The 54,987-nt window shown below is 60.7% G+C and carries 56 protein-coding genes, 1 tRNA gene and 1 pseudogene (2 of these 58 running past the window's edge); 29 read left to right on the top strand and 29 right to left on the bottom strand.

Features of this window, described 5'->3' with window-relative positions; genetic code table 11:
• The 3 genes in view from C5L12_RS01570 to C5L12_RS01560 are tightly spaced (at most 11 nt apart) and all read left to right on the top strand, a layout consistent with a single transcriptional unit that may run on beyond the window.
• A protein-coding gene (locus tag C5L12_RS01570) for a glycosyltransferase family 2 protein (protein ID WP_105370363.1) crosses the window boundary here: on the top strand, positions 1-89 show its 3' end. 721 nt of this gene lie to the left of the window's left edge; 89 of the gene's 810 nt are visible here — the last part of the coding sequence; its start codon lies off the left edge, out of view; its stop codon occupies positions 87-89.
• Between the two features lie 11 nt (positions 90-100).
• A complete protein-coding gene (locus tag C5L12_RS01565; RefSeq protein WP_105370244.1) occupies positions 101-1,132 on the top strand; it encodes a glycosyltransferase in 1,032 nt (343 codons plus the stop codon).
• Positions 1,129-2,151: a glycosyltransferase gene (locus C5L12_RS01560; RefSeq protein WP_105370243.1), complete on the top strand. Its 1,023-nt coding sequence runs from the start codon at positions 1,129-1,131 to the stop codon at positions 2,149-2,151. The genes C5L12_RS01565 and C5L12_RS01560 overlap by 4 nt, the downstream gene beginning before the upstream one ends.
• On the opposite strand, the gene C5L12_RS01555 is transcribed toward C5L12_RS01560, so the two are convergent.
• Together C5L12_RS01555 and greA are read right to left on the bottom strand one after the other, a co-directional pair.
• Complete coding sequence (locus tag C5L12_RS01555) at positions 2,135-3,193, bottom strand: glycosyltransferase family 4 protein (protein ID WP_105370362.1); 1,059 nt, start codon at positions 3,191-3,193, stop codon at positions 2,135-2,137. The genes C5L12_RS01560 and C5L12_RS01555 overlap by 17 nt on opposite strands.
• A 30-nt stretch (positions 3,194-3,223) precedes the next feature.
• On the bottom strand, positions 3,224-3,700 hold the full coding sequence (gene greA, locus C5L12_RS01550; protein WP_105370242.1) for a transcription elongation factor GreA: 477 nt from the start codon (positions 3,698-3,700) through the stop codon (positions 3,224-3,226).
• A 240-nt stretch (positions 3,701-3,940) separates the two neighbouring features.
• Here greA and C5L12_RS01545 point away from each other — a divergent pair, with 240 nt between their 5' ends.
• Together C5L12_RS01545 and C5L12_RS01540 are read left to right on the top strand one after the other, a co-directional pair.
• Positions 3,941-5,173 carry a putative DNA modification/repair radical SAM protein gene (locus C5L12_RS01545; protein WP_105370241.1) on the top strand — a complete coding sequence of 411 codons (1,233 nt, stop codon included), beginning with the start codon at positions 3,941-3,943 and terminating at the stop codon, positions 5,171-5,173.
• Positions 5,173-6,663 carry a UdgX family uracil-DNA binding protein gene (locus tag C5L12_RS01540; RefSeq protein ID WP_170109036.1) on the top strand — a complete coding sequence of 497 codons (1,491 nt, stop codon included), beginning with the start codon at positions 5,173-5,175 and terminating at the stop codon, positions 6,661-6,663. Before C5L12_RS01545 ends, C5L12_RS01540 begins: the two co-directional genes overlap by 1 nt.
• A gap of 447 nt (positions 6,664-7,110) precedes the next feature.
• On the opposite strand, the gene carB is transcribed toward C5L12_RS01540, so the two are convergent.
• The 6 genes from carB to C5L12_RS01510 form a co-directional block, all read right to left on the bottom strand.
• Positions 7,111-10,599, bottom strand: coding sequence for a carbamoyl-phosphate synthase large subunit (carB, locus tag C5L12_RS01535; protein ID WP_105370239.1), 3,489 nt, complete (start codon positions 10,597-10,599; stop codon positions 7,111-7,113).
• A 218-nt stretch (positions 10,600-10,817) separates the two neighbouring features.
• Complete coding sequence (locus C5L12_RS01530) at positions 10,818-11,234, bottom strand: DoxX family protein (RefSeq protein ID WP_245422729.1); 417 nt, start codon at positions 11,232-11,234, stop codon at positions 10,818-10,820.
• An 89-nt stretch (positions 11,235-11,323) separates the two neighbouring features.
• Entirely contained in the window at positions 11,324-12,124 is an 801-nt protein-coding gene (locus tag C5L12_RS01525) for an HvfC/BufC N-terminal domain-containing protein (protein WP_105370237.1), read from the bottom strand.
• Positions 12,111-13,028 (bottom strand): MNIO family bufferin maturase, encoded by a 918-nt coding sequence (gene bufB, locus C5L12_RS01520; RefSeq protein ID WP_105370236.1) that lies wholly within the window; start codon positions 13,026-13,028, stop codon positions 12,111-12,113. Before bufB ends, C5L12_RS01525 begins: the two co-directional genes overlap by 14 nt.
• Before the next feature lie 46 nt (positions 13,029-13,074).
• Complete coding sequence (locus tag C5L12_RS01515) at positions 13,075-13,398, bottom strand: BufA1 family periplasmic bufferin-type metallophore (RefSeq protein WP_105370235.1); 324 nt, start codon at positions 13,396-13,398, stop codon at positions 13,075-13,077.
• A 146-nt stretch (positions 13,399-13,544) separates the two neighbouring features.
• Entirely contained in the window at positions 13,545-14,375 is an 831-nt protein-coding gene (locus tag C5L12_RS01510; RefSeq protein ID WP_105370234.1) for a LytTR family DNA-binding domain-containing protein, read from the bottom strand.
• 100 nt (positions 14,376-14,475) lie between these two features.
• Here C5L12_RS01510 and C5L12_RS01505 point away from each other — a divergent pair, with 100 nt between their 5' ends.
• From C5L12_RS01505 to ypfJ, 3 genes are all read left to right on the top strand, one after another.
• Entirely contained in the window at positions 14,476-14,958 is a 483-nt protein-coding gene (locus C5L12_RS01505; protein WP_105370233.1) for a DUF2306 domain-containing protein, read from the top strand.
• 138 nt (positions 14,959-15,096) lie between these two features.
• Complete coding sequence (locus C5L12_RS01500) at positions 15,097-16,308, top strand: MFS transporter (RefSeq protein ID WP_105370232.1); 1,212 nt, start codon at positions 15,097-15,099, stop codon at positions 16,306-16,308.
• 102 nt (positions 16,309-16,410) lie between these two features.
• Positions 16,411-17,310 carry a KPN_02809 family neutral zinc metallopeptidase gene (gene ypfJ / locus C5L12_RS01495; protein WP_105370231.1) on the top strand — a complete coding sequence of 300 codons (900 nt, stop codon included), beginning with the start codon at positions 16,411-16,413 and terminating at the stop codon, positions 17,308-17,310.
• Between the two features lie 638 nt (positions 17,311-17,948).
• Here ypfJ and C5L12_RS01490 read toward each other — a convergent pair.
• Together C5L12_RS01490 and C5L12_RS01485 are read right to left on the bottom strand one after the other, a co-directional pair.
• A complete protein-coding gene (locus C5L12_RS01490) occupies positions 17,949-18,431 on the bottom strand; it encodes an SRPBCC family protein (protein WP_105370230.1) in 483 nt (160 codons plus the stop codon).
• Between the two features lie 150 nt (positions 18,432-18,581).
• Entirely contained in the window at positions 18,582-19,061 is a 480-nt protein-coding gene (locus C5L12_RS01485; RefSeq protein WP_105370229.1) for a DUF2938 domain-containing protein, read from the bottom strand.
• 325 nt (positions 19,062-19,386) lie between these two features.
• Here C5L12_RS01485 and C5L12_RS01480 point away from each other — a divergent pair, with 325 nt between their 5' ends.
• Positions 19,387-20,646 (top strand): TCR/Tet family MFS transporter, encoded by a 1,260-nt coding sequence (locus C5L12_RS01480; RefSeq protein WP_105370228.1) that lies wholly within the window; start codon positions 19,387-19,389, stop codon positions 20,644-20,646.
• Here C5L12_RS01480 and C5L12_RS28015 read toward each other — a convergent pair.
• Complete coding sequence (locus C5L12_RS28015) at positions 20,634-20,774, bottom strand: hypothetical protein (protein ID WP_157948974.1); 141 nt, start codon at positions 20,772-20,774, stop codon at positions 20,634-20,636. The genes C5L12_RS01480 and C5L12_RS28015 overlap by 13 nt on opposite strands.
• On the opposite strand from C5L12_RS28015, the gene C5L12_RS01475 reads away from it, so the two are divergent.
• Positions 20,773-22,170 carry an MATE family efflux transporter gene (locus C5L12_RS01475; protein ID WP_105370227.1) on the top strand — a complete coding sequence of 466 codons (1,398 nt, stop codon included), beginning with the start codon at positions 20,773-20,775 and terminating at the stop codon, positions 22,168-22,170. The genes C5L12_RS28015 and C5L12_RS01475 overlap by 2 nt on opposite strands.
• A gap of 19 nt (positions 22,171-22,189) precedes the next feature.
• Here the strand turns inward: C5L12_RS01475 and C5L12_RS01470 are convergent, their stop codons facing one another.
• Together C5L12_RS01470 and carA are read right to left on the bottom strand one after the other, a co-directional pair.
• Positions 22,190-22,540, bottom strand: coding sequence for an antibiotic biosynthesis monooxygenase family protein (locus C5L12_RS01470; protein WP_105370226.1), 351 nt, complete (start codon positions 22,538-22,540; stop codon positions 22,190-22,192).
• A 94-nt stretch (positions 22,541-22,634) separates the two neighbouring features.
• Positions 22,635-23,852, bottom strand: coding sequence for a glutamine-hydrolyzing carbamoyl-phosphate synthase small subunit (gene carA / locus C5L12_RS01465; RefSeq protein ID WP_425350722.1), 1,218 nt, complete (start codon positions 23,850-23,852; stop codon positions 22,635-22,637).
• A 323-nt stretch (positions 23,853-24,175) separates the two neighbouring features.
• Here carA and C5L12_RS01460 point away from each other — a divergent pair, with 323 nt between their 5' ends.
• From C5L12_RS01460 to rpoD, 4 genes and pseudogenes are all read left to right on the top strand, one after another.
• The gene (locus tag C5L12_RS01460; protein ID WP_105370224.1) at positions 24,176-24,628 is read left to right on the top strand and encodes a GatB/YqeY domain-containing protein; all 453 of its coding nucleotides are present in this window, start codon (positions 24,176-24,178) and stop codon (positions 24,626-24,628) included.
• A 216-nt stretch (positions 24,629-24,844) separates the two neighbouring features.
• Positions 24,845-26,845, top strand: coding sequence for a DNA primase (gene dnaG, locus C5L12_RS01455; RefSeq protein ID WP_105370361.1), 2,001 nt, complete (start codon positions 24,845-24,847; stop codon positions 26,843-26,845).
• Between the two features lie 88 nt (positions 26,846-26,933).
• Positions 26,934-27,280 (top strand): annotated as a pseudogene (locus tag C5L12_RS01450) (GFA family protein).
• A 410-nt stretch (positions 27,281-27,690) separates the two neighbouring features.
• Positions 27,691-29,754, top strand: a complete 2,064-nt coding sequence (gene rpoD / locus C5L12_RS01445) for an RNA polymerase sigma factor RpoD (protein ID WP_105370223.1) — start codon at positions 27,691-27,693, stop codon at positions 29,752-29,754.
• A gap of 51 nt (positions 29,755-29,805) precedes the next feature.
• Here rpoD and C5L12_RS01440 read toward each other — a convergent pair whose 3' ends face one another.
• Both C5L12_RS01440 and C5L12_RS01435 read right to left on the bottom strand, forming a co-directional pair.
• Positions 29,806-30,150: a DMT family transporter gene (locus C5L12_RS01440; protein WP_105370222.1), complete on the bottom strand. Its 345-nt coding sequence runs from the start codon at positions 30,148-30,150 to the stop codon at positions 29,806-29,808.
• Positions 30,151-30,161: 11 nt separating this feature from the next.
• Positions 30,162-30,680, bottom strand: a complete 519-nt coding sequence (locus C5L12_RS01435; protein ID WP_245422721.1) for a TetR/AcrR family transcriptional regulator — start codon at positions 30,678-30,680, stop codon at positions 30,162-30,164.
• Positions 30,681-30,876: 196 nt separating this feature from the next.
• Here C5L12_RS01435 and C5L12_RS01430 point away from each other — a divergent pair, with 196 nt between their 5' ends.
• From C5L12_RS01430 to C5L12_RS01400, 7 genes are all read left to right on the top strand, one after another.
• Entirely contained in the window at positions 30,877-32,016 is a 1,140-nt protein-coding gene (locus C5L12_RS01430) for a DUF930 domain-containing protein (protein WP_105370360.1), read from the top strand.
• A gap of 119 nt (positions 32,017-32,135) precedes the next feature.
• Positions 32,136-33,995: a DNA helicase RecQ gene (gene recQ / locus C5L12_RS01425; RefSeq protein WP_105370220.1), complete on the top strand. Its 1,860-nt coding sequence runs from the start codon at positions 32,136-32,138 to the stop codon at positions 33,993-33,995.
• Between the two features lie 73 nt (positions 33,996-34,068).
• The gene (locus C5L12_RS01420; RefSeq protein WP_105370219.1) at positions 34,069-35,109 is read left to right on the top strand and encodes a zinc-dependent alcohol dehydrogenase family protein; all 1,041 of its coding nucleotides are present in this window, start codon (positions 34,069-34,071) and stop codon (positions 35,107-35,109) included.
• 110 nt (positions 35,110-35,219) lie between these two features.
• Positions 35,220-35,618: a DUF427 domain-containing protein gene (locus C5L12_RS01415; RefSeq protein ID WP_105370218.1), complete on the top strand. Its 399-nt coding sequence runs from the start codon at positions 35,220-35,222 to the stop codon at positions 35,616-35,618.
• Between the two features lie 85 nt (positions 35,619-35,703).
• Complete coding sequence (locus C5L12_RS01410) at positions 35,704-36,057, top strand: DUF1428 domain-containing protein (protein WP_105370217.1); 354 nt, start codon at positions 35,704-35,706, stop codon at positions 36,055-36,057.
• Between the two features lie 28 nt (positions 36,058-36,085).
• Entirely contained in the window at positions 36,086-36,508 is a 423-nt protein-coding gene (locus C5L12_RS01405) for a secondary thiamine-phosphate synthase enzyme YjbQ (protein WP_105370216.1), read from the top strand.
• A gap of 132 nt (positions 36,509-36,640) precedes the next feature.
• Positions 36,641-36,997 (top strand): hypothetical protein, encoded by a 357-nt coding sequence (locus C5L12_RS01400; RefSeq protein WP_105370215.1) that lies wholly within the window; start codon positions 36,641-36,643, stop codon positions 36,995-36,997.
• Between the two features lie 88 nt (positions 36,998-37,085).
• Here the strand turns inward: C5L12_RS01400 and C5L12_RS01395 are convergent, their stop codons facing one another.
• Entirely contained in the window at positions 37,086-37,832 is a 747-nt protein-coding gene (locus C5L12_RS01395; protein ID WP_105370214.1) for an SIMPL domain-containing protein, read from the bottom strand.
• Positions 37,833-38,051: 219 nt separating this feature from the next.
• Between C5L12_RS01395 and C5L12_RS01390 the strand changes: the two genes are divergently transcribed.
• Positions 38,052-38,127 (top strand) — tRNA-Ile (locus C5L12_RS01390).
• Between the two features lie 110 nt (positions 38,128-38,237).
• Here the strand turns inward: C5L12_RS01390 and C5L12_RS01385 are convergent.
• Both C5L12_RS01385 and C5L12_RS01380 read right to left on the bottom strand, forming a co-directional pair.
• A complete protein-coding gene (locus tag C5L12_RS01385; protein ID WP_157948973.1) occupies positions 38,238-38,813 on the bottom strand; it encodes a hypothetical protein in 576 nt (191 codons plus the stop codon).
• Positions 38,814-39,339: 526 nt separating this feature from the next.
• Positions 39,340-40,557, bottom strand: coding sequence for an NnrS family protein (locus C5L12_RS01380; RefSeq protein ID WP_105370212.1), 1,218 nt, complete (start codon positions 40,555-40,557; stop codon positions 39,340-39,342).
• 180 nt (positions 40,558-40,737) lie between these two features.
• Here C5L12_RS01380 and nirK point away from each other — a divergent pair, with 180 nt between their 5' ends.
• From nirK to C5L12_RS01360, 4 genes are all read left to right on the top strand, one after another.
• The gene (gene nirK, locus C5L12_RS01375; RefSeq protein ID WP_105370211.1) at positions 40,738-41,871 is read left to right on the top strand and encodes a copper-containing nitrite reductase; all 1,134 of its coding nucleotides are present in this window, start codon (positions 40,738-40,740) and stop codon (positions 41,869-41,871) included.
• A gap of 91 nt (positions 41,872-41,962) precedes the next feature.
• Positions 41,963-42,865, top strand: coding sequence for an SUMF1/EgtB/PvdO family nonheme iron enzyme (locus C5L12_RS01370; protein ID WP_105370210.1), 903 nt, complete (start codon positions 41,963-41,965; stop codon positions 42,863-42,865).
• An 83-nt stretch (positions 42,866-42,948) separates the two neighbouring features.
• Positions 42,949-43,644 carry a Crp/Fnr family transcriptional regulator gene (locus C5L12_RS01365; RefSeq protein ID WP_105370359.1) on the top strand — a complete coding sequence of 232 codons (696 nt, stop codon included), beginning with the start codon at positions 42,949-42,951 and terminating at the stop codon, positions 43,642-43,644.
• A gap of 106 nt (positions 43,645-43,750) precedes the next feature.
• Positions 43,751-44,197, top strand: coding sequence for a pseudoazurin (locus C5L12_RS01360; RefSeq protein WP_105370209.1), 447 nt, complete (start codon positions 43,751-43,753; stop codon positions 44,195-44,197).
• A 214-nt stretch (positions 44,198-44,411) separates the two neighbouring features.
• Here C5L12_RS01360 and C5L12_RS01355 read toward each other — a convergent pair whose 3' ends face one another.
• From C5L12_RS01355 to C5L12_RS01335, 5 genes are read right to left on the bottom strand one after another with little or no spacing between them, the layout of a single operon-like run.
• Entirely contained in the window at positions 44,412-44,612 is a 201-nt protein-coding gene (locus tag C5L12_RS01355) for a hypothetical protein (RefSeq protein WP_105370208.1), read from the bottom strand.
• Positions 44,609-44,905 carry a metal-sulfur cluster assembly factor gene (locus tag C5L12_RS01350; protein ID WP_105370207.1) on the bottom strand — a complete coding sequence of 99 codons (297 nt, stop codon included), beginning with the start codon at positions 44,903-44,905 and terminating at the stop codon, positions 44,609-44,611. Before C5L12_RS01350 ends, C5L12_RS01355 begins: the two co-directional genes overlap by 4 nt.
• On the bottom strand, positions 44,898-45,419 hold the full coding sequence (locus tag C5L12_RS01345) for a DUF2249 domain-containing protein (RefSeq protein ID WP_105370206.1): 522 nt from the start codon (positions 45,417-45,419) through the stop codon (positions 44,898-44,900). The genes C5L12_RS01350 and C5L12_RS01345 overlap by 8 nt, the downstream gene beginning before the upstream one ends.
• On the bottom strand, positions 45,416-46,774 hold the full coding sequence (locus tag C5L12_RS01340; RefSeq protein WP_105370205.1) for a hypothetical protein: 1,359 nt from the start codon (positions 46,772-46,774) through the stop codon (positions 45,416-45,418). The genes C5L12_RS01345 and C5L12_RS01340 overlap by 4 nt, the downstream gene beginning before the upstream one ends.
• An 11-nt stretch (positions 46,775-46,785) precedes the next feature.
• A complete protein-coding gene (locus C5L12_RS01335) occupies positions 46,786-47,055 on the bottom strand; it encodes a DUF2249 domain-containing protein (protein WP_105370204.1) in 270 nt (89 codons plus the stop codon).
• A 203-nt stretch (positions 47,056-47,258) separates the two neighbouring features.
• On the opposite strand from C5L12_RS01335, the gene hemN reads away from it, so the two are divergent.
• The gene (gene hemN, locus C5L12_RS01330; RefSeq protein ID WP_105370203.1) at positions 47,259-48,611 is read left to right on the top strand and encodes an oxygen-independent coproporphyrinogen III oxidase; all 1,353 of its coding nucleotides are present in this window, start codon (positions 47,259-47,261) and stop codon (positions 48,609-48,611) included.
• A gap of 94 nt (positions 48,612-48,705) precedes the next feature.
• Here the strand turns inward: hemN and C5L12_RS01325 are convergent, their stop codons facing one another.
• The 6 genes from C5L12_RS01325 to C5L12_RS01300 form a co-directional block, all read right to left on the bottom strand.
• Positions 48,706-50,604: a nitric oxide reductase activation protein NorD gene (locus C5L12_RS01325; protein WP_105370202.1), complete on the bottom strand. Its 1,899-nt coding sequence runs from the start codon at positions 50,602-50,604 to the stop codon at positions 48,706-48,708.
• A gap of 11 nt (positions 50,605-50,615) precedes the next feature.
• A complete protein-coding gene (locus C5L12_RS01320; RefSeq protein WP_105370201.1) occupies positions 50,616-51,428 on the bottom strand; it encodes a CbbQ/NirQ/NorQ/GpvN family protein in 813 nt (270 codons plus the stop codon).
• Positions 51,429-51,491: 63 nt separating this feature from the next.
• On the bottom strand, positions 51,492-52,838 hold the full coding sequence (locus tag C5L12_RS01315; RefSeq protein WP_105370200.1) for a nitric-oxide reductase large subunit: 1,347 nt from the start codon (positions 52,836-52,838) through the stop codon (positions 51,492-51,494).
• 21 nt (positions 52,839-52,859) lie between these two features.
• Positions 52,860-53,312 (bottom strand): c-type cytochrome, encoded by a 453-nt coding sequence (locus tag C5L12_RS01310; protein ID WP_105370199.1) that lies wholly within the window; start codon positions 53,310-53,312, stop codon positions 52,860-52,862.
• Positions 53,313-53,685: 373 nt separating this feature from the next.
• Positions 53,686-53,961 carry a cytochrome C oxidase subunit IV family protein gene (locus C5L12_RS01305; protein ID WP_105370198.1) on the bottom strand — a complete coding sequence of 92 codons (276 nt, stop codon included), beginning with the start codon at positions 53,959-53,961 and terminating at the stop codon, positions 53,686-53,688.
• A gap of 10 nt (positions 53,962-53,971) precedes the next feature.
• Positions 53,972-54,517: a cytochrome c oxidase subunit 3 gene (locus tag C5L12_RS01300; protein WP_105370197.1), complete on the bottom strand. Its 546-nt coding sequence runs from the start codon at positions 54,515-54,517 to the stop codon at positions 53,972-53,974.
• Positions 54,518-54,638: 121 nt separating this feature from the next.
• Here C5L12_RS01300 and C5L12_RS28325 point away from each other — a divergent pair, with 121 nt between their 5' ends.
• Positions 54,639-54,794, top strand: a complete 156-nt coding sequence (locus C5L12_RS28325) for a hypothetical protein (protein WP_165924109.1) — start codon at positions 54,639-54,641, stop codon at positions 54,792-54,794.
• Between the two features lie 160 nt (positions 54,795-54,954).
• Positions 54,955-54,987, top strand: the start of a protein-coding gene (locus C5L12_RS01290; protein ID WP_105370195.1) for a hypothetical protein. The gene runs 192 nt beyond the window's last position; 33 of the gene's 225 nt are visible here — the first part of the coding sequence; its start codon is at positions 54,955-54,957; its stop codon lies off the right edge, out of view.

Here is a 54,987-nt window from a genome sequence, read left to right as displayed (position 1 = left end):
CCGTCTACGCGTTTCTCACCGAAGCCAAACTATACCAGCGTCAGGCGCTCAAAGAGCGGCCGAACAGGGACGACGCGCCGACGCGTTGATGGAGAAATCTATGAAGGTCCTGCACATCCATTTCGGGAAAGAAGGCGGTGCGGAACGGTTCCTGGTCAATCTCGCCCATTCGCTTCACGGCCGTGGCGTCGAACAGCGGATGCTGATCCGACCCGACCGGACCTGGAAAGAAGAAATCGGCCGGTACGGACAGGTCTACGAGGGCATCTTCCGGCGGTATTCGCCGTCCCGTTTCCTCTTTGCTGCCCGGCTTAGGCTGATCCTCAGGGATTTCCAGCCGGATGTCATCCTGGCATGGCAGATGCGTGCGAGCCGTGCCTTGCCGAACTACAAGAAAGCCAGGCGGATATCCCGCCTCGGCGACTACCCGCACCATCTGAACTACTACCGCAACGCCGAGATCCTTGTCTGCAACACGCCGGACATTGCCCGTAAGGTCGGCGAACTCGGCTGGCAACGCGGGTTGGAGGTAATCACCAACTTCACCTATTCGCTTCCTGGCCCGGTGGTCTCCCGTGAGGCGCTCCAGACGCCAGACGACGCCTTTGTGGTGGTCGGCATGGGACGGTTTGTTCGCCGAAAAGGGTTTCACACGCTCGTTCAGGCCATGGCGAAGGTGGAAAACGCCTATCTCTGGCTCCTTGGCGAAGGCGTAGAGCGGGAGAACCTGGAACGTCAGGTGGATGAGCTCGGCATCAGGGATCGCGTCCGCTTCGCGGGCTGGCAGACGAATGTCTATTCCTTCCTGGCCGCCGCCGATGTGCTTGCCGTGCCGTCGACGCACGAGCCGCTGGGCAATGTGTGCCTGGAGGGCTGGTGTGCTGAGAAACCGATCGTCTCCACGCGGTCGGAAGGTCCTTCCTGGATGATGAGCGACGAAAAGGACGGCCTTTTGGTGGATTGCGAGAATTTCGAAGCGCTGGCAGCGGCGATCCGGCGCATCAGGGACGATCCTGCGCTCAGGCAGCGTCTGGTGGAAGGCGGGCGGCAGACCATGCGGGAGCGGTTTTCCGAAGAGGCGGTCACCGACGCTTATCTGCGCTTGTTTGAAACGGGCACCAGCAAGCCATGAGGATCCACCACTACCATTTCGGCAAGGAAGGCGGCCTCGAGCGTTTCTTCACGCACCTCGCCAACGCGCTGGCCCGCCGGGGCGTGGAGCAGCGGGCGATCATCCGGCCCGGGCGCAGCTGGCGCAAGGATATCGAAAACGTCGTCACGATCACGGAGAGCAATTTCCGCAACATCTCCCTCGACCGCTATCTGCTGCCCTTGAAGGCAAAGCGGCTTGCCGAGCGTGAGAAACCCGATGCGCTGATGGCTTGGGGCACCCGCGGCAGCGAACTCCTGCCGGCCTATCCCGGCTGCATCAAGATTTCGCGTCTTGGGGATTATCCGAAGAGGCTCAGCTATTTCCGCAATACGGATGTGATCGTCTGCCTGACGCCGGCAATGGCCGACCACGTGCGGGCCCTTGGCTGGACGCGCCGGATCGAGGTGATCGCCAATTTCACCAATACACAAGCCGTTGCCCCCATCGCGCGGTCCGTGGTGAATACGCCGGAAGGCGTTCCGCTTGTCATGGCCATGGGGCGTTTTGTGAAGCGGAAGGGTTTTCATACGCTGATCGAGGCGCTGGCGACCTTGCCGGATGTCTGGTTATGGCTAGCGGGCGAGGGCGAGGAAGGTGAGGCGCTCCAGGTGCTCGTGCGTGAGCGGGGAATGACCGAGCGGGTGCGTTTCCTCGGCTGGCAGACCGATACGCGGCCCTATGTCGCTGCGGCGGATGTCTTTGCCATGCCGTCCAGCCATGAACCGCTCGGCAATGTCATATTCGAGGTTTGGGCCCAGAAGCGGCCGATCGTCGCCACACGGGCGGAAGGACCGAGCTGGTGCATCCGCGACGGCGAAAGCGGTCTGCTGGTCGACATCGGCGACGCAGATGGCCTGGCTGGTGCCATTTCCCAGGTTCTCAGCGACGAGAAGCTTGCGGCCAGCCTGGTTGAGGGCGCCTCCAGGACGCTGGTTGAACGGTTTTCCGAAGAAGCGATTACCGATACCTATATCGAGCTTTTCAAGCAGAAGCCGTGATCCGGTAGATGTTGCCGAGGCGTTTTGCCTCGCCCTCGATGCTGAAATTTTCCAATGCATGAGCCCGCGAGCAGGCGGAGGCTGCATGTCTGCGGCTTTCGTCATCCATGAAGGAGACTGCGGCTTCGGTCATCGCATCGACACTGCCGCTTTCAACGATCACGCCGGTCTCCCGGTCTCCCGTCACCAGAAGCTCCGGAAAGGCGCCGACATCGGTGGCGATGACGGGCAGGGCGGTCGCCATGGCTTCGAGGGGCGTGAGCCCGAACCCTTCCCAGCGCTGCGGCGCGATGAAGAGGTCGAGCGCCCGATACCATTCGTTGATGTTGGTATGTTCGCCAACGAAGAGGATGCGGTCGGCAAGACCCGCGGCTGTCACTTTCGCCTTGAGGCCGCTTTCGAACTCCACATGAGGGCCGGTGGCGCGTCCCGCCACCACTGCCGCCCAATCGGGCCGCTCCGGCAATAGGCGGATCATCGAATCGACGAAAACATCCGTGCCCTTCTGGTGCCGCACACGTCCGAAGCAGCCGACGAATTTTCTGGTTGGGTCCAGTCCTCGGGCGCGTTTCGCCTCCGCCTTGTCGGCGGGCGGCGAGAAACGATCGGTATCGATGCCATGCAGGATCACCGTATTCGGTACGGCAAGATAGTCGGCCGTCTTGCTGCTGGTCGCGATCACGGCGTCCATCTTCGAGATCAGCCATTTGGTCCAGCCGGTATGGCGTCGCTGCGAGGCGGATGTGAAGACGATCTTCAGCGGCATGCGCAGCACATCCCGCATCAGGATGGCCGGCAGCATTTCGATATTGCGGCGCGCATGCCAGACGCGGCATCGCTTGCCGCGCGGGGGAATCCAGAACGCCCAGAGATCGCGGTAGCGGATATGCGGCAGATCGGCAGGCAATCCCGGACCGAGCGTTGCAACCTTCTGACCGAGCGATCTCTGTACGGGCACGAGCTGGATGATCGTCGAGGTGACGCCGGAGAGCCGCCGCTTGAAATTCGGCGCAACGACTTCGACGTCACGAATATCCACGATGGCGGGATCGCCATTTTTCCCCACGGACAATCAGCCCCAGGAGACGGACAGAATCTCGTAGGCCTTGGAACCGCCGGGCGCGACAACTTCGATCGACTCGCCGGCTTCCTTGCCGATCATCGCGCGGGCAATGGGGGAAGAGATGGAGATGCGCCCAGCCTTCACATCGGCTTCCTGGTCGCCGACGATCTGGTAGGTCTTTTCCTCGTCGGTATCTTCGTCGACGAGCTTGACGGTGGCGCCGAACTTGATCTTCGAGCCGGACATCTTGGTGAGGTCTATGATCTCGGCGCGCGCCGTCAGGTCCTCAAGCTCGGTGATCCGGCCTTCGTTGTGGCTTTGGGCCTCCTTGGCGGCGTGATATTCGGCATTTTCCGAGAGGTCGCCGTGGGCGCGGGCTTCCGCAATCGCCTCGATGATACGGGGACGCTCCTCCTGCTGGCGCCAGCGCAGTTCTTCCTGCAGCTTGGCAAAACCATTCGGCGTCATCGGTACCTTATCAACCATTTCACTGTCCTTCAGACTCATGTCCGCGGATGCCGCGGACACAAAAAGAAACAGGTTCCGGAGTAAAACTTCGGAACCATCGTAAGATCAAAATTTTGCTCACTATAACAGAACTTCGACAACCAAAGCTAGGATTTTCGAACCCTGTCGAGGCGAACGCAAGTCCGCTCATGAGATTCCAAGCTCATCGGTTTGTCAATGTCTTGACTTTCTAAAATAGAACAAATAGTGAACATAACGATGAAGAAGTCGCTCAAAGAACGGTTGGCAATACTTTCCGACGCCGCAAAATACGACGCTTCCTGCGCTTCGAGCGGAACGGTGAGGCGGGACTCCTCCTCTTCGGGAGGGCTTGGTTCTACGGAAGGTTCGGGGATCTGTCATGCCTATGCACCCGATGGCCGCTGCATTTCCCTTCTCAAGATCCTGCTTACGAATTTCTGCATCTATGACTGCGCCTATTGCGTCAATCGCTCCTCCAGCAATGTAGAAAGGGCTCGATTTACCCCGCAGGAGGTGATCTGGCTGACGCTGGAGTTCTACCGGCGAAATTATATCGAAGGCCTGTTCCTGTCTTCGGGAATCATCCGCTCCTCCGATCACACGATGGAAGAGATGGTGCTGATCGCCCGAGAATTGCGAACCACGCACAATTTCACGGGTTATATCCACCTGAAAACCATCCCGGAGGCGTCGGCACCTCTTATCGAGGAAGCCGGACTTTACGCCGACCGTTTGTCGATCAATATCGAGCTGCCCACCGACAAGGGAATTGCCAAGTTCGCGCCGGAAAAGCGGCCGGATGGCATCCGGCAGTCGATGGGCAAGCTCCGTCTCAAGATCGAGGAAATGGCGGAGCCGACGCTGCAATCCAAACGACGGAAGAAATTTGCGCCCGCCGGACAGAGCACGCAGATGATCGTGGGCGCCGATGGCACCAGCGATGCGACGATCCTTGGCACCAGCGCCCGGCTCTACGGAAGCTTTGGTCTGAAGCGGGTCTACTATTCTGCATTCAGCCCCATTCCTGATTCGTCCAGGAACCTGCCGCTGATCAAGCCGCCGCTGATGCGCGAGCATCGACTCTATCAGGCGGACTGGCTTTACCGCTTCTACGGGTTCGAGATCGGCGAGATCACTGCAAGCCAACCGGACGGCATGCTGGATCTTGATCTCGATCCCAAGCTTGCCTGGGCATTGGGACACCGGGAGCAGTTTCCCGTCGACGTGAACAGGGCAGACAAAGAGCGGCTGCTGCGGGTGCCGGGTTTCGGCACCAAGACCGTCAAGGGCGTTCTTTCGGCCCGTCGCTTCCGGCGGCTGAGGCTTGATGATCTCAAGCGGCTCGGCGTGTCGCTGAAGAAGGTCCAGCCGTTTATTACCTGCGAGGGCTGGACGCCGCATCGGCTTGTCGACCGGCCTGATCTTGCTGCCATGTTCCAGCCTAAACCGGAACAGCTCTCGCTTCTATGATGTACCGCTATTCGCTGAGAGGCAGGGGAGACCTTACCGAGTGGCGCGACGCGGCCCGAGCATATCTGATGGCGGGTATCGTCCCTGATGTCATCGAATGGCGGACCATGGACGATGCCGATGGTCTGTTCGGGTTTGACGACAACAACCTGCCGCCGCCTCATGAGGCGCATCCGCCGCTCTCCGTGCCGCCGTCCTTCATCCGGCTGGCGGGGGCAGTGATCTGTCATTCCGATCCGACACGTTTTGCTCTGCTCTACCGCTTGCTCTTTCGGTTGATGCATGGGCGGCATCTCCTGCAGATGGCATCCGATACCGACGTCGTCGCGGCGCAGCGCATGGCCAAGGCTGTCGGGCGGGACTACCACAAGATGACCGCTTTCGTTCGCTTCAAGGAGTTGCCGTTGCCGGCGGGGACTGCAGGACGCCGGCGATTCTTCTCCTGGTTCGAACCAGACCATTTCATCCTTGCGCGCGTAGCGCCTTTCTTCCAGCGCCGCTTCACGGACATGGATTGGCTGATTGCGACGCCGAAAGGCTCGGCCTCTTGGGACGGGGAGACTTTGAGGACCTGCGACGAGCCTGCGGAAAAACCTGATCTGAAGGATGAGACCGAGGATCTCTGGCGCACCTATTATGCATCCATCTTCAATCCGGCCCGGCTCAAGGTGAAGATGATGACAAAGGAGATGCCGAAGAAATACTGGAAGAACCTGCCGGAAGCTACGCTCATTCCGGATCTGATCGCGAATGCCGAAGCGAGCGTGATCGAGATGGGGAAAAGAGCGGCGAGTGAGCCGTTGCCCTTCCACCACCGCATCCAGGAGGCGGCAGCCAGGGCGCCGGTGCCGTCGGCCCCTGCTGCCGGCACTCTTTCGGCCCTCAAAGGGGAAGCACGGCACTGCACGCGCTGCGATATCCATTGTCTGGCAACCCAGACGGTTTTCGGGGATGGCCCAGCCGACGCCAGGGTGATGGTCGTTGGCGAACAACCCGGCGATCAGGAGGATCTTGCAGGCAAGCCGTTCGTGGGGCCGGCCGGAAAGCTCTTCAACGACACGCTTGCCGAAGCCGGCATCGACCGGTGTTCTCTTTATATTACCAACGCCGTCAAACACTTCAAATACGTGCCGCGGGGCAAACGGCGGATCCATCAGAAACCGAACATGGGCGAGATCAGGCAATGCCGCTGGTGGTTGATGCAGGAGCTCGAACTGGTGAAGCCGGAGGTCGTGGTGGCGATGGGCGCAACAGCCCTTTTTGCGTTGACCGATATGCGCCAGAAGCTCGAGGATGTGCGCGGAGAGCCCATGGCATTGGCTGATGGGCGCATACTCTTCGTGACCGTGCATCCAGCCTATCTTCTCCGGATTCCGGATGAGGCCCAGAGGATGAGAGAGCTGGACCGTTTCAGAAAAGATATGAATGCCGTCCAACGCCTTGTCAGAGCCCGTGCCCCTTATCGTTCCGGGCCGCCGAATGCCTCCTGAAAGGTTCGGCAAGTCGATCTTCCGGGCGATTATCCACCAGCCGAAATGGGCGTATTGTCGTTTCCCGGATCACAAATGTATGCGACTGGCGCAGGCGCGGCGACACGGGCTCAGGTCTGGCTAAAAGCCATCAACCGCGATGATCGGCTGCCAGAGACATGGTGCCCACTTGTTCTTAAATGCCTTCAGCGTCGATCCTGGAGGGCTCGCCGATGACGAGGCGGCTGAGATATCTGATTGTCTCGATACTGATATCGCTTGTGATGTGGGCGACCATCGTCGCCATCGCGCTATTGGTGTGGCGACTGATCCGAGACTATTTTTGAAGCGAGATGCGGCGCCGACCGCGGGCGAACGCCGCGGCTTTTTAAGCAGCCCTTTGCCGGGCCCCCGAGCGGACGCCCCTTATGGAAGGGCGTCCATCGGAGATGGTGGAAACAGAGGCGTTCAGGCGAAATAGCTCTGCAGCGGGCGGACTTCGAGATTGCCTGCCTTCAGGGCCCTGATGGCCATGGCTGCGGCTTCGGCGCCGGCCATGGTGGTGTAATAGGGCACCTTCTGCATCAGCGTGGCGCGGCGCAGCGACTTGGAATCCGATATCGCCTTGTTGCCGTCCGTCGTGTTGATGACCAGCTGGACCTGACGGTTGCGGATCGCGTCTTCGATATGCGGCCGGCCTTCGAGAACCTTGTTGATCTTTGTGGCTTCGATGCCGTTTTCACCCAGGAAGCGCGCGGTGCCGCCGGTTGCCAGGACCTTGAAGCCGATTTCGGTCAGGATGCGGATCGCCGGCAGGACGCGGGCCTTGTCCTCATCGCGCACCGAGACGAAGACCGTGCCGGTGCGCGGCAGTTCGACGCCGGCGCCGAGCTGCGACTTGGCAAACGCGAGGGCAAAATCCGTGTCGAGGCCGATCACTTCGCCGGTCGAGCGCATTTCCGGCCCAAGCAGGGTATCCACGCCCGGGAATTTGGCGAACGGGAAGACAGCTTCCTTGACCGCGATGTGCTTCAGGTTGCGCGGGTCTGGCTTCTTGCCGTAGGCGGCAAATGTCGGATCGAGCTTCTCGCCCGCCATGACGCGGGCGGCGAGCTTGGCGATCGGTGCGCCGATGGTCTTGGCAACGAAGGGCACGGTGCGCGAGGCGCGCGGGTTGACTTCCAGTACGTAGACGGTGCCGTCCTTGATGGCGAACTGGACGTTCATCAGGCCAACAACGTTCAGAGCCTTGGCCATAGCTTTCGACTGGCGTTCCAGTTCGTCGATGAGCTCCGGCGAGAGAGTGCGCGGCGGCAGCGAGCAGGCGCTATCGCCCGAATGGATGCCTGCTTCCTCGATATGCTCCATGATGCCGGCGACATAGACGTCAGTGCCGTCGCAGAGGCAGTCGACGTCCACCTCGATCGCATGGGTGAGATAGCTGTCGAACAACAGCGGATTCTTGCCGAGCAGGGTGTTGATCTGGCCGGTCTTGTCATTCGGGTAACGCTGCTTGATGTCTTCCGGCACGAGGCCCGGAACGGTGTCGAGCAGGTAGGTCTGCAGCATCGATTCCGAATGGATGATCTGCATGGCGCGGCCGCCGAGGACGTAGGACGGGCGGACAACCAGAGGGAAGCCGATTTCGGCCGCGACCAGCCGGGCCTGCTCGACGGAGTAGGCGATACCGTTGTTCGGCTGGTTGAGATCGAGCTTCATCAGCAGCTTCTGGAAGCGGTCGCGGTCTTCGGCGAGGTCGATCATGTCGGGTGCCGTGCCGAGGATCGGGATGCCGTTCTTTTCGAGCGCCTCCGCAAGCTTCAGCGGCGTCTGGCCGCCGAACTGGACGATGACGCCGACCACTTCGCCTTTTTCCTGTTCAGCGCGCAGGATCTCGATGACGTCTTCCGCCGTCAGCGGCTCGAAATAGAGGCGGTCGGAGGTGTCGTAGTCGGTCGAGACGGTTTCCGGGTTGCAGTTGATCATGATCGCTTCATAACCCGCGTCCTTCAATGCGAAGGCGGCATGGCAGCAGCAATAGTCGAACTCGATGCCCTGGCCGATGCGGTTCGGACCGCCGCCGAGGATAACGACCTTCTTTGCAGCGGAGACTTCCGCTTCGGAGCGGAGCGCACCGACGAAGGGCACTTCGTAGGTCGAGTACATATAGGCGGTCGGGGAGGCGAATTCGGCAGCGCAGGTGTCGATCCGCTTGAAAACCGGGCGGACATTCAGCGAGTTGCGCAGTTCGGCCACTTCCTTGGGGCGCTTGCCGGTAAGGCTCGCAAGGCGGGCGTCGGAGAAGCCCATGGCCTTCAGCATGCGAAGGTTTTCGGCGTCCGTGGGCAGGCCATGTTCCCGGATGCGCTCTTCCATGTCGATGATCGCCTTGAGCTGGGCGATGAACCAGGGATCGATCTTGCAGGCTTCGTGCACTTCCGCTTCGGTCAGGCCGAGGCGGAGCGCCTGGGCCACCATGCGCAGGCGATCGGGGGTCGGCGTGCCGATCGCGGCGCGAATGGCGTTCTTGGAGTTTTCGCCGTCTTCGAGACCGGGAATCTCGATCTCGTCGAGACCGGTGAGCCCGGTTTCAAGGCCGCGCAAAGCCTTCTGCAGCGACTCCGCGAATGTGCGGCCGATCGCCATCACTTCGCCGACCGACTTCATCGCGGTGGTGAGCGTCGGCTCAGCGCCCGGGAACTTCTCGAAGGCGAAACGCGGGATCTTGGTGACCACATAGTCGATCGACGGTTCGAACGAGGCGGGCGTCGCACCGCCGGTGATGTCGTTTTCCAGTTCGTCCAGCGTGTAACCGACGGCGAGCTTTGCCGCGACCTTGGCAATCGGGAAGCCGGTCGCCTTGGAGGCGAGCGCGGAGGAGCGCGAGACGCGCGGGTTCATTTCGATGACGACGAGGCGGCCGTCGGCCGGGTTGACCGCGAACTGCACGTTGGAGCCGCCGGTCTCGACGCCGATCTCGCGCAGAACCGCAATCGAGGCGTTGCGCATCATCTGGTATTCCTTGTCGGTCAGCGTCAGCGCCGGCGCGACGGTAATGGAATCGCCCGTGTGGACGCCCATCGGATCGATGTTCTCGATCGAGCAGATGATGATGCAGTTGTCCGCCTTGTCGCGGATCACTTCCATCTCATACTCTTTCCAGCCGAGCACCGACTCTTCGATCAGCACCTCGGTGGTTGGCGAAGCATCGAGGCCGCCCGAAACGATCTCGAAGAATTCCGAGCGGTTGTAGGCAATACCGCCGCCGGTGCCGCCGAGCGTGAAGGAGGGGCGGATGATCGCCGGCAGGCCGACATGATCGAGCGCCTGCGCGGCAATCGCCATGGCGTGGCTCATATAGCGCTGCTTGCGGTCGCTCTCGCCGAGATTCCACTGGTTCTCAAGGTCGTCGAGCGCCTTGTCCAGATCACCGCCCGAAAGGCGCTCGCGCAGCTTGGCGCGCTCGACCTCATGGCTCTTGCGATCGGTGTCCTTGATATCGGTGGCATTCGCCAGCATGGACTTCGGCGTCTCCAAACCGATCTTGGCCATGGCTTCGCGGAAGAGGGCGCGGTCCTCCGCCTTGTCGATGGCGGCTGGCTTGGCGCCGATCATTTCGACATTGTAGCGGTCCAGCACGCCCATGCGCTTGAGCGAGAGCGCGGTGTTCAGCGCCGTCTGGCCGCCCATGGTCGGCAGGAGCGCGTCAGGACGCTCCTTGGCGATGATCTTGGCGACGACTTCCGGGGTGATCGGCTCGACATAGGTCGCATCCGCGAGACCGGGATCGGTCATGATGGTCGCCGGGTTGGAGTTCACCAGGATGACCCGGTAACCTTCCTCCTTCAGCGCCTTGCAGGCCTGGGTACCGGAATAGTCGAACTCGCATGCCTGGCCGATGACGATCGGACCCGCGCCGATGATGAGGATCGATTTCAAATCTTGGCGCTTGGGCATGGGTATCTTTCCGCTTTTTCCTGCGCGAAAAACCGGCACGGTGTGGAATACCACCGGTCGGGTCGCGCGAGCATGTCTTTTCAGGCTAGACGCGGCTTATAGGCAAATGTTTTGGCGAACGGAACCCCATAAATCGCCAAATCGACAGAAAGCTCACCCGTGCCGGATGTCGGTTCCGTCCGTGCGGACCGCCGGAGCCTGGGACCTTCAATCGGCAATCATGCGCGGGAGGGGTTGCGGTCGATGCCGATAAACGAATCGAGCGACCACCGGCCGGGGCCTAAAGCCATGATGCCCAATGCCATCGCTGCCCATGTCAGATGGATGGGCCAGCCGTCGGGCACAGTCAGCTGAATGACGAGCGTCATCAGGAGAACGGCGAGCGCGGCTCCGCGCGTGACCAAACCAAGCACAAGAAGGAGCGGCAGCAGGATTTCAGCCGAGGCGGACATGAAGGCGACGGTACCGGGGAATGGATAGGGATATGGGCCCCCGGGCAGATGCAACTGGAACTCGGAGGAGAAGAGTAGGACGGCGACATCGTTCAGCTGCAGGAAACCGTCCCATTTGTTTATTCCCGAACGCCAGAACGGTACCGCAAGGGCGACCCTCAGGGCGAACTGCGTCAAGGGCATGGGCACAAGTCTTGAGATGACCGCGTAGGCAGCGCCAACCGAGGGCCGCAAGCCGGAGCCGTTTGTGAGAGCGGGGCTCTGTTTCGTCTTCATTTTCCCACTCCTCTCGTGGAAACATCGGAAAAAGCGCCGACCTCGATGATGCCGGATATGGCGGACGCAAGGTCGAAATCGGGGCAGGCGGCAAACGCATCGCCCGCCGCCTCGGCGAGAGTGCCTCCCGCAATCAGCCGCGCGAGCATGAGTGCCGCGCCACGCGAGAGCTTGCGGACTTCCACGTCCAATGCGGGCCGGGTTATCAGCGTCCATTCGGGCTCCGTCGCCGTGATGGGCCCGACCGGATCATCACTTCGATTTGCCGAAAAGATGGTGAATGCGGGATATTGCGAGCGGAGAAGGCGGGTCGCCGGATGGGCGACGAAACGGAGATCACCGATATCCACTGGCGCCGGCAACGTCAGCGCTTCCGCGGCAAGCACGGCTTCATCGGCAGCGTGATAGGCGTCGAGCCAGGCGCGCTCGATGCGCGCGACATCCGCCAGCCAAGGCATCGATCGCGCGTATTCGTATTGCGCAATGAAATCGGGGAATTCTCGCCCGTACTCAAAGAGCAGCGGCGAGGTCGGCGGCGTTTTGCGGATGTGGAAGCGGGCCATCGCCCGAAAAAAGTCGGGCCCGGTTATCCGCTGGGTCGCCGGGAAGACCGCGGCAAGCGCCTCGATCAAGCTGACCACGACATTGTTGCGGTAGATATTGAACCGCCGCTCCACGTCTTTCCCTCCAGGCGCCTGAACGTCAGGCGGTGGCGATCGACGGGGGTCGAGCAGGCATGATGAAAATGCCTGCGAATAGGCGTCGGATCTGGCGGTGCCGGCATCAGAGGGCTGCATGGCGGGCTTCCCTTCCATGGCTGGACGAATGCCGATCGAGGATCGCCTGCGCGGCGGCCGCTTCCTTTTCAAGCGTGATCCAGGCCGGAATTGCACTGTCCCATTCGACAAGGGTGGGGATCGGGCCGGTTCGGCATATGACGGTTTCGAACAATTGCCAGACGGCATCGCATACGGGCCCGTCATGGCTGTCGATCAGCAGCGTTCCGCCGTCCTCGTCGCTTTGCGCCTTGTGGCCTGCAAGATGGATTTCCTCGACGAGATCGAGCGGATAGTCCGCCAGATAGTCGAGCGGCGACGAGCTCAAGTTCGCCGCCGAAACGAAGACATTGTTGACGTCCAGAAGCAGGCCGCAGCCGGTCCGTTTCGTCAGAGCCCGGATGAATTCCGTTTCCGCCATCGTCGACTCCTTGAAGGAGAGATAGCTGGACGGGTTTTCCAGGAGGATCGGGCGGCCGATCGTCTGCTGGACTTCATCGATGTGGTCAGCCACATGCCGCAATGTCTGGTCGTTGTATGGCAACGGCAGGAGATCGTTGAAATAGGTGGTCTCGTGTGTCGACCAGGCCAGGTGTTCGGAAACCAGCGCAGGCTCGTAGCGATCAACCAGGGCCTTGAAGCGCGCCAGGTGCTCCCGGTCGAGCGGGCGAGGGCCGCCGATCGACATGCATACGCCGTGGACGGAAAGCGGATAGTCCTGGCGGATGCGGGACAGCGCCTGATGCGGCGGACCTCCCGGTCCCATATAGTTTTCGGCATGGATTTCGAAGAAGCCGCGTTTCGGAAACTGCGTCAGAATCGCGGGAAGGTGCTCGGGTTTGAAGCTCGTTCCTGCCTGCCCGTCGGCTCGGAAAGGCGGAAAGCGAAGGGCATTGTGCCCGATGTCATGCGTGTTCGGATCCATTTTATCCCTCCGCTTTCCGGAATTCAGCAATCAGGAAGGCCGGCAATCACGAAGGAATGTCGCGAGTGAGAGCCTGCTTGGATCCCATGCGGTTCCCTGGCAGCTTCATGGTCTCGCAGGTTCCCCCATTGACGAATTTCCAGGCATTGCCCTGGTAGTCGACCGTCGAGGTGCCCTGGCAGGTGGTTCCCGGGCCTGCGGCGCAATCGTTCTGCCCCTTCATGGCGACGCCGAAGCATTTCTCCTTGCCGGCATCCATGGCCGACTTGACTTCCGCCTGGGACAGGGGGGCGGCATAGGCGATCGATGACAGTGCCGATGCGACGGCCGCCGCGAGGATGGCCGTTGTTACTGATGTACCTGTTGACATATCGTCTCCTCCAGAGAGCGAGTGTGGGTGTGCGTCTCAGCGCACATCGGCTTATTCGTCAGGAGGAGAGTGAGGTTACATCCATAAGGAACACGACTTCGTGATGACCTTAGGGGGCGGGACGGATGCCCGTGCCGACAGCCGCCTTACCCCGGAAACCGCTTGAAGCGCTGGCGCACCGCTTCCAGATTGGGCCGGCTGACCGGGATCTTGGAACCGTCCGACATGACGATAAACAGCTTGCCGTTGTCGCGCATCAATTTTTCGACCTGCGCTTCCGCCACCCAATGCGAGCGGTGTACCTGCAGGCCCGGCGTGTCCCCGAGCTCTTTCAGCGCGTCGGCAAAGCGCAGGAGGATAAGTTCCCGGCCGCGGAGGGTGATCACCTCGGTATAATGATCCTCGACGGACAGGCGCACGAGCGGCCCGCGGTTCTGCGGTTTCAGCCGTCCAAGGATTTCCGGGCCGGACGGCTGTCTGGCAGCAGGAGGAGCGAGGGCGGCCGGCGGCTCTGACGAGGTGGGGTATGTGGCCGCTGCGGCGATCTGACGATGCATCGCCGTGTAGGTGAGCAGACAGAAGAGGGCGCAGAGCGGAAGGGCGACAAGGGCGCGGCGCAAACCGTTGCCAGTTTCCGCCCAATCTCCCGTGAACGCGAAGTCGATGAGGCCGAGCGCAAAGCCGATCGGCAAGGCTGCAACCAGCGAGCCGATCATCATGCGCAGCAGCGTATTGCCGAGCCGTTCGCGCAGGAGGACCTCGGCGGCGAGGGAAAGGGTAATCGCGATCGCCCAGGTAGCGGCATGTAGGATCAACCAGTAGCCGAGCCGGACACCGAACGTCATGCGTTCGAACGTGCCGTACGGACCGCTGACGGCGAAGATGAGGACCACCAGCGCAAAGGTCGCCCAAAAGCGCCGGGACCGGATGAAAAGCTGCAATTCGCGAAGCGTGGAGCTGAAAAACAGGTGACTCACGAAGTTGATCCGCCGTCTGCGCCATTCCGTTTGAGGACGGGTCAGTCATGGCGGAAACAGACGCCGAGTTCAATCGCCGGATAACTTGGAAAAGCTCGCCATGAATTTTCAACCGCTTCTCGACGCTCCGATTGCCGTGCAGATCCATGTCGCGGCGGTCCTGCCGGCAGCCGTGCTTGGCGCTTACATCCTCCTCAACCGCAAGGGCACGCCGCGGCATCGGCTGCTCGGAAAGATCTGGATGATGCTGATGGTGATGACCTCGCTCTCCAGCTTTTTCATCCACGAGATCAATCTTTTCCACGGTTTCAGCCCGATCCATCTCCTGTCGATTTCCGTGCTCGTTGGGGCGTGGCGGGCCATCACTGCCGCGCGCGCCAAAAATATCCGGGCGCACAAGGCGGCGGTCATCGGCATGTATTTCGGCGGCATCGTGATCGCCGGCCTCTTCACGCTGCTGCCCGGCCGCATCATGAATGCCGTCGTTTTCTCGGGCGGACCGAACTGGGTCATGATGCTTACCTTTGCCGCTATCGCCGCGATGTTCATCTTGCATCGGCGGCTTGCATCCGGTGGCACCTGATCGGACAAAATTTCGCGAACCGTACCGATATCAGCCCTGCTGTCATGGACACGCGCGGTCCGCAGGCATAAACACCGGCCAATAAGGAAATTTGCCGCAACGGCCATCGATAAGGACCGCTTGCGCGGAGGAAACCAGATGGCCGATGCAACTTCGAAACCTGTCGCCGCTGCCGCAGCGGAAGTGACGGTACTGCCGATCATCCTGGCGGTCAGCTTCTGCCACATGCTGAACGACATCATGCAGTCGATGATTTCGGCAATCTATCCGATGCTAAAGGCCGACTTCGCGCTCGATTTCTGGCAGATCGGCATTCTGACGCTTGCATTTCAATGCACCGCATCGCTGCTGCAGCCGGTGATCGGCATCGTCACCGACAAGAAGCCTTTTCCCTATTCGCTGCCGTTCGGCATGGGGTCGACTTTTATCGGCCTTTTCATCCTGGCCTGGTCGCAATCCTACCTGATGCTGGTGGTCGCCGCGTCACTGATCGGCGTCGGCTCGGCCGTATTCCATCCGGAATCTTCCCGCGTCGCGCGGCTTGCCTCCGGGGGGCGCTACGGTTTTGCGCAGGCTACATTCCAGGTCGGCGGCAATTTCGGCCAGTCGATCGGTCCGCTGCTTGCCGCGTTCATCATCGTCCCGAACGGGCAGGGGAGTGTTGCCTGGTTCTCGGTCATTGCCATGCTGGGGATATTCATCCTGGCCTGGGTCGCGCGCTGGTACAAGGCGCATATGGCGGCGAACAAGGGCCGGAAAAGGATTTTGAACGCGCACAGCCTGTCGAAGCGGACGGTGGCGACGGCACTCGTGGTGCTGGCGTTGCTGACCTTTTCCAAGAACATCTATATGGCGAGCATCAGCAGCTATTACACGTTCTTCGTGATCGAGCGTTTCGGCGTTACGGTGCAGCAGTCGCAGATCATGCTCTTCATCTTCCTCGGTGCCGTGGCGCTCGGAACGGTCGTCGGTGGCCCGATTGGTGACCGGTTCGGCACGAAGGTGGTGATCTGGTTCTCGATCCTTGGCGCGTTGCCCTTCACGCTCGCCATGCCGTTTGCAAACCTGCCCGTCACCATCGCACTTTCGGCGATTGTCGGCTTCATCATGGCCTCGTCCTTTCCGGCCATCGTCGTCATGGCGCAGGAACTGGTGCCCGGGCGCGTCGGCATGATCGCCGGCATCTTTTTCGGGCTCGCCTTCGGCATCGCTGGTATCGCGGCAGCTGTGCTCGGCGTTTTTGCCGACCTCTACGGGATCAGTTTCGTCTACACCCTCTGTGCGTTCCTTCCGGCGCTCGGCCTGCTGACGGTTTTCCTGCCCGGCAAGAGGGCCTTGAGGGTCGCTTGAGAGAGGAAAAATCTCCGTTATAGGTAATGGGATGGATCGCCTTTGCGGTCATCCGCATTATATCGCTTAATGGCGCAGTGTCGCCGAACAGGAGAGCGCCAGATGGAATGGAGAGGCCGCCGTCAATCGGACAATGTCGAGGACCGACGCGGTGCCTCCGCGGGTGGTTCCCTGGGGCGAGGCGGATTCCGAATTCCGATCGGCGGCGGCGGGCGCCGCGGCGGCGGGATCGGCATCGGCGGCATCGTTCTCATCCTGATCATCAGCTGGATTCTCGGTATCAATCCCCTGACGCTGCTTTCCGGCGGCGACATTGGTCTCGATGGCTCCGGCACGCAGCAGCAGACAACCAGAGCGCCCGCAAACGACGATACAACCGCCTTTGTTCGGACGGTTCTTGCCGAAACCGAGGATACCTGGAACGGCATTTTCCAGGCAAACGGCCAGAACTACCAGGAACCCAGCTTGGTGCTGTTTTCCGGACAGGTGAGTTCCGCCTGCGGCTTTGCCTCGTCCGCGACAGGCCCCTTCTACTGCCCCACCGATCGCAAGGTCTATCTCGACACGGAATTCTTCGGGGAGCTCGAGCAGCGGTTCGACGCGGCTGGTGACTTCGCGGAAGCCTATGTGGTGGCGCATGAGGTCGGTCATCACGTGCAGAACCTTCTTGGCATCCTACCGCGCTTCAATCAGGCCCGTCAGCGGATGAGCGAGACGGAGGCAAACCAGATGTCGGTGCGGGTCGAATTGCAGGCGGACTGCTTTGCCGGCGTCTGGGGCAAGTTCACGGAGCAAAGGGGCATTCTGGAACGCGGCGATCTGGAAGAGGCACTGAATGCCGCGCAGCAGATCGGCGACGACACGCTGCAGAAGCGCAGCCAGGGCTATGTGGTGCCGGAAAGCTTTAACCACGGAACCTCAGAACAGCGCATGCGCTGGTTCAAGCGCGGTTTCGATACCGGCGACATGAAGGCCTGCGACACGTTCTCCGGGGATGTGTGAAGACTAAGTTTCCGGTTTTGGTTTCAGCCCAGGATACACCTTGTGAGCCGGCGGTGCGGCATCTCCAACCCTCTCCTTGCGGGGAGGGATGGCCGGCAGGTCAGAGGAGTCGGCAGCCCGCATCGGCGGCGATCGGTGTAGAAAAATTCGAATCCGCTTAGCCAGATGAGTAACTTAACCCCTTTCTCATCCCCACCCTCCGCATCCATGCCTACAATTGCACCGCTTCCGTCGCCGGAGTGTTTCGCGAGACGTTCGCGGGCAGGCGGGAGCCGGCGCTTCCATCGGACCCGTAACGTGCGGGAAAGGTGGAAGAGGTGAAAGCCACGGAAGGAGACCGGGCAGCCGGACTTCCTCCTATCAAGCCTCCCCCTGGCCACCGGGCCAGGTTCGGTATAGCCGTGCAAGTGGCAAGGTTTCCCGAAAGGAGACCGCGAATGAAGCCACGCAGCGAGGCGAGGTGATCACCTGTAGGGGCAGGACACCCCGAGAGAACGCCGAAGGCCACGCGAATGCGGAGCCACACTATACAATTCCAATGAGGTTCCGCATTCGTGTGGGCTCTCCGATCTTTGAAACCACGGGCGGGTTCGCCGCGTGCCCTTCTGGCATGTCCATCGACTCCCCCTCTACGAAGCCTACTTGTACATGCCCTCGCGCAGGTTGATGCCGTATTCCACATAGGCCTTCATCGCGCAGAGCATCTGAGACCAGCCCTGGCAATTGCCGTAGGATGCCGCCAGCCCGCCGGGTGTTTCCCTCCAGCCTTCTTCGGCGATGGTGACCAGCGTACGGTTGTCCTCGAGCGGTTCGAAAGTCATGGTCACCGTCGTGAAATAGTCCGAGGGCTTTACGTTTTCCGGACCCTCTTCCGCAGCGTTGCCTTCGTGAGCCGCCCATCGCAGCACGATTTCCCTGTTCTTTTCGACTTTGACGACTTGAACGGGGAAGGCGCCAGGAAAGTCGTGGAAATCCCATGTGACGGTTGCACCTGTTTCCAGCCGGCCCTGAGCGCCGCCGGTTGTGAAATACCCTGACAGTCTCTTCGGGTCGGCGACGGCCTCGAACACGTCCTCGACCGGCTTCGCAATCCGGCCCGATACCTTGAATTTCAGTTCCATCGCTCTTCTCCCTGGTTTTTGATGTAATAATGTTATAAAAAAATAACATGTCAAGCCACGAAAGAAGTAACGGACTTTCTGCTGGTTTGTGGGACGATTCAGGATGGATGGTGATTACAGCCTCGGCCGGGCGAGGCTGGATCCGCCGGATCAACGGATCAGGAACGCAGACCCATAGAGCCCGAGCGCGAAAACCGTGTGAGCGGCAAGATTGAGAAAACGGACCTTGTTCGGCTTCGGCGTCTTCGATGCGGCCCAGCCGATCCCCATGCCGGGTTGCATGAGGAACCAGCCGGCGGCAACCGTGACGATGCCGAAAATCCATGCGGGCACGAAGGTCGGAGCAGAGAACCAGCCGGGCCCGACGATGAAGGCGAAAACCGCTCCATAGAGGATGCCGACCGCATAATGGCCGGCCCAGCCGAGCGCCAGCTCGTGGGCATAGGGTTCTGCTGCGGCGATGTTTTCATGAAACACGGTTCCACGGGAGAGATGCCAGAACCAGCGTCCGCCCGGCGCCCAGTTGGCCTTCGGCTGGCCGAAAAACCGGTGTAGCAGGATGGCCCAGAGGTCCATGAGGATGGTAGCGCCGATGCCGATCAGAATGCCGCGCCAGAGGAGTTCGAACATAGGAAAGCCGCCATAGAAGAGGAATTCCTCTCTATGGTCTCCGGCCGTAAATGTCGAGCCGGGTTCTGCGGACAGGGGATATCCGTGGTTGCCGTGGCGGGCGTCGCTCCGCCGTCGTCAAGCGACTTGACCGGAAACGGTGTGCCGCTCCCTTGCTTCAAGGCGGGACAGCGGCGGACGCCGTGATCCCTATTCAGTCTGCTCATCCTCCCATCAAAAACTTTGAAATGTTCACTGATTGTTTCCTTTTCAGTTTGCCGGTATGTAGGCTGCCCGGCGACCCGGTCGTCTTTCCAGAAACCACAAAATCCTAGAGAGACATCCGATGCTCGATCCGAAATTCGTTCGCCGCGGTCTTTTCCTCGTCTTCATGATCCTGTTCCTGGACGTCATCGGGATCGCGATCATCATGCCCGTGTTGCCGACGTTCCTGCGGGAGTTGACGGGGGATGACGTGAGCGCTGCCGCCGTCGACGGCGGCTGGCTTCTCCTGATCTATTCCGCCATGCAGTTCCTGTTCGCACCGCTTCTCGGAAACCTGAGCGACCGTTTCGGGCGGCGGCCGATCCTCTTGGCGTCCGTCCTTACCTTCGCGCTCGACAATCTGATCTGCGCGGCTGCGACGAGCTTCTGGATGCTGTTCGTGGGGCGCGTACTGGCGGGCATTTCCGGCGGCAGTTTCGCGACCTGCTCGGCCTATATCGCCGACATCAGCAATGACGAGAACCGCGCCAAGAATTTCGGCCTGATCGGCATCGCATTCGGGGTCGGCTTTACGGTCGGACCTGTCATCGGCGGCTTGCTGGGGGAACTGGGGCCACGCGTGCCATTTCTAGGCGCCGGTCTCCTGTCGCTTGCCAATTTCATCGCTGCCTGGTTTCTGCTGCCGGAGACGCTCGACAGGGCCAACCGCAGGACGTTTGAATGGCGGCGGGCAAATCCGCTCGGAGCATTGCGCCAGATGCGCCATTATCCGGGCATCGGCTGGGTCATGCTGGTGATGTTTCTCTACTGGCAGGCGCATGCTGTCTATCCTTCCGTCTGGTCGTTTGTCTCCGCCTATCGCTACGGCTGGAGCGAAGGCCAGATCGGTCTGTCGCTCGGCCTTTTCGGGATCTGCGCGGCGCTCGTCATGGCATTTGTCCTGCCGAAGCTCGTGCCGGTTCTCGGCGAGTGGAAGACGGCGGTTCTTGGCCTTGTCTTCTCGTGCCTTGGATTGACGGGATATGCCTTCGCCTGGGAAGGCTGGATGGTCTATGCGATCATCCTTGCGACCACGATCGAAAATATCGCCGACCCGCCGCTGAGAAGCATTGCAGCCGGCAAGGTTCCCCCGTCGGCGCAAGGCGAATTGCAGGGTGCGATGGCCAGCCTCACGAGCCTGACGACGATCCTCGGCCCCGCGATTTTTACGCAACTCTTCAGTGCCTTTACCGGTCCGAGGGCGGCGGTCGAGTTCGCGGGCGCACCCTATCTGATGGCAGCAATCTTCATGCTGGTGGCCGTTTTGGTGTTTTTGAGCAAGATTTCCAGGAAAACTCCGGTCGCTGTAGTCGATAACGAGCTCAGCCATCAGATTTCTTGAAGAGACGGCCAAAAATTTTGCTGAATCGCGGCAAAGTGTTGCCGCCTGACGAATGCTTCTTTATACGCGAAGCTTCCGCCGCTCGCCAGTTCCTGGAAGCGGCGTTTTTCGTCTGCGGAGGTGCCCATGTCGAGCTCGAGCCAAGCCATGACGTTCCAGGGGTCCACGGACAACTCCTGGTCTTCGCATATGCGCGCGACCGTCGCCCTCGGCGTGCCGCTGGTGGGGGCGCAGCTTGCGCAGATGGCGATCCACACGACCGACGTCATCCTGGTCGGATGGCTCGGCACGACCGAACTTGCGTCCGTCGTGCTTGCAACGCAGATGTTCTTCATCGTCTTCATCTTCGGCACCGGTTTTACCAGCGCCGTCGTGCCGCTTGTCGCACAAGCTCTCGGGCATAGGGATCCGGTCCGCGTTCGCCGCTCCGTGCGAATGGGTTTCTGGATCGTTTTCGCCTACGGCGTTCTCACCGCGCCGCTCCTCTGGTTCTCAGAACCGATCCTGCTCAGGCTCGGCCAAGCGCCCGATGTCGCAGCTCTTGCGCAGAGCTATCTCAGGATCGCTCAATGGGGCATCTTTCCCGCGCTCGGATTGATGGCGCTTCGCAGCTTCGTCACGGGCCTCGAGAAGGGTAGCATCGTGCTTTATGTCACGATCGGTATGTTCCTGATGAACGCAGCGGTGGCCTATACGCTGATTTTCGGGCATTTCGGCGCGCCGGCGCTAGGGCTGCATGGGGCAGCGATCGCGGCGGTGAGCGCCAATCTCTGCGGCTTCCTGATTGCCGTCGTTTACGTGGAAAGCCAACCCCGGATGCGGGCCTACGAGGTCTTCGTGCGGTTCTGGCGCCCCGACTGGGCCATGGTCCGCGAGATCGTTGCGCTTGGTTTGCCGATCAGCTTCACCATTCTGGCGGAAACCAGCCTGTTTTCTGCAGCCTCACTGTTGATGGGCATGATCGGCAAACTGGAGCTTGCCGCGCACGGCATCGCGCTGCAGCTTGCCTCGATCGCCTTCATGATCCCGCTCGGTCTTGCCCAGGTGGCGACAGTGCGGGTGGGGCTTGCCAATGGCCGGAACGATTCGGTGGGCATCAGGCGCGCGGCGGTCGCCGTGCTGGCCGTCGGTATCTTCTTCACCGCGATCGGCAGCGTGCTTTACGCGGCAGTGCCACGCGCTCTCGGCGCCCTGTTCCTCGATACCCGGCAGGCAGATGCGGAAACCGTGCTGGCCCTTGCCGTGCCGTTGATCGCAATTGCCGGCGCGTTCCAGCTCGTCGACGGCCTGCAGGCGGTGGGAGCCGGGCTGCTGCGCGGCGTCAAGGATACCAAGGTGCCGATGATTCTCGCTCTCATCGCCTATTGGCCGATCGGTTTTGCCTGCGCCTGGACTTTTGCCTTCCCGCTTGGTTTCGGGGGCAAGGGCGTCTGGTTCGGCTTCGTCCTCGGCCTCGCCGCAGCCGCCGTCTTTCTCTGCGGGCGGTTCTGGCTTCTCGTCCGCGCCCCGAAAACGGCTCGCTGAAGCGGCTGGCCATGACGCTTCAGGCTGGAAGAAGTTCGCGAAGCGTCACAGGCTGATAGAATCCGACATGGGCTTCGATGCCGAGTCGCCTGGTGAGGGCCTGGCGGTCGATGCCGGCCTCGGCATCCGATTTTGCGACTGCGGCAATAACCGGTTGAAGGACGTGTTCTCCTTGGAATTTTATGATGGTGAGGAGGTTGAACTCCCCCGGGCCAGAATGCTGCTCGAGGATCAGATCGTCGACAAAACCGGGCTGCGACCGGATGACCTCGTGCGTCCTCCTGATGAGGCGCATGAACTCGTCCCGCGCATCCTCCGGCACCGAGAACCTGTTGACGCGCACGACGCCTGCCTTGTGTATTTCGCTCATGGAAAAACCCCTGCTCGTGTTGAACAGGGGTCTTGTGCAGCCTCAAGTATGGTTGAGGTCAATAGGTCGTCAGCGAGTTTTTTACAGCTTCAGGTCAGCGTTCGGCGAGAGCCGGTTCGCCCTTGCGCTCGCGAACGAGGTTGATAAAGCGGCGGAAGAGATAGTGGCTGTCCTGCGGTCCCGGCGAAGCTTCCGGATGATGCTGCACGGAAAAGACCGGCTTGCCGGAAAGGCGCAAGCCGCAATTGGTGCCGTCGAAGAGCGAAATGTGAGTCTCTTCAACGCCTTCCGGCAGAGACTTCGAATCGACTGCGAAGCCGTGATTCATCGAGACAATTTCCACCTTGCCGGTCGTGTGATCCTTGACCGGGTGATTGGCGCCGTGATGACCCTGATGCATCTTTTCGGTCTTTGCCCCCAGCGCAAGGCCGAGGATCTGGTGGCCGAGGCAGATGCCGAAGGTCGGGATATCGGTCTTGATGACGTCCTGGATGACCGGCACCGCATACTGGCCGGTTGCAGCCGGATCGCCCGGGCCATTCGAGAGGAAGATGCCATCCGGCTTCAAGGCCAGAATGTCTTCAGCCGAGGTCTGCGCCGGGACGACGGTGACCTTGCAATCAAGGCCGGCGAAGAGGCGCAGGATATTGCGCTTCACGCCGTAATCGACGCAAACAATATGGTACTTTGCGTCTTCCGGCTGGAGGTCGCTGTAGCTCTCGTTCCATACCCAAGGCTTCTGCGTCCACTGCGAGGACTGGCCGGAGGTGGCTTCCTTGGCGAGGTCAAGGCCTTCCAAGCCGCTCCATGCCTTGGCTTCGGCCTTCAGCGCCTCAATGTCGAAGACACCGTTCTGATCGTGGGCGATCACCGCATTCGGCGCGCCGTTCTGGCGGATCCAGGCGGTCAGCGCGCGGGTATCGATGCCCGAAAGCCCAACGATGCCGCGGGCCTTCAACCAGGCGTCGAGATGCTTGGCGGCACGGTAGTTGGAGGGCTCGGTGATGTCGGCCTTGAAGATGACGCCGACCGCGCCGCGCCGGGCGGCGGGCGTCAGGTCCTCGATGTCTTCTTCATTGGTGCCGACATTGCCGATATGGGGGAAGGTAAAGGTGACGATCTGGCCGAGATAGGAAGGGTCGGTGAGGATTTCTTCGTAACCCGTCAGCGCCGTATTGAAGACCACTTCGGCGGGCACCTTGCCGGTCGCTCCGATTCCCGTTCCTTCGATCACCGTTCCGTCGGCAAGAACGAGTACGGCGGTGGGTTTTTTCGTGGTCCAAGGGGCGGTGGCTGGAGCGGTCGCAGTCATGTTCATCCTTCTGCCTCACCGGTCCCATCCCTTGAAGGGACAGGCTGTAAAGGCCATCTATGGTCGCAGGAACGGGCGCGCAGGATACCGGCGCTAGCCCTGACATTCTAAATCTCGTGCAGGTGCCGGAAAATAAACAAAGCGGGCGGGATGGTCAATCACGCGAACCGAAGAATCCCTGACGATTATCCTCGTCTGAATTCAAGGTCTTAAGTGAATTGAATTGATTGCCCTCGGCCCGTCGTCTATGACACCGGCTTGGATGACAAGGAAAAGCCACAATTCCCGAGGCCTGCGCTCGGCTTTTCCCAAGGAGAAAAATGATGATGCGCGACAAGCTTTCCGAAGCGCTCAAGAATGCGATGAAGGCCAAGGACACGCGCCGGCTTTCCACCGTGCGGTTGATTCAGACGGCCATCAAGGACCGTGACATTGCCAACCGCGGTGTGGGCAAGGATCCGGTCAGCGATGACGATATCCTGCAGATTCTGCAGAAGATGGTGAAGCAGCGGGAGGAATCCGCCAAGATTTACGAGGATGCCGGCCGCGCCGAACTTGCAGCGCAGGAGCGCGAGGAAATCGGGGTCATCAAGGGCTTCATGCCGGAGCAGCTTTCAGATGAAAAGGTGCGCGGCCTCATTCAATCCGCGGTCACGGAAACTGGCGCACAGGGCCTGCGGGACATGGGCAAGGTCATGGCCGTCCTGAAGGAAAAATATCCGGGCCAGATGGACTTCGCCAAGGCTTCAGGCGTCGTGAAGGAACTTCTGAAGTAAGTTCACTGCACCAGTTGGAAAATCAGAAGGCGGGAAACCCGATTTCGGATTCCCGCCTTCTTGCGTTTACTGATCGCTTGCGGCGACTGCGGATTTGCGCGTACCGCCCTGACCGCATGGTGGATAGTTGGAGCCTGTGAATAGCGGGCACCATTTTTCTTCCTGGTGGCATTCGGTCGAGCCGGCGCTTATATGAAGTTTGGCTCAGAGGTGAAGATGCGCTTTTCCAACAGTTTTCTCGACGAAATCCGCGATCGCGTGCCGATATCGGCCGTGGTCGGCCGTCGGGTGACCTGGGATCGCAGGAAGACCAACGTCTCGCGCGGCGACTATTGGGCCTGCTGCCCGTTCCATGGGGAAAAGAGCCCGAGTTTCCACTGCGAGGACCGCAAGGGCCGGTACCATTGCTTTGGTTGCGGCGTGTCCGGCGATCATTTCCGGTTCCTGACCGATCTCGAAGGGCTGAGTTTTCCGGAGGCAGTGCAGCAGGTTGCCGACATGGCCGGCATCGCTCTGCCTCAGCCGGATCCGCAGGCCGAGAAGCGCGAAAAGGAGCGGACGTCGCTGCTCGACGTCATGGAGATGGCGGCGCGCTTCTTTCAAGATCAGCTCCAGAGCTCCGGCGGCGCAAAGGCGCGAGCCTATCTGCGCGATAGGGGGCTGACGAGCCGGACGATCGAGACGTTTCGGCTGGGTTATGCGCCGGAAAGCCGCAATGCGCTCAAGGAGTTTCTTGCGGGCAAGGGCGTGCCGAAGGAACAGATCGAGGCCTGCGGTTTGGTGCGGCATGGCGCCGACATCCCGGTCTCCTATGATTATTTCCGCGACCGCATCATGTTCCCGATCCTTTCGTCGCGGGAGAAGGTGATCGCCTTTGGCGGCCGCGCCATGGCACCGGATGCGCCGGCGAAATACATGAATTCGCCCGACACCGAACTCTTCCACAAGGGGCAGGTGCTCTACAATTTCGCCCGCGCCAGGCGGGCGGCACAGGCAACCGGCGGCAAAACCGAGGGCGCCACGATCATCGCGGTAGAAGGCTATATGGACGTGATCGCGCTGCATCAGGCCGGCGTCGAAAATGCGGTCGCGCCGCTTGGCACCGCCTTGACGGAAAACCAGCTCGATCTGCTCTGGAAGATTTCGCCGCTGCCAATCCTCTGCTTCGACGGCGACGGGGCGGGGCTGCGCGCCGCGAGCCGTGCCGCAGATCTCGCTTTGCCCTCCCTGAAGCCGGGGCGCTCGGTGCGTTTCGCGCTGCTACCGGACGGCAAGGATCCGGACGATCTGGTCAAGCAGGAGGGCAGGGCGCCGTTCGACAAGGTGATTGCGGATGCGAGGCCGCTTGTCGGCATGATCTGGCAACGCGAAGCCGCTTCAGGCAACTTTGAAACGCCGGAACAGCGCGCGGAGCTTGAGGCGCGGCTGAAGCAGATTGTATCGGTCATAGCAGATGAGAATGTCCGACGTCATTACCAGCAGGAAATCCGCGACCGCCTGAACAGTTTCTTTTCGCCGGTGCAACGTAGCGGCAACGGACGCCGCGAGGGGTTCCAGCGCGGTGGAACTCGGACAGGGCGCGGCGGCGCTGCGCCACAGGCAGGAGGGGGAGCCAGCCGCGGCGTCGGCATTTCCGATCGTCTTGCACGTTCCGGCCTGGTCCGCGGCCATCGAGACTTGCCGGCCCTTCGCGAGAGCGTACTGGCGCTGACCATCGTCAATCATCCGCAGCTTCTGCTCGAGGAATATGACGAGATAGCCGCCATCGATTTCGAGAACCGGGACTTGCAGCGTTTCTGGGCTGCCATGCTGCCGGCCGCGGCAACGGCGGGTGCGAACCTTTCACGCGAATATCTGACGCAGCGGCTTTCCGCTGAAGGGTTCGATGCCATCCTGAAATTGCTCGATCAGCAGATACGCAATGCGCGGCTGTGGACGGCAACGCAGCAGGCAGCGCCCGAGGATGCCCGCGAAGGTTATCGCCAGGCTCTGTCGCTTCACAAACGGACGAAGGCGCTTCGCGTCCAGAAGATCGAGCTGGAACGCGAAATTGCCGAGACGACCGAAGCGGGCGATGCGGCAGAAATCGAGCCGCTGCTCAGGGCGCTTTCGGAAGTCCAGCTCGAAATACTCCGCATGGAAAACCAGGAGGCCATTATCGACGGCTTCGGGGTCTTGTCAGGACGGGTGAAGGGGGCAGCCGTCAGCCACGGCTGATGCAATGCTCCGGCTTCACCCTTGCTCTTGCCGAACGAGATCTCGATCCTACCCTTTGCCCAGTGATTCTTATGTGTCGGGGAGATGGATGAGAATTTCGGGAAGCTGCCATTGCGGAAATATCGCCTTCGAGGCGGACGGCGAGTTCGACAAGGCGATGGAATGCAATTGTTCCTTCTGTCGCCGGAGGGGCGTATTGCTTGCCTTCGTACCGCGCGACAAGCTGGAACTGACGACGCCACGGGAGAACCTGTCGACCTATCACTTTAACAAAGAGGTGATCGCCCATCATTTCTGCGCCAGTTGCGGTATAGCTCCCTTCAGCGAAGCGGTTCTGCCAAACGGCACCGAGATGGAGCGATCAATCTCAGATGCGTTCCGGAAATCGACCTTGCAGCCCTGACGGTAACCCAGTATGACGGGGCGTCTCGCTGAGGAATGCGGCGGAGCGACGCGCGGGTCTTTTCTGTCGACCCAAACCCTTGTCTTTCAGGGGGCACCGCCTACATAGCGGCTATATTTGGTGAGTATACCCACAAAAGACCCGTTTTGAGCGGGTTTTCCCAATTTTCCTGGGCATGACTTATGGAAAAGCTTGACGGAGCGTTAATTTGTGGGAATCACCATTTCAAGGCAGAATAGGCGGAGTGGGTCAATAGCACCGAACATGACCGGTGATCTCCTGACAGGACGGTCCTGTGTCAAATGCGACCGCCATGGTAATCGGGAATTAAAGGTCATTCCGTTACGTGTTGAACAGTGATTCGCGGCAAGGCGAGCGGTCGTCTTAAGCCGGTGTCCACGAAGCGCGGCGAAAGTGGCGTTCAGGGAAAGTGACGAAATACATGGCAACAAAAGTCAAAGAAAACGAAGAAGCAGAAAACGAACGCGAAGGCACGCAGGATGGTCCGCTTCTCGATCTTTCTGACGACGCAGTCAAGAAGATGATCAAGGCCGCCAAGAAGCGCGGCTATGTCACGATGGACGAATTGAACTCGGTCCTGCCGTCGGAGGAAGTTACCTCTGAGCAGATCGAGGACACGATGGCGATGCTCTCCGACATGGGCATCAATGTCGTCGAGGACGAAGAGGCGGAAGACGCCGCCGGTGGCGATGACGACGGCGAGAGCGACAGCGATGGTGAGGAGAGCGAAGGCGGCGAACTTGCCCCGACCTCCGGCACTGCGCTCGCTACGGCGAAAAAGAAAGAGCCGACCGACCGGACCGACGACCCGGTTCGCATGTATCTGCGCGAAATGGGTTCCGTCGAGCTTCTGTCGCGCGAAGGCGAAATCGCCATCGCCAAGCGGATCGAAGCCGGCCGCGAAACGATGATCGCCGGGCTCTGTGAGAGCCCGCTCACGTTCCAGGCGCTGATCATCTGGCGCGACGAGCTGAACGAAGGCACGACGCTGCTCCGCGAGATCATCGATCTCGAGACGACCTATTCAGGCCCGGAAGCAAAGGCTGCGCCGCAGTTCCAGAGCCCGGAAAAGATCGAGGCTGACCGCAAGGCGGCTGAAGAGAAGGAAAAGACCCGCAAGGCGCGCATGACTGCCGCCAACGACGATGACATTACGTCGGTCGGCGGCGAAGGCATGATCCTCGAGGAAGAGGAGGAGGACGACGATGAGTCGAGCCTTTCTCTCGCCGCGATGGAAGCCGAGCTGCGTCCGCAGGTCATGGAAACCCTCGACACGATCGCCGACACGTACAAGAAGCTCAGGAAGCTGCAGGACCAGCAGGTCGAGCAGCGTCTTGCCGCGACCGGTACGCTCTCGTCCGCTCAGGAGCGTCGTTACAAGGAGCTCAAGGACGAGCTGATCACAGCGGTCAAGTCGCTGTCGCTCAACCAGAACCGCGTCGACAGCCTGGTCGAGCAGCTTTACGACATTTCCAAGCGCCTGATGCAGAACGAGGGCCGCCTGTTGCGTCTCGCCGAATCCTACGGCGTCAAGCGTGACTCGTTCCTGGAACAGTACCAGGGTGCCGAGCTCGATCCGAACTGGATGAAATCGATCGCCAATCTGGCCGCCCGCGGCTGGAAGGAATTCGCGCGCGCCGAGAACACGACGATCCGCGATATCCGGCAGGAGATCCAGAATCTTGCGACCGAAACCGGCATTTCGATCGCCGAATTCCGCCGTATCGTTTCGATGGTGCAGAAGGGCGAACGCGAAGCGCGTATCGCCAAGAAGGAAATGGTCGAAGCAAACCTTCGCCTCGTCATCTCGATCGCCAAGAAGTACACGAACCGCGGCCTGCAGTTCCTCGACCTCATTCAGGAAGGCAATATCGGCCTGATGAAGGCGGTCGACAAGTTCGAATACCGCCGCGGTTACAAGTTCTCGACCTATGCCACCTGGTGGATCCGGCAGGCGATCACCCGTTCGATCGCCGACCAGGCCCGCACGATCCGCATTCCGGTGCACATGATCGAGACGATCAACAAGATCGTCCGCACGTCGCGCCAGATGCTGCACGAGATTGGCCGCGAGCCGACGCCGGAAGAACTGGCCGAAAAGCTCGCCATGCCACTCGAAAAGGTCCGCAAGGTCCTGAAGATCGCCAAGGAGCCGATCTCGCTCGAAACCCCTGTGGGCGACGAAGAGGATTCGCATCTCGGCGACTTTATCGAGGACAAGAACGCGCTTCTGCCGATCGATGCAGCCATCCAGGCGAACCTGCGCGAAACGACGACCCGCGTTCTCGCATCACTCACGCCGCGTGAAGAGCGCGTATTGCGCATGCGTTTCGGTATCGGCATGAACACCGACCACACGCTCGAAGAAGTCGGCCAGCAGTTCTCGGTCACTCGCGAACGTATCCGTCAGATCGAGGCCAAGGCGCTGCGCAAGCTCAAGCACCCGAGCCGCAGCCGCAAGCTGCGCTCGTTCCTGGACAGCTAAGCAGCTTCGGAACTCACATCAGAAACCGGCCTGCGAAAACAGGCCGGTTTTTTAATGCGAAATCGAATTTGAAAAGACATTCACGACCACGACACCGGCGATAATCAAACCGAGGCCAATGATGGCGGCGGCATCAAGCGTCTGGCGAAACAGGATCAGGCCGACGGCGGAGATCAGCACGATGCCGAGGCCGCTCCAGATAGCATAGGCGATGCCGACCGGCAGCGTGCGCAGCGCGATCGACAAAAGGTAGAAGGCGGCCAGATAGCAAATCCCCATCAGGATGGTGGGCAGGACCCGCGTGAACTGCTGGCTCTGCTGCAGGAAGGTCGTGCCGATGACTTCGAGCACGATTGCGGCGGCGAGGGAGCCGTAGGTCAGGATTGCGGGGCTCATGGTAGTCGCTCTTATTTCGTAAGGTTTTTCAGTTGCTCGCGGAGTGCGTCAAGCTCCTTCGCCGACAGCCCGTTCGTCTCGGTCAGGTTTGCGAGCCAGATGCCGTCGGCGGCGTAACGGGCAATTTTCAGATCGGAATGGTCATCGGTTTCCGCATGACGCTTGAGCCGTTTTTGCATCCAATCCGACCACAGTGCGCGCAAATGCGGATCGGTCATGCAGGAGATCGAAAGCGCGGCCCAAGGGCTCTCGCTACCCTCGAGGGTGACCTGGAAAAAGGCGTCGATATAAGCGCGGGTGAAACCGCCTCTTTTGCTGTCGTCTTCGCTCATCAAGCGGTCGATCTGCGCGTCGAGTTTCTGGAGCAGGTCCTGGAAGACGGCGTCGATCAGCGCCTGCTTGCTTGGAAAGTGGTGCAGCAATCCGCCTTTCGTCACGGACGCCGCATCTGCCACCGCCTGAAGCGTCAGGCTGCCGAGCCCCTGATCCACAGCGCATCGCGCTGCCTGATCCAGGAGGGAGCGCCGCACCTGTTCCGGTTGTTTTTCACGTCGATGAGCTTCTGACATAGATAAAGATACCGTATGGTAGGTTTCTTTGCAAGGCGCGATTTTTCAATCGAAGTGCAGGAAGGACCGGGAGAACGGAAGGGCAAGATCTGCAATTTGTTCTGTTTTGATCAGCCGGGACTCGATCCTGGCGGTTTTCCGTCTTACATCGACTGCCATGACGGATGAGATCGAGAAACGGCGCAACGATATGGGCTGGGGCATTCCTGCCTCGATCCTGCTGCATGTCATTTTCGCCGTCGTCCTTTTCTTTCATCTCCCTCTCGATCTTTCCGAGCCGCAGAAAGAGGAGAGCGTGAGCGTGGAGATCGTGCCGCCGCCGGAAGAGCCGGAAAAGAAGGCGGAGGAAAAGCCGAAAGCAGCGGAGGAACCGCAACCCGAAGAGGCCAAGAAGGAAGAGCCGCCTCCGCCGCCCGAACCACCAAAGCAGGAAGAGGCCAAGAAGGAGGAACCGCCTCCACCCCCGCCACAGGAGGAGGCAAAGCAGGAGCCGCCACCAGCAAGCGAACAGGCGAGGGGACAGCCGATTCCCCCTCTTCGACCGGTGTTCGAGTTCGGAGATAAGGATACCGGACCGCGAAAGGCGCAGGACGGCAACTCATCGCAGGAAGCGACCGTGTTGCCTCCCGAGACGAAGCCGGATGTAGAGCCTGCGGAATTGCCGAAACAAATGCCCGCAGAGCCATCCGAAGCAGAAGCCGCGGAGGTGCCGAAGCCTCAGACTGAACAGCAGGACCTTCCCGAAACCCGACCTGCCAATCCGGTTCCTGACGATATCCAGCTTCCGGAAGTGGGCGTGATTGGGACCAATTCGGAACAGAACGGCCCGAACTCACAGGTTGCGCCTGCCGATACGAAAACTGAGATCGTCGCCGCGCAGCCGGTGAAGCCGAAAGCAGAGCCGGCCCAGACGCCGCCGACCGAAAAGCCAGTGGAACTGACGGAAGCCAAAAGGCTTTTTTCTCAAAGTGAGACAGGTGACGCCAACGCCGTGACAGCGATGGGTAATGTGCCGAGAGGGGTGCGCGGGGGGCAACTCTGCATTACGGAATTGCGCGAACAGTTGCGGCACGTCTCGCCCTCCTACGTGCCCGAACTGCTGCCCGCCTATCGGCTTCCTAACGGCACCCTGCTGGAAGTCAGGCGTGGGGCCTTTCGCACGAGTTCCCAGTGGTACGATCTTAGCTTCCGCTGCGAAGTGAATGAGGAAGCTACCAAGATCCTGTCCTTTGCTTTTGATATCGGAGCGCCGGTGCCTCGGAGCGAGTGGCAGAAGCGGGGCTTTCCGCCGTTTTGACCGGGCATGAGCCGATGGTGTCATGGTCGGTCGCTTCGGGCCGATTGGCCCCGCTTACAACACTCGCCGTCACCGTCCTACCTGTGCGATAGTGTGGCTCTTCCCACGAAAGCGATTCCATGGCCCGAACCCAGAGCAGCACCGATCCCCTGTTTGAAGGCAATGGTGCGAAAGATCCGCTTTCCATCTTGAAGCAGATCTATGGTTATTCTGCTTTTCGGGGCAAGCAAGCCGCCGTTGTCGACCGGCTCGTGTCGGGCGGCGATGCGGTGGTGCTGTTTCCGACGGGGGCGGGCAAATCGCTGTGCTTCCAGATACCCGCGCTCTGCCGGGATGGTGTCGGCATCGTCGTTTCGCCGCTGATCGCGCTGATGCGCGATCAGGTTGAGGCACTGAAGCAGCTCGGCGTGCGGGCCGCGGCACTCAATTCGTCGCTCTCTCGCGAAGAGTTCGCACACGTGCGGCGGGCGATTGCTGCCGGCGATCTCGATCTTCTCTACGTCACACCCGAGCGCGTCGTCACCGCCGGCTTCAGGGAGTTGATCGGCAATGCGAAGATCGCGCTTTTTGCGATCGACGAGGCGCATTGTGTTTCCCAGTGGGGACATGATTTTCGGCCGGAATATCGGGAACTCGGGCAGCTTGCCGAACAATATCCCGGCGTGCCGCGCATCGCGCTGACGGCGACGGCCGATCCGCATACCCGCGAAGACATTATCGACAAGCTCGCTCTGCACTCGGCTGAAGTTTTCACCACCTCGTTCGATCGTCCGAACATCGCCTATGAGATCGTCGAACGGGACCAGCCGCGCCAGCAACTCCTGCGCTTCCTGTCGCGCCACAAGGGTTCGAGCGGCATCGTCTATTGCCTGTCGCGCGCCAAGGTCGAAGACACGGCCGAATGGCTGAACGGGCAAGGTGTCCGCGCGCTTGCCTATCATGCCGGCATGGAGCGCAGCGTCCGCGACGCCAACCAGGATGCGTTTCTGAAGGAAGAAGATCTCTGCCTGGTCGCGACCGTCGCCTTCGGCATGGGGATCGACAAGCCGAATGTGCGGTATGTCGCACATCTTGACCTGCCTGGCTCCGTGGAGGCCTATTACCAGGAAACCGGCCGCGCCGGCCGCGACGGCCTGCCATCCGATGTCTGGATGGCCTATGGCATGGCGGATGTCATCCAGCGCGGCCGGATGATCGATGAGGGCAATTCGGGCGACGATATCAAGCGGGTCGAACGGGCCAAGCTCAATGCGCTGCTCGGCATCTGCGAAACCCCCGGCTGCCGCCGGCAGGCGATCCTCGCGCATTTCGGGGAGGCGCATGGCGGAGAGTGCGGCAATTGCGATACCTGCCTCAAGCCGGTGGAAACCTGGGACGGAACGGAGGCCGCCATCAAGGCGCTGGCGGCGGTCTACCGGACCGGCGAACGTTTTGGGACCGGCCACTTGATCGACGTGCTGCTCGGAACCGTGAACGAGAAAACCTGCCGCTTCGGTCACGTCGACATGCCGGTTTTCGGGGTCGGCAAGGACATTTCATCGAAAACCTGGCAATCGGTCTACCGCCAATTGCTGGCGGCCGGCCTCGTCAGCGTCGATCACAACGCCTTCGGTGCATTGAAGCTGGAGCCGGAGGCGCGCGCCGTGTTCAAGCGCGAACGCGAGGTGCGCTTCCGCAAGGACCGCCCCACCACCGGCAAGGCGTCACGAAATGCGTCGCCCGCTTCGGCAAGCGCCCGGTCCGCACTGGAAGGGGCCGATGCCGAGCTCTTCGAGGCGCTTCGCGTCGCTCGCCTCGCTATCGCCAAAGAGCTTTCGGTGCCACCCTATGTCGTCTTTCCGGACACGACGCTGGTCGCATTCGCGACCGAGCGGCCTACGAGCCGCAATGCATTGCTTGGCATTTCCGGTGTCGGACAGTCGAAGCTGGAGCGCTATGGCGATGCCTTCCTGACGGTCATCCGGGCGCACCACCGATAGGGGTGGACACGCGGTTGATTGACCGGGTGAGGCTTTTGACTATGCTGCCGCTACGTCATCGAAGGACCCTCCAATGAAAGCCATGTTTTACGAAGCCTTTGAAAAGGTGCCGGAAATTCGCAACCTACCTGATCCGGAGCCGACGTTTGGCGGCGTGGTGATCAAGATCGGCGCGACCGGGCTCTGCCGCAGCGATTGGCATGGCTGGATGGGGCACGATCCGGATATCCGTCTGCCGCATGTGCCGGGCCACGAACTGGCCGGAAAGATCGTGGCGAGCGGCAAGGGCGTGATGCGCTTCAAGATCGGCGACCGGGTGACGGTGCCGTTCGTTTCCGGCTGCGGACATTGCTCGGAATGCCATTCCGGCAACCAGCAGGTCTGTCCGAACCAGTTCCAGCCGGGCTTCACCCATTGGGGCTCGTTAGCAGAATATGTCGCGATCGATTACGCCGACACGAACCTCGTGCATCTGCCTGACGAGATCGACGACGCGACGGCCGCGAGCCTCGGCTGCCGGTTTGCGACCTCCTTCCGTGCCGTCGCCGATCAGGCCCGCACCGGACCTGGCGATTGGGTGGCGGTGCACGGCTGCGGCGGCGTTGGTTTGTCGGCGATCATGATCGCCACCGCGCTCGGTGCCAATGCCATCGGCATCGATCTTTCGGAGGAAAAACTTGCCCTTGCCCGCCAGTGCGGCGCGGTCGCAACCATCAATGCCAGCACCGTGGCGGATGTCGTCGAGGCGGTTCGCGAGATTACCAGGGGCGGTGCGCATGTCTCGATCGACGCGCTCGGCCATCCTGTCACCTGCTTCAACTCGATCAAGAATCTCCGCCGCCGGGGCCGGCATGTGCAGGTCGGACTGATGCTCGGCGAACATGCGACGGCCAGCATTCCGATGGCGCAGGTGATCGGCCATGAACTCGAAATCTACGGCAGCCACGGCATGCAGGCCTGGCGGTATGATGCGATGCTGGCGATGCTCACGGCCGGCAAAATGAAGCCGCAGCAGCTGATATCCAAGAGGATCAGCCTGGAAGAGGCGGTGCCGGCTCTGATGGGCATGGATAAGTCGGAGACGCCGGGGATCAGCATGATCACCACGTTTTAACGCCTGCGATTGTTCGCCCGAATGGGGCAAAGTATTCCGGCAGCCCCGCTTGGTAGCCGCGATCGGCGCTCTAGATTCCTTCCCATGTTTCGAAACCGAAAGGGCGAGCCATGAATGCCAGGGCGCAGAAAATTCCAGGTCCCGATCATCCGATCACCGTTGAGCACAACCCTTCGCGCGTGGTGGTGAGGCTCGGCGGAAAAGTCGTCGCCGACAGCGTCAATTCCCTGACGCTGCAGGAGGCTTCCTATCCGCCGGTCCACTATATCCCGCGCAGGGACGTCGATATGTCGCTTCTCGAAAAGAGCGACCACGAGAGCTACTGTCCCTACAAGGGCAACGCGTCCTATTTCAGTATTCCGCAAGGCGGCGAGCGATCCCGCAACGCGGTCTGGTCCTACGAGAAGCCGTACGAGGCGGTTTCTGCCATCAGGGAATATCTTGCCTTCTATCCGGACCGCGTCGATTCGGTGGAAGAGTTTCCGTCTCCGGAGGCCGGGCAGTTCTGATGCCCGGCGAAATTTGGCGAGCCGTGTCGGCTGCGCTGCGGCTCGATCGTCCTTGGGTGGTTCGAACAATAACGGAGGACTGACCATGCCCTATGTCGACGGATTTATTCTCGCTGTGCCCACGGCCAATCTGGAGCGTTACAAGGCGATGGCACGCTTCGCCGGTGATGTCTGGAAGGAGCACGGGGCCTTGACCTATGTGGAATGCATCGGGGACGACGTGCCCTACGGAGAACTCACGTCATTTCCGCGGGCCGTGCAGGCAAGGGAAGACGAGACCGTCATCTTTGCCTGGATCACCTACGAGAGCCGTGCACAACGTGACGAGATCAACAAAAAGGTTATCGCCGACCCGCGATTTTCCGGAGACGAGTGGAAGGAGGTTTTCGACGGCAAGCGGATGATCTATGGCGGTTTCGAGAGTTTCCTGACGCTTTGAGCCACCAGCGACCTTCGAAAGGATACCCATGCCCCAGTCCGTGATCTCCGTTTCCACCCGCGGGCAGGGCCTCTACGAATTCACCGGGGCTGCGCAGGATTTCGTGCGCAGCCACCCCCGGGAGGAGGGGCTGCTGACGGTCTTCGTGCGCCACACCTCCTGTTCGCTGATCATCCAGGAAAATGCGGATCCGGATGTGCGGCGCGATCTGAAGACTTTTTTCTCCCGCCTGGTGCCCCCCGCCAACGACCCGGAGATGCGCTGGGTCACGCACACCACCGAAGGCCCGGACGATATGCCGGCGCATATCAAGTCGGCGCTGACTGCCGTCTCGCTGGGCATTCCCGTGACAGACGGACGGCTGGCACTCGGCACCTGGCAGGGCATCTACCTATTCGAACATCGCGATCAGCCGCATGTCCGTCAGGTGATCCTGCATCTCTCCGCGTGAGCGGATATGAACGACAGCTTAATGACGGATTCGGAATGGGTTCAGGCGCGCTGGAATACTGTTGCGCCAATCGCTTCGAAAAGGCGGGAGACAAGAACCTCGGGCATAGCCCGAATTTCCGGAGAAACACCCATGACCAGCATGCTCGTCAAAGCCGGTATCGCCGCTCTCGTCGCGTTCACCGGCATGTCCGCGACAGCGCCGATGGCAGCCGCAGGCGGACCCGAATTTGGTATCTATGTGCAGCACTACGACCGCGACTGGCGCCATGATCGGGGTTGGAGAGATGATCGCGGATGGCGCCCGGATCGCCGCCCGCGGGGTTGCGCCCCCTGGCTGGCCGAGGCCAAGGCCGACCGGATGGGCCTTCGCCGTACCCGCGTCGTGGACGTATCGCGCCGCACGGTCACAGTCGTCGGCTTCGATCGCGGCGGCCGCGATCGCGTCGTCTTCGCCAATGTCCGCGGCTGCCCGGTCATCCGCCGCTAGCTGCCGGCAAATTCTTCCGTCTCCATCGCCCGTTGACGGATGAACGCCCTCGCCAGACTCCGGTCCGGCGAGGGTTTTTGCTTTACCGTCAGTCGAGGGCAAACGTGACGTTGACGTTGACGGTGTAGGTATTCTCGCCGGCCGCGACCGGTACTGCCTCGGCGGCCATATCCTTCGCCATCGACATGCGCATCATCGCCTGCGGCATGGGTCTCGCCGAATTTTCGCTGATTTCCAAGATGCGCCCAAGCTTGACATTGGCTGCATCCGTCAGGGTTCGGGCCTTTGCGATCGCCTCGGCGACGGCCTGCTTGCGGGCCTCCGTCAAGGCCTTTTCCGGATCGTCGTTGGTAAAGCTGATCTGGCCGCCCTGATTGACGCCGAGCTTTACCGATTTGTCGATCAACCCACCGAGCTTGGCGAGTTCGCGCACCTTGAGCGTCAGCGCGTTGGCGACCTCGTAGCCGGTGATTTCCGGCGCCGGAGCGTTGCCATTCTTCGGCTCTGGATGGCGGTATTGCGGATAGATCGAGAAATTGCTCGTCTGGATGTCACGGTCGGCGATGCCTTCGGCCTTCAACGCGGCAAGGACTTCCTTCATAGCGGCGCTGTTGGCCGAAAGGGCAGCTTCGGCCGTCTTGCCGTTGCGGACGACCGACAGCGTCAGGATCGCCATATCGGGCGCCACTGAGGCCTCTCCTTCACCGGAGACATTGATGACCGGTTCGCGAGGCCGGACATCCTGGGCAGCGACCTGCAGGGTCGTGGAGGCGAGGGCAACACCTGCAAGAAACGATGCCAGGACAAGACGTGACGGCGAAAGCGCAAAGCGCATGGATATCTCCTGATCTGTTGGCGCGGCTGCAGTCGGGCTGCCGCAATGGCGGGCGGATAAGGCGTCGCAGGCGGCGATTCTACTTTGACGCACATCCACGCATTACGTGACGATGGATTGTGAAGCTATTGCGGCAACGGCTTGTAGCTTTGGGGGAATTGCGCTAGACGGACCTCCGAGGCAAGGCGTGCCATTGCGCCTTGCCCGCGCTTAAACGGCGGGCCTGTAGCTCAATGGTTAGAGCCGGCGGCTCATAACCGCTTGGTTGGGGGTTCGAGTCCCTCCGGGCCCACCACAATTTTTCATCTCCAAGCCGTCTGCAGTCGGATGCTGCGCTTCCGGAATTTTGAAGACTCAATCCGGGATTTCGGCGATCCAAGGCACTGCCGGATGGATGCGTATCCGTTATCCTGCGTTGTTTATCGGCCGAGACGATGGTCTGCTGGCAACGTAAAATAGCAGGGCCAGGCTGGCGTTGAACTCCAACATTTCTTCGACTGCCGAGAGCACTTTGGATTCCGCGGCAACGTCGATTACTTGTGCGAGGCCAATGAAGCCGATGTGCAGGAAGATCAGCATGTGATCGGCCAGCCACGAGCGCTTTTCCCCAACCCCGCGCCCCAGTTGGCTCAGTGCAAACATCATCATGCCGAGAGACGCGGCCAGCAGCAGGCCTGCCAAAATCCATGCGAGCGTCGGATGGATATCGCGCAGCAGTCGATAAGCCAGAATCAGCAGGTCGTGAAAGCCGTCCAGTTCACCTCCGCCATAGAGCGCAGGAGGCTGAAAGCCGAAAAGGCGGGAACCGAAGCTGGTTTCGTCCATCAACTCGGCGAAACCGATCAAACCCGCCACCAGAAGCGGAAGGCGCGGGCCTCCCCATGTGACGGATACGATTACGGCCCCAAGCACGGCGGCGGCAAGGCAGGCTACGCTTGCCATTTCAATAATGCCGTCTTCCTGCAGCAGCAGGGGCCGCATTCCCGGCGCAAAGACGGCAGCCAACGTTGCGGTGAGCGTGCAGATTCCTATGGAAGCCAGGGCGACAATCGCCCAACGGGTTTGGTTTCTCGATTGAAGGAAGAGCGGGGAAAAAGCTGCAGTGCCGATCCCGGTCTCGACACTGTTTTCCTCTCGGATGACGGCCATGTGCGCTCCTTACACAAATCTGTCACGGAACTGTCACATATCGTCCATTTCCGGCCAAGAAAGGGCAAGGCGAGATCATATGCGCTCCGGCTGCAGAGCCGCGATCGGCATCCCGTTGGTCCGCGGTGATCCGCTGGAACCGGATTGACGGCGACGGAAGCGCCACCGTGTCAGGCAGCGCTCCGAGGCGTTTGATGAGCTGTCGCCAAATTTCGTTGGCGACGAACCGGTACCCACGCCCGGCTCCGTCCGTACGATTCTTGGGGCCGATGGATCGCGTTCGATCTGTTGACGCGAAAGCACCTCTCCTGAATTTGCAGCTGGAGTTCCGTTTTTTTACCTGGCGGGATTGTCTTGATCAGCCGAGTTTGGCGCGCCTCACGGTCGCCAGCATCGGTCCGTATTCAAAAAGAAAGAGGCCGAAGGCGAGGAGCCATAATAATCCGGACACGGTATAGATGGTGCTCGAAAACTCCGGGAACAGGCTGGTACCAGGTCTGACCACCGCACAGAGCACGATCGCTCCGTAGGATATCGTCGTGATGCGGGAGGCCGTCAGGACCCTGCCGGTATGGCCGCGGCTTGCCCTGGTCATGACGGCCAGCATCATCGTCGTGACCGTGCCGACGCTCAGCATGTGAAGGGTGGCGGTCGTGTCGAACAGGTCGATAGCTGCAAGCGCGATCGCCAGGTAACCAAGCGGCACGAACAAATAAGCGATGTGAAGGACCGCCACCAGCATTTCCGCGGCCGTCGTCCAGCCGCGCCAGCGATGGAGCCGGATCAGGTGCGCCAGTGCGGCAGTGCCTGCGGCGGTCGCTACGATCGGCCCTTCGTCCAGTATGACCCAAACGGCAAGAGCTGCAACTCCCAGGACTATCGCGGCTGTATCGAAGTGGTTGTAAGGCGTAGGGAAGTCCGTGCGGCCTGCCTTGTTGATCCAGTTGCGGGTGAAGCTCGGAATGATCCGGCCGCCGACGATCAGGATCATTACGACATAGGCCGAAATGGCAAGCTTGATCGCCGGCGCTGGATTCTGACCGCCGATAACCTGGAGGTGGTAGAGGATATTGGCGACCGAAAGCGCCAGAAGGCCGGCTATGACCTTCAGATCCTTCCACTTCTTGCCGGCAGCGACTTCCCGCACGCAGATCAGCAAGAGGACTGGAAGAAAGGCCGAATCGAGCAGGATAGCTGCTATGGTTCCAAGCCCGTCCGACAGGAGAAGCGCCAGCCTGCCGGCGGCCCAGACGAGGAATAGAAAGACGAGCGGCCAGCCGGAGACTGGGAGCCGGCCCGTCCAGTTGGGGACGGCCGTCAGGAGAAAGCCGGCAAGCACGGCACTTGCATAACCGAACAGCATCTCATGCGCGTGCCAATGGACCACGCCATAATCTGCTGCAACCTCGATCACGCCCACAAGACTTGCGATCCACAGCAGCATGGCGACTGCAGCCCAGACCGCTGCGCCGAGAAAGAAGGGCCGGAAGCCATAGGAGAATATTATCGGAGCGGTCGGCGATAGGCCGCGGGGAATGCCGCCACGGCGGGTTGTTGGGGAGGAGAGATCAGTCATCAGAAAATTCCTTCGATCGATGACTTGATCTATATCCCCGCGTTATTTTTGATCTTTGCGAAGTCGCAAGCAAACAAGGGAAAGTTTGTTTCAGGTCAAAGAAGACATAGGGGACCGGTCGTAGCTTCTCCTTCGACAGGACGGCGATCCACTCCGCCCTTTGTTCCGAAGGACAAGATCATGACTGACAAATTTCAGATAAGCAGACGTTCGATCCTGGCGGGGGCAGCGATCGTCGGGGCGGTGGCGCCCATCGTCCAGGCGTCGTTCGCCCATGCCGAAGAAGCGCCTCCGGCCAAGATGAAGCCAACCGATCTTTCGGCTTTACGCCGCGTCAAGGTCGACCTCGTCAAGCCGCCCTTTGTCCATGCCCATACCCAGAAGGCGGACGGTCCTCCGAAGATCGTCGAATTCACCCTGACGATCCAGGAAAAGAAGCTGGTGATCGACAAGGAAGGTACGGAAATCAATGCCATGACCTTTGACGGCTCGGTTCCGGGCCCGATGATGGTCGTGCACCAGGGCGACTACGTCGAACTGACGCTGATCAATCCCGAAACCAACGAACTGCAGCATAACATCGATTTCCATTCGGCCACCGGCGCGCTGGGCGGCGGCGCACTGACCATCGTCAACCCGGGCGAGAAGGCAGTCCTGCGCTTCAAGGCTACGAAAGCCGGCGTCTTCGTCTACCATTGCGCACCTCCCGGCATGGTTCCATGGCATGTCACCTCGGGCATGAACGGCGCGATCATGGTGCTGCCGCGCGAAGGCCTGACGGATGGCCACGGCAAGGAACTGGTCTACGACAAGGTCTACTATGTCGGCGAACAGGACTTCTACGTGCCGCGCGACGAGGCCGGTAACTTCAAGAAATACGCCAGTGTCGGCGATGCCTATGAAGACACGCTGAAGGTCATGCGGACGCTGACACCGAGCCACATCGTGTTCAACGGTGCGGTCGGCGCCCTGACCGGTGAAAACGCACTGACGGCCGCCGTCGGCGAGAAGGTGCTGATCGTCCACTCGCAGGCCAACCGCGACACTCGCCCCCACCTCATCGGCGGACATGGCGACTATGTCTGGCAGACCGGCAAGTTCAACAACGTTCCCGACCGCGATCAGGAAACCTGGTTCATCCCGGGCGGCACGGCCGGTGCAGCGTTCTACACCTTCGAGCAGCCGGGCATCTACGCCTATGTGAACCACAACCTCATCGAAGCCTTCGAGCTCGGTGCAGCCGCGCACTTCAAGGTTACCGGCGAATGGAACGACGATCTGATGACATCGATCGTCGCTCCGACCGGAAGCTGATGACGCGCGGCGGGGCAGGGTGATCCTTGCCCCGCCGGCTACTTCAACAGGCCCGCCTCACTCGAGGATGCGGTTTCGCCGGGAGGCGAACATGCCGTGGACAAAACCAAGTCTCTCCCTCTTTCACACCGCGCTTCCGATCACCCTGATCGCTGCCCTGTCGGCAGGCATCTTTCAGCAGGCCGGTTTTTTCGATGTGTCGGCACCGCAGAGCGCGGCCTACGAACCGAAAAGCGTCGTGGTGCCGCCGCGGACATATAAATACCGGAGCGACGGCGAGTTCGTGAAGGGCACGGCGGCAGTCGATCCGCCGATGAAGACGGTGATCGCTTCGGAAGGCCTCACCATTACAAAATACCAGATCACGGCATCCGAATATGCTGCCTGCGTCCTTGATGGCGCGTGCGCTGCGGCCGATGCGACCCCCGCCGGGAGCGCGAATGTGCCGGTCACCGGCGTCAGTTTCGATGATGCGACGGACTATGCCCGCTGGCTTTCGAGAAAGACCGGCGAATACTGGACGCTTCCGTCCGACCAGCAACTCGCGCAGGCCGCAGGCAAGCTTTTTCCTGACGATGCGCTAGGGCTTGATCCCGACAGCAAGAACCCGGCCCTTCGCTGGCTGGCGGATTACGAGCGCGAGGCACGCGAGCGGTCGAAGCGCGACCCGGTTCCCCGACCGATCGGAAGCTTCGGCGAAAACGAGTACGGGCTTGCCGATTTCGGCGGGAACGTCTGGGAATGGACCTCGACCTGTCATCGGCGGGTGCATCTCTACGAGAACGGATCTGTCCGCAATGCGGAGCCTATATGCGGAGTCTATGTCACCGTGGCGGGTCATCGCTCTCCGGTCAGCGCCTTCATCCGCGATCCTAAAGGCGGCGGATGCTCGGTCGGAACTCCTCCCGACAATCTGGGCTTCCGCCTTGTGAAGTCCACGAAATGGTATGCGCCGTTCCTGGCGAAGTTCCGCGAAAAAGGCTGGATTGCGTAAATCCCCAGGTGCGGCATTCCCATGCCTTCGATCTGATCGCGAGCCGTGTTATGGTCGCGCTCAAATCATCGGAGCGCATTGCCTTGAAGATCGACAAAAGCCTCGTCCGGACTTTCCCGCTGTTCGAGAAAATGGATGACGCCGACACGGAAGCCCTTCTGGGGCATTCGACCTCGCGTCGAGTGCCGATTGGCGATGCTGTTTTCGAGCAGGGTGCGGCCGCGACGCATTTTTTCCTTCTTCTGCACGGCAGGCTGAAGGTCACGCAGGTGACGGAAGACGGTCAACAGATTATCGTCCGGGTCGTTCATCCCGGCGACCTGTTCGGCTTCGCCAAGGCGCTGATGCGCAGCGACTACCCCGGCACGGCAACGGCGGTCGCCGAAAGCATAGCGCTGTCATGGCCGACAGAACTCTGGCCTCAGTTCGTAGACAAGAATCCTCGCTTGGCCGTTACCGCGATGCAGACGATCGGGCAGCGTCTGGAGGAGGCTCACGCCCGCATCCGGGAAATGTCCACACAGGAAGTCGAGCGGCGTGTTGCGCATGCGGTGCTGCGGCTCGCCAAGCATGCCGGCAGGAAGGAGGGGGCTGCCGTACGCATCGACTTTCCGATTTCCCGCCAGGACATCGCCGAAATGACCGGCACGACACTTCACACGGTCTCCAGGATCATGAGCGCATGGGAGGCCAAGGGGCTTGTGGAGGGTGGCCGCCAGAAGCTGACGGTCAAGGATATCGATGGGCTTTCAGCGCTGGCCGAGACCGTAAAAGGATAGTCAGCCGCAAATCATCACATGTTTGCGATTTGTCAAAGAACGAGTCTGCCCCTGAGATAAGGTGCCTATCAACAGAGGCACGAGGTCTCTTGAACAGGAGTAGACGATGAAAAAGACTTTCGCATCCCTTATTGGCGCCGCCGTTCTTGCCGCAGCTTTCGGAACCGTTGCCGCGGCAGCGGACTTCGAAGTCCAGATGCTCAACAAGGGCAAGGACGGCGCGATGGTGTTCGAGCCGAGCTCGCTCAAGATCGCCAAGGGTGACACCGTGACCTTCGTTCCGACGGACAAGTCCCACAATGCCGAAACCATCGATGGGCTCATTCCGGATGGCGCCACTGCCTTCAAGGGCAAGATGAATGAAAGCGTGAAGATCACCTTCGACGTTGAAGGCGCTTATGCCGTGAAATGCGCGCCGCATGTGGGCATGGGGATGATCGGTCTCATCGTCGTCGGCGACGCTCCGAAGAATCTTGATGCGATCAAAGCAGCGAAGCTGCCGAAGAAGGCTCGTGAACGACTCGACGCGGACATCGCTGCTGCCGGCGTCTAAGCCGACCGTTCCTATCGGCGGCCGCCGCTTACCCTCTCCCGGCTGCCGCCGATTTTTCTAAGATGCCCGGACCGATCAGCCGTGTCATGCTTTCAGAGCATGACACGGCTGATCGGTCCGGGCATTTTTCTTTAACGAGTTCCCACTCAAATTCATTGCATGCTTCCGCCATCCGTCAGGCGAGCCCTTTTGGGGCGCAATCTGCGGCTCGGGTCTATTCCCAGGTGACCGGCTCGCCCAATCGCTCGACTTCCGACAGAAGAAAAGCCGCGACTTCGCCGGCTGCTCCGATCGATAGAACCTCTGCGGCCGCTGCCCGCATATTGCGCTCGCGCCAATGACGATCCACATGGGATACCGGCTCTGCCTGCAACGGAGCCGGGCGCACTTCCCGGGTCGCGCGCCAGATGCTCATGCTTCCATCATCTCCGGGCGCCACACGGGTTCATAGGTGAGGGTGACATCGACATTGCGGACGCCAGGCACGCAAGCTAGACAGGCTTTCACTGCCTCGGTGAGGAAACCAGCCGCGGGGCAGCCCTTCGTCGTCGTGGTCATGATGATGCTGACGTTTCCTTCGAAATCGATTTCGACAAGATAGATCAGCCCCATTTCCACGATGCTGCGGCCGATCTCGGGGTCGATGATCGTGGACAGCTGTTGCCTTGCTTTCTCCGTGATGTCCTGCTGCTCAAGCGGATCAAGCATTGCTGCCCCCCGAGCCGACGCGGATCATGATCCGGTAGGCGGTGCCGGCCTGATCGTAGTTGCCGACCCACTGATGGCCCCGGCGGGTAAGCTCGGGAAAGAGGAAGAGCGGCTCGCGGGAAAGTACGGCGAATATTACCTTGCCGGGTTCAAGCCCTTCCGCCTCTGCAAGGATCTGCTGCATCGGTTCGGGGGGCGGCAGGTCGGAGAGATCCAGCTGCACCGAAGGCTCGGGCCAAAGTGCCGGCGAAATCGCGTTGTCGGAGACGGCCACCGTCTCTTCCATTCTGGGGGTGAAGCGCACCTCGAAGTGGCCGCCCTCCAGCTCGAACACCTCGTGGTCGAAGCCTTTGGAATCCATCACCCTAAAGAGCGGTTGCGGCCGGAAGGGTGCCAGGAGTCTAAGTCCCTGGCCTTCTTGCAGCGTGGCAACCGCTTTCATGATCTCTTCGAATGGTTCGCCGCCGTCCCGCAGGATCGGTCTGACGTCAAGTTCTTTGAATTCCGTGGTCATTGTGAACTTCCCTTGAAGCTGGGTAGGAACAGTCGCGGGTGTATGGCGCCTTTGGGCAGCCTGACCGCCTGTGGGACAATGGCAAGGCGACGAGCCTGGGTAAATTCGAAGGCCAGCGCGCAGACGGCCGCCAACTGGGCTAGAGCCAACCATCTGAACATGGCCGGTGTATCGGCGATCAGCGCAACTGTGGCCGCGACGGTGGCGCCGAAGTAGAGCAGGAACCATGTGGATGAGCGCCGTTCGTTGACCAGTTCCTGGACCCGCGGCACAGCGGCCCGACCGAGAACCGGTCCGTAGCATTCGAGCCAGGTCATGAAGGCAACGATCTTGTAGAGCTGTCCCAGCCCGAGGCCCGTCAGCCAGCCGAACACGAATAGATAGGCGGCCGGACGTGCCAGATCTATGGGAAGATCGCTCATGGTCGACGCTCCAAACAAGGCGAAACAGGCAATCAGCATCGCGACTGCTGCCAGGCTTGCAAGCACGTTCATCTCCGCGGATTTGCGTTTTCGTTCCCGGAAGATGAGATGGACATCTAGGCCATAAATCAGGACGGCAATCCCTCCGAAGGCGGTCGCGACGTAGATTGTTGCAGTCGGGCTTGTTCCGGCGCCCGCCAGGACGGTGCCAAAGGCGACCATCGCTAACCCGACGGCCATCAGCCATCCGACTGCTCGGCTCGTCATCCGAGGTCTTTCCGGTGAGAGCAGGAACATGGTGAGAAGTCTATAACTGACGCCGATCGCCGTAATCGTCATCCAGCCGACAAGCCCGAGATAAGCGTGCGACGGAGCCGCCTCGAGCAGAAGGCCGACCAAATACTGGTTGGCCGTGAGGCCGGAGAGGGGCAGGGTCAGGAGCAGTCCGCTGGCGGCCACCCCAACAAGCGCCGCGCAGCCAAGGGCGACAAATTTGGCGGGCAGAGGCATGGGACGGGCTGTGGCGAGCGTCCTTGTCACCATCCAGAGAAGTCCTGCAAATGCAAGCGCCAGAACGGCGCCTCCGAGCGGCAGCACCCAACTCCAGAGCGGCAGAATACCGGCAAGCCCCAGGAAACCTGCCAGCAAAAGTCCAAGGCCGGTGATCGTCAGAAGCAGAACCGGCAGGCTGAGGTGCGGCATTTCCAGTGGCCGCGAAACGAGCACCGGCACGAACTGGAGGAGCGAACCGGCAAACAGGAGGCCCAACCAGCCGATTGCGAAGAGGTGGATGACCACCAGGGACTCCGGCGCCTCGATGGCGGTCGAGGGATAACCGAAGCCCGAGGCGGTCAAGATCAGCCCGGCCACCAGGCAGACCAACGCCGCAGCGAAATACGACATCGTCCAGCGGGATAAGGTGGCACCGAGCATGGCATTTTCTTTCAGTGACCGCAGCAGCAGTCGCAACCGGAACTCTCGGCGCGCTGGATTTCGACGCGCCAGACCATCGGGCCCTGCTCAAGATACTGCCAGTCGAACTGCTCTGGGTAACGGCTCTCGATCTGGTAATGCAGCGGCCGCGGGTCGTGATCGCTGGTCACGTGCATGATGCCGCCGGGAGCGAGCGACGTGAGCACGCCGAAGATCTTCGGGTGACGCTCGGCAGGCGCTAGAGTTCTGACATCGATGGAGGGTATCTGCGTATCCGGCATGTTTTGTCCTTGCCTTTCAGAATGACGAGGCGGCCTGGCGATCCCGGGCCACTTTCCATGCCTTAGCAGCGGCGTCGCCCGAGAAATTTGTGGCTGAGCAAACATTTCATCGAAACGGAAGGCAGTCCTTGATTTCGCACAAAGATGAAACGCGCCTTGGCGATTAAAGCCTTTTCAAGACTGAATTGAACGAGGTATCCGATATGTCCGAAGCCATCATCGAAAAATATGGCGATGCGCGATTGCCGCGTTACACGAGCTATCCGACAGCGCCGAACTTTTCGAGCGACTTCGACCCTGCCGATTATCACGACTGGCTGAAGGCCTTGCCGGACGGGCGCGCCACGTCCCTTTATCTTCACATCCCCTTCTGTCGGTCCATGTGCTGGTATTGCGGCTGTCACACCACGATCACCGAGCGGGACAGGCCAATCCTGGACTATCTGGAGGTGCTCCACCGGGAGGTCGAGCTGCTGGCCGCGGTCAGGGGCGACAGCTTCCATGTGGGTGAAATCCATTTTGGCGGCGGCACGCCGACCATCATCAAGCCGGAAGAGTTCGTGCAGTTGATGGAAGCTCTGCGGGATCGCCTCGGTTTTGCCGCGGGCGTCAACACCGCCGTCGAGATCGATCCCCGGACGTTGACCGGCGAAATGGCGGATGCACTGGGCGCCTCGGGCGTCACCCGCGCAAGCCTCGGCGTCCAGAGCTTCGATCCCAAGGTGCAAAAGGCCATCAACCGGATACAGAGCGTCGAAACGACGATGACGGCGGTGGAGCGGCTTCGCGCAAACGGCATCCAGGCGATCAACTTCGACCTCATCTATGGTCTGCCATATCAGACGGTGCAATCCTGCATCGAAACCGTCGAGGCAGCCATCCAGCTGCGTCCCGATCGTCTCGCGGTCTTCGGATATGCTCATATCCCGACATTCAAGAAGCACCAGAGACTTATCGACGAGGCAACGCTTCCGGATGTCCGCGAACGCGCACTGCAGGCGGAAGCGATCGCTGCGACCTTGATCAGTGCCGGATATGAGCGGATCGGCCTCGATCACTTTGCCCTGCCGGCCGACGACCTGACGCTCGCGCAGCGGGAAGGCCGTCTTCACAGGAACTTCCAGGGGTATACCACCGACGCCTGCGAAGCGCTGATCGGCCTCGGTGCATCTTCGATCGGCAAGCTGCCGCAGGGCTATGTCCAGAACGAGGTGCCGCCAGGCGTCTATGCTTCCCGGGTAGCGGGCGGCGAGCTGCCTACCTCGAAGGGCTATCGGCTGACAGCGGAGGACCGCTTGCGGGCCGAAATCATCGAGCGCGTGATGTGCGACTTTTCCGTCGACGTCGCCGCACTTGCAGCAGCTCACGGATTTGAGGCTGCCGCTCTGCTGACCAACAACGAGCGGCTTGATGCGCTTCAACGCGACGATCTCATCACGGTTGAAGACGGCGCCATCAAGGTCTCGGACGAGCATCGGTTCATTGTCCGCGCCGTGGCATCCGCGTTCGACGCCTATCTCAACAAGACAGGCCGCACCTTCAGCAAAGCGGCCTGAGCAGCACAACGCTGTCCCCGGCGGCTTGAGTACTACAGACAGGAAGGAAAATGCGGCAGGGGACTGCCGCATTTTCTCTTCCTGGCTGCCCTCGTTATGCGGTCAGACCCCGATAGATGGCGGGCAGGGCGGCGGGGAGCCTGGCGATCTCTCCCACCATGGCGTATCCATTTCGACCGAACATGGTCGGGAGGTAGGATTTCGCTTCCTTGTCCACCGTTACCGCAAACACATTGACCCCCAGACGGCGCGCTTCCTGAACTGCCTTGCGGCTGTCTTCGAGCGCAAACCGGCCTTCGTAGTGGTCGATGTCGTTCGGCTTGCCGTCGGTCAGCACGAGCAGCAGGCGGGTCCGATTGGGACGTTTCGTTAGTTCTGAAGTGGCATGCCGAACGGCGGTGCCCAGACGGGTGTAATAACCGGGCTTGAGGGCGGCGATCCGGTCTTCGACGAGAGGCGATGTCGGCTCGTCGAATCCTTTCACCGTTTCCATCTTGACCCACGAGCGCCGCCGCGACGTGAATGTCACTATGGAGTGATCCGTGCCGCAGGCAGACAACCCGTGGGAAAGCACCAGCAGCGCCTCCTTTTCCACGTCGAGCACCCGCCTGTTGTCGATCCATGCATCTGTGGAGAGCGAGACGTCCACCAGGATGCTGACGGCCAGATCCGGCATCCGGGGCTGCGTGGTGAGATGGATCCGGTCCGTTCCCTGGCCGCCGGCCACAAGATCGGTCCGGCAGCGGACGACGGCGTCGAGATCGAGCTCGACACCGTCGAGCTGCGCCTTGAGGAGCTCGTGACGCGGCCGTAGCAGCTCGAACTGTTTGCGTACCTTCCTGATCAGCGCCTTGGTGTCCTGGCTGATCTCGGCATGCTCGCCCGTAGCGGAGGCGGGAACGGCAAGTACACGGCAGTGGTTCTTGAGATAGGTACCCTTGCGATAGTCCCATTCGGGATAGCTCAGGTCCGACGCAATCTCCGCCAGATCGACCATTTCCGGAGGGAGATCCAGATCGAAGCGGAAGCGCGAGGAGGGGCGTTCGCGGCGCCGGCCGAGGATCATTTCGTCAAGATCTTCGGCGGCTTTGCCGTTTTCCTCCGGCGAGTCGTCGGTCGGACGGTCGACATTGACCATTTCCGCCATCGAAAGGATTTTTTCGAAGCGATTCAGTATGAACGGGCTTCTCTCGGACCTTTTATCGTCGTCACGTTCGCGTTCGGCGGCAAAGCGTTTTTTCCCGCCGCCATCTTGCGGGTCATCGAGAGCCAGGTCGGAATCCGGTGCGGACGATCCGCTTTCCTGCTGCGGAAAGAATTCCGGCCAGAGGGGAACGTCCATCATCGGCTGATAGCCGGGCGGCGCATGGTGCGGGAAAATCGCCTTCGGCGTATCGTCCGGCAAGCCTGCACCAGTGCGGAGCATGCGGATGATCCTGCTTTCCAGAAGTTGTTCGACAGCGGGAAGCGATCCGCGCCGACGCTCCGCAAGCGTTGCTTCGCACAGCCTTCGATAAACAGGCCGGAGACCGGGAAAGGCAACCAGCGTTCTGTCCACATTGGCAGTCGCGAGATGCAACCTTTCCAGATCCTTGACGAGAGGATCGTCGGAGGTGGGAAGGGTGTCGGGCAGCATGGCAATAGAGGCGGTGAGCCAGATGAACAGGTCCCGGTTCAGGCCGCGGTCCGGAAAGAAATCAATGGTCTCCGGCAGCATCGCTCGCGCGAAATCCCTGCCGGAGCGGGCGATCCGTTCTTCCCCGAGGCCAACCAGCTGGCGAAGTTTGAGGCGATGCTTGGAGGTGCGCTGATGGGCTGCGACGAGCTGGACGGCGTGATCGCCGCCAAAGCCGCGAAAGCAGGAGGCGAGGATCGTCTTGACCTCGTCCAGAGGAACCGCGTGCTCCGGATAGCGCGGCATGCTCCGTGTCCGGCCGACCAGCCGATGCCAGGCCTTGCCGACAGTTTCTTCCAGCTCGAGGAAGTCCAACATGGCGATATCCTTTAAGCGACGACGGCTTTCGCCAGTTCGAAGAGCGCGGCGCGGACATCCGCATCGTCGGTTAGCGGTTCGATCAAGGCGGCCCGGATCGCGTCACGCGGCGGCAGACCGCTTTCGATCAGAGAGGCGCAATAGACCAGCAGACGGGTAGAAACGCCTTCCTCGAGATCGTCCCCCTTGAGGGCGCGAAGGCGATGGGCGAGTGCAACCAGCGGGGCAACGCGGCGCTCTTCAAGGCCGCTTTCGGCAGCAACGATCGCGATCTCCTGATCCTTCGGCAGGAAGTCGAACTCGATTGCGACGAAACGCTGTTTGGTCGACGGTTTCAAAGTCTTGAGGATGTTCTGGTAGCCGGGGTTGTAGGAGACGACCAGCATGAATTCGGCCGGGGCTTCCAGCACTTCGGCGGTTCTTTCGAGCGGCAGAATGCGCCGGTCGTCCGTCAGCGGATGGATGACGACGGCGACGTCCTTGCGGGCTTCGACGATCTCGTCGAGATAGCAGATGCCGCCTTCGCGGACCGCGCGTGTCAGAGGACCGTCGACCCAGACGGTATCTCCACCCTTGAGGAGGAACCGGCCGGTCAAATCGGCAGCCGCCAGGTCGTCATGGCAGGAGACGGTCGCAAGCGGCAGGCCGAGACGCTTTGCCATATGACTGACAAAGCGGGTCTTGCCGCAGCCGGTCGGACCTTTCAGAAGCAACGGGAGCTGCCGCTTCCATGCCGTTTCGAACAGTTCGCATTCGTTGCCGGCCGGGACATAAAGAGGTGTCGCTTCGGCACTTGCGGTCTTGATCTGAGGGATCGCGTTCATCGGAGTGTCCTTGATCTTTTAGGGGGATGAGCGGCTCCACCACGAGGATGGAGCCGCGTCGCGTCATTCGGCAGGCTGGATGGCTGCACGACCGACAGGCTGGCGTTCCCGACCAGGAACGAAGAGCGCCCACAGGAACATCAGCGCGGAGAGGAGCACGAAGACGCCCGAACCCAGGCGGATCCAGTAGAACATCGCCAACTGGTCCTGTACGTCCATGTAGCCTTCGCCGAGAACGCGCTGCAGATGAACCTGGAGGACGCCCGCGAAGGTCAGCGCGAAGGTCATGACCGACATCGCCGTGCACATCATCCAGAAGCTGACCATCGAAAGCATCTGGTTATACGGGGCGCGGCCACGGATTTCCGGTACGGCATAGGCCATGACAGCGAGGTTCAGCATCACATAGGCGCCGAAGAAGGCGAGGTGGCCATGGGCCGCGGTGACCTGTGTTCCGTGCGTGTAGTAGTTGACGGAAGAGAGCGTGTGCAGGAAGCCCCAGACGCCGGCTCCGAAGAAGGCCATCACCGAGCAGCCGATCGACCACAGGAGGGCTGCGCGGTTCGGATGCTTGCGGCCAGCCTTCCAGGTCATCACGAAGGTGAAGATCACCATGGTGAAGAAGGGGGCGACTTCCAGGGTCGAGAAGAGCGAGCCGATCCACTGCCAGTAGCCCGGAGCGCCGATCCAGTAGAAGTGATGGCCGGTGCCGAGAATGCCGGAGAACAAGGCAAGGCCGACGATGACATAGAGCCACTTCTCGACGACTTCGCGGTCGATGCCGTTCAGTTTGATCATCAGGAAGGCCAGAACGGATGCCATGATGAGTTCCCAGACGCCTTCCACCCACAGGTGAACGACATACCACCAGTACATCTTGTCGAGTGCCAGGTTGGCGGGGTTGTAGAAGGCGAACAGGAAGAAGATCGCAACGCCCCACAGGCCGAAGATCAGGATGTTCGTGACGACGGTCTTGCGCCCTTTCAATACCGTCATGGTGATATTGAACAGGAACATCAGGCAGACGACGACGATGCCGACCTTGATGATGAAGGGCTGCTCCAGGAATTCGCGGCCCTCGTGGATCTTGAAGAGGTATCCAACGACGGCGACTGCCGCCGCGCCCAAGAAGATCCAGAACTGGGCGATGGCGAGTTTCGGGCTATAGAGCTCCGTCTCGGCCTCTTCCGGCAGGAGATAAAAGGTGGCGCCCATGAAGCCGATGAGTAGCCAGACGATCAGCGCATTGGTGTGCACCATGCGTACGACGTTGAACGGAAGAAGTTCGGAGAGCGTATTCGGCAGGACGTAGATGGTGCCTGCAAGTACGCCGAACAGAACCTGGGCGACGAAGAGGCCGAGCGCGCCGTAGAAATACAGCATCGCGACCTTCTGGGTTTGATATTTCATGATGATTTCCTTCCCCTGAGATCAACCGGCGTCATTCGGCGGCCAGTTCTGGGTCTTGATCTTGCTGGTCCATTCGAGGAAGTCCGCCAGATCGTCGAGTTCCTGTTCGGTCAGATTGAATTGCGGCATCTGTCGTCTGCCTTCGATCCCCGTCGGCTGGGCGGCCATCCAGGCCTTCAGCGTGGAGCGGGCGGTTTCCGGGTCGGTATCTCCGCCCCAGCGCTTCCAGACGTTGCCGACTTCCGGCGCGAAATAAGCGCCTTCGCCGAGCAGCGTGTGGCAGTTGATACAGGAGTTCCTCTCCCAGACGTGTTTGCCGCGCGCGACCCCATCGGTCAGCGTGGTCTCGTCGGTGGAAGTGGTGCGCATGTAGTAATGGCTGTGGGCGGTAAGGCCCAGGAAGATTGCGAAGAAGAACGCGGAGCCGCCATAAAAGACGTTGCGTGCCCCGGTCTTTGTGAGGCGTTCTGACATCCTCATGTCCCCTATGTACGGAAGCCTTTCGGCAAATGCAGGGGCTGCGTCGCCAAGTGCGGACGTGGACCCCGTGCAGCTTCTATGCGGGGATTCCGGGAAGGGTTCTTTGCGTTTTACCAAACAAAAGACAGTCCCGCCGGATCGGGTATGGAAACAGGCCATGCGGGCGGGACCAAGGGGTCTGCGGCAGAATTGTCGGAAAATTGGAGCAGGGTAACGGTGCGTCCGAACCGGCTGGCGCGACGCATTGGCGACGGCAATCGGACCACTCCGCGCCGACCAGGGCTGTAACGGTGGCTAATTGGTAGGGACGGATTGATATCCCGGTCGTGGAGGGGAAGGGGCAGCAGCGCCCTTTGTGCGTCGGCCGTCAATGCCAGACGGCAGGAGCAAGAGCTTTTGCGAGCCCCGCGGCGGCAAAGAAGGTCGGCCAGATCACCAGCGCCCGGGCAAGATTGGGCCGGGTGCCGCGAAGGCTCATGAAATCGAGCACGATGAGGCGGACCTTGGCGATGGTGAAAACAAGGATGATTGTAAGCGCCACGATCGGAATCGCCTGATGTTTCCATTGCGCTGCAATCAACGCAGCGACGACACCCAGCATGATGATCCAGTTGGCGCTGCTGAAGAGTTTCGAGCTGTTCATTGCGGTGCTCCTAGGTCAGGTAGATCATGGGGAACATCACCAGCCAGACGATATCGATGACATGCCATATGGTGGTCAGGATGACGATCGTCGAACGTTCCAGCCGGATCGACGCGAACACGAAAAGGAGCGCCACGAAGGCCACATGGGCGAGGTGAAAGCCGGTGATGAGGAAATAGAGTTCGAAGAATGTCTGCAGATTCGGATCGCTCGCAGCGCCCCATTCGAAGCTGTACTCTACGCCCTTCAGCGCCACGAAGAGGATACCCAGAGCCGCGGCCAAAAGCAGGAATAAACGCTGCAGCTGGGGTTTGTCCTGATATCGGACTGCCAAAGCGGCCTGCCAGCTGCTTGCCAAAAGCACGATCGTATTGAACCCCGCGAGGCGGGGAGCGAGATGCAGCTTGGCGAGCCCAAAGCTTTCCGGATGCAATATCGACATCACCAGATAGCCAAGCAGCAGGAAGCCGAAAGCCGCCAGTTCGCCCCAGACCAGTACCCAAAGAAGAAGGTCGCCACCTTCATCCGACTCCTCGGTCGTCGGAATTGCCGCCATTCGCATGTCTCCGATGTTCTGCAGGCCGGAAAATGAAGGCAATTCCGCCGCCGTTCTTTGTCATTTCGCAAAGAAACGGCAGATCGACCGCCTAGAATGGGGTCAAAACCAAGGATCTGTCATGTCTGACGCACAGCTCGGCCTTCTGCTCGCCGCTCCCATCATCATCATATTCGCCATCGCCTTGAAGCGGATGGGCGTCCTCCAGGGCTATAGCTCATTCGCCGCCGTCGTGTTCTCCGTGGCGATAGCGGGCGTTCTGTTCTGGCAGCAATAGCCGTTCGGCATGGCGCAGCTCGCCGGCTTTGGCATTGCCCCAGCAGTCAGGCCCGGTTGCCGAGCTTCTCGTCCATAAGGGCCGGGTTCGACTTCCTCATCCGACATCCTATATCGAGTCTCATCCAGACTGGGATGATGATACAGGAACGGAGGAAGATATGACAATGACTTCACAAGACGTCATCGCCGTA

The sequence above is a fragment of the Neorhizobium huautlense genome, assembly GCF_002968575.1.
In the GTDB taxonomy this organism is placed as follows: domain Bacteria; phylum Pseudomonadota; class Alphaproteobacteria; order Rhizobiales; family Rhizobiaceae; genus Neorhizobium; species Neorhizobium huautlense.
The sequence above is the reverse complement of the archived record's forward strand: the minus strand, read 5'-3'. Positions and strand labels throughout refer to the sequence as shown.

Excerpts from the sequence above, each read along its gene's own strand:
- C5L12_RS01565 (WP_105370244.1), top strand. The coding sequence starts at position 101 with ATGAAGGTCCTGCACATCCATTTCGGGAAAGAAGGCGGTGCGGAACGG.
- C5L12_RS01560 (WP_105370243.1), top strand. The coding sequence starts at position 1,129 with ATGAGGATCCACCACTACCATTTCGGCAAGGAAGGCGGCCTCGAGCGT.
- greA (WP_105370242.1), bottom strand. The coding sequence starts at position 3,700 with ATGGTTGATAAGGTACCGATGACGCCGAATGGTTTTGCCAAGCTGCAG.
- C5L12_RS01545 (WP_105370241.1), top strand. The coding sequence starts at position 3,941 with ATGAAGAAGTCGCTCAAAGAACGGTTGGCAATACTTTCCGACGCCGCA.
- C5L12_RS01540 (WP_170109036.1), top strand. The coding sequence starts at position 5,173 with ATGTACCGCTATTCGCTGAGAGGCAGGGGAGACCTTACCGAGTGGCGC.
- carB (WP_105370239.1), bottom strand. The coding sequence starts at position 10,599 with ATGCCCAAGCGCCAAGATTTGAAATCGATCCTCATCATCGGCGCGGGT.
- C5L12_RS01530 (WP_245422729.1), bottom strand. The coding sequence starts at position 11,234 with ATGCCCTTGACGCAGTTCGCCCTGAGGGTCGCCCTTGCGGTACCGTTC.
- C5L12_RS01525 (WP_105370237.1), bottom strand. The coding sequence starts at position 12,124 with ATGCAGCCCTCTGATGCCGGCACCGCCAGATCCGACGCCTATTCGCAG.
- bufB (WP_105370236.1), bottom strand. The coding sequence starts at position 13,028 with ATGGATCCGAACACGCATGACATCGGGCACAATGCCCTTCGCTTTCCG.
- C5L12_RS01515 (WP_105370235.1), bottom strand. The coding sequence starts at position 13,398 with ATGTCAACAGGTACATCAGTAACAACGGCCATCCTCGCGGCGGCCGTC.
- C5L12_RS01505 (WP_105370233.1), top strand. The coding sequence starts at position 14,476 with ATGAATTTTCAACCGCTTCTCGACGCTCCGATTGCCGTGCAGATCCAT.
- C5L12_RS01500 (WP_105370232.1), top strand. The coding sequence starts at position 15,097 with ATGGCCGATGCAACTTCGAAACCTGTCGCCGCTGCCGCAGCGGAAGTG.
- ypfJ (WP_105370231.1), top strand. The coding sequence starts at position 16,411 with ATGGAATGGAGAGGCCGCCGTCAATCGGACAATGTCGAGGACCGACGC.
- C5L12_RS01490 (WP_105370230.1), bottom strand. The coding sequence starts at position 18,431 with ATGGAACTGAAATTCAAGGTATCGGGCCGGATTGCGAAGCCGGTCGAG.
- C5L12_RS01485 (WP_105370229.1), bottom strand. The coding sequence starts at position 19,061 with ATGTTCGAACTCCTCTGGCGCGGCATTCTGATCGGCATCGGCGCTACC.
- C5L12_RS01480 (WP_105370228.1), top strand. The coding sequence starts at position 19,387 with ATGCTCGATCCGAAATTCGTTCGCCGCGGTCTTTTCCTCGTCTTCATG.
- C5L12_RS01475 (WP_105370227.1), top strand. The coding sequence starts at position 20,773 with ATGTCGAGCTCGAGCCAAGCCATGACGTTCCAGGGGTCCACGGACAAC.
- C5L12_RS28015 (WP_157948974.1), bottom strand. The coding sequence starts at position 20,774 with ATGGGCACCTCCGCAGACGAAAAACGCCGCTTCCAGGAACTGGCGAGC.
- C5L12_RS01470 (WP_105370226.1), bottom strand. The coding sequence starts at position 22,540 with ATGAGCGAAATACACAAGGCAGGCGTCGTGCGCGTCAACAGGTTCTCG.
- carA (WP_425350722.1), bottom strand. The coding sequence starts at position 23,852 with ATGACTGCGACCGCTCCAGCCACCGCCCCTTGGACCACGAAAAAACCC.
- C5L12_RS01460 (WP_105370224.1), top strand. The coding sequence starts at position 24,176 with ATGATGCGCGACAAGCTTTCCGAAGCGCTCAAGAATGCGATGAAGGCC.
- dnaG (WP_105370361.1), top strand. The coding sequence starts at position 24,845 with ATGCGCTTTTCCAACAGTTTTCTCGACGAAATCCGCGATCGCGTGCCG.
- rpoD (WP_105370223.1), top strand. The coding sequence starts at position 27,691 with ATGGCAACAAAAGTCAAAGAAAACGAAGAAGCAGAAAACGAACGCGAA.
- C5L12_RS01440 (WP_105370222.1), bottom strand. The coding sequence starts at position 30,150 with ATGAGCCCCGCAATCCTGACCTACGGCTCCCTCGCCGCCGCAATCGTG.
- C5L12_RS01430 (WP_105370360.1), top strand. The coding sequence starts at position 30,877 with ATGACGGATGAGATCGAGAAACGGCGCAACGATATGGGCTGGGGCATT.
- recQ (WP_105370220.1), top strand. The coding sequence starts at position 32,136 with ATGGCCCGAACCCAGAGCAGCACCGATCCCCTGTTTGAAGGCAATGGT.
- C5L12_RS01420 (WP_105370219.1), top strand. The coding sequence starts at position 34,069 with ATGAAAGCCATGTTTTACGAAGCCTTTGAAAAGGTGCCGGAAATTCGC.
- C5L12_RS01415 (WP_105370218.1), top strand. The coding sequence starts at position 35,220 with ATGAATGCCAGGGCGCAGAAAATTCCAGGTCCCGATCATCCGATCACC.
- C5L12_RS01410 (WP_105370217.1), top strand. The coding sequence starts at position 35,704 with ATGCCCTATGTCGACGGATTTATTCTCGCTGTGCCCACGGCCAATCTG.
- C5L12_RS01405 (WP_105370216.1), top strand. The coding sequence starts at position 36,086 with ATGCCCCAGTCCGTGATCTCCGTTTCCACCCGCGGGCAGGGCCTCTAC.
- C5L12_RS01400 (WP_105370215.1), top strand. The coding sequence starts at position 36,641 with ATGACCAGCATGCTCGTCAAAGCCGGTATCGCCGCTCTCGTCGCGTTC.
- C5L12_RS01395 (WP_105370214.1), bottom strand. The coding sequence starts at position 37,832 with ATGCGCTTTGCGCTTTCGCCGTCACGTCTTGTCCTGGCATCGTTTCTT.
- C5L12_RS01385 (WP_157948973.1), bottom strand. The coding sequence starts at position 38,813 with ATGCGGCCCCTGCTGCTGCAGGAAGACGGCATTATTGAAATGGCAAGC.
- C5L12_RS01380 (WP_105370212.1), bottom strand. The coding sequence starts at position 40,557 with ATGACTGATCTCTCCTCCCCAACAACCCGCCGTGGCGGCATTCCCCGC.
- nirK (WP_105370211.1), top strand. The coding sequence starts at position 40,738 with ATGACTGACAAATTTCAGATAAGCAGACGTTCGATCCTGGCGGGGGCA.
- C5L12_RS01370 (WP_105370210.1), top strand. The coding sequence starts at position 41,963 with ATGCCGTGGACAAAACCAAGTCTCTCCCTCTTTCACACCGCGCTTCCG.
- C5L12_RS01360 (WP_105370209.1), top strand. The coding sequence starts at position 43,751 with ATGAAAAAGACTTTCGCATCCCTTATTGGCGCCGCCGTTCTTGCCGCA.
- C5L12_RS01355 (WP_105370208.1), bottom strand. The coding sequence starts at position 44,612 with ATGAGCATCTGGCGCGCGACCCGGGAAGTGCGCCCGGCTCCGTTGCAG.
- C5L12_RS01350 (WP_105370207.1), bottom strand. The coding sequence starts at position 44,905 with ATGCTTGATCCGCTTGAGCAGCAGGACATCACGGAGAAAGCAAGGCAA.
- C5L12_RS01345 (WP_105370206.1), bottom strand. The coding sequence starts at position 45,419 with ATGACCACGGAATTCAAAGAACTTGACGTCAGACCGATCCTGCGGGAC.
- C5L12_RS01340 (WP_105370205.1), bottom strand. The coding sequence starts at position 46,774 with ATGCTCGGTGCCACCTTATCCCGCTGGACGATGTCGTATTTCGCTGCG.
- C5L12_RS01335 (WP_105370204.1), bottom strand. The coding sequence starts at position 47,055 with ATGCCGGATACGCAGATACCCTCCATCGATGTCAGAACTCTAGCGCCT.
- hemN (WP_105370203.1), top strand. The coding sequence starts at position 47,259 with ATGTCCGAAGCCATCATCGAAAAATATGGCGATGCGCGATTGCCGCGT.
- C5L12_RS01325 (WP_105370202.1), bottom strand. The coding sequence starts at position 50,604 with ATGTTGGACTTCCTCGAGCTGGAAGAAACTGTCGGCAAGGCCTGGCAT.
- C5L12_RS01320 (WP_105370201.1), bottom strand. The coding sequence starts at position 51,428 with ATGAACGCGATCCCTCAGATCAAGACCGCAAGTGCCGAAGCGACACCT.
- C5L12_RS01315 (WP_105370200.1), bottom strand. The coding sequence starts at position 52,838 with ATGAAATATCAAACCCAGAAGGTCGCGATGCTGTATTTCTACGGCGCG.
- C5L12_RS01310 (WP_105370199.1), bottom strand. The coding sequence starts at position 53,312 with ATGTCAGAACGCCTCACAAAGACCGGGGCACGCAACGTCTTTTATGGC.
- C5L12_RS01305 (WP_105370198.1), bottom strand. The coding sequence starts at position 53,961 with ATGAACAGCTCGAAACTCTTCAGCAGCGCCAACTGGATCATCATGCTG.
- C5L12_RS01300 (WP_105370197.1), bottom strand. The coding sequence starts at position 54,517 with ATGGCGGCAATTCCGACGACCGAGGAGTCGGATGAAGGTGGCGACCTT.
- C5L12_RS28325 (WP_165924109.1), top strand. The coding sequence starts at position 54,639 with ATGTCTGACGCACAGCTCGGCCTTCTGCTCGCCGCTCCCATCATCATC.